The organism is Mesorhizobium sp. M0590 (genome assembly GCF_040320905.1).
GTDB lineage: Bacteria > Pseudomonadota > Alphaproteobacteria > Rhizobiales > Rhizobiaceae > Mesorhizobium.
In genome coordinates this window covers 1-57,671 of sequence record NZ_JAMYQN010000021.1, presented here as the reverse complement: position 1 = coordinate 57,671, position 57,671 = coordinate 1, and the positions used below count along the sequence as shown (strand labels likewise).

General features: G+C 60.4%; 47 protein-coding genes and 3 pseudogenes (1 of these 50 running past the window's edge). 22 read left to right on the top strand and 28 right to left on the bottom strand.

Features of this window, described 5'->3' with window-relative positions:
- The 10 genes from NKI52_RS26970 to metH form a co-directional block, all read right to left on the bottom strand.
- Positions 1-1,271, bottom strand: the 5' portion of a protein-coding gene (locus tag NKI52_RS26970) for an NAD(P)-binding domain-containing protein (protein WP_352637657.1). 169 nt of this gene lie to the left of the window's left edge; 1,271 of the gene's 1,440 nt are visible here — the first part of the coding sequence; the start codon lies at positions 1,269-1,271; its stop codon lies beyond the left edge, outside the window.
- 1,682 nt (positions 1,272-2,953) lie between these two features.
- Entirely contained in the window at positions 2,954-3,661 is a 708-nt protein-coding gene (locus tag NKI52_RS26965) for a GntR family transcriptional regulator (RefSeq protein WP_352621166.1), read from the bottom strand.
- Positions 3,662-3,767: 106 nt separating this feature from the next.
- Complete coding sequence (locus NKI52_RS26960; protein ID WP_352647876.1) at positions 3,768-4,547, bottom strand: aspartate/glutamate racemase family protein; 780 nt, start codon at positions 4,545-4,547, stop codon at positions 3,768-3,770.
- Between the two features lie 11 nt (positions 4,548-4,558).
- Positions 4,559-5,281 (bottom strand): ABC transporter ATP-binding protein, encoded by a 723-nt coding sequence (locus NKI52_RS26955; RefSeq protein ID WP_023679427.1) that lies wholly within the window; start codon positions 5,279-5,281, stop codon positions 4,559-4,561.
- Entirely contained in the window at positions 5,278-6,057 is a 780-nt protein-coding gene (locus NKI52_RS26950) for an ABC transporter ATP-binding protein (protein ID WP_023679426.1), read from the bottom strand. The genes NKI52_RS26955 and NKI52_RS26950 overlap by 4 nt, the downstream gene beginning before the upstream one ends.
- 3 nt (positions 6,058-6,060) lie before the next feature.
- Positions 6,061-7,035: a branched-chain amino acid ABC transporter permease gene (locus NKI52_RS26945; RefSeq protein ID WP_023679425.1), complete on the bottom strand. Its 975-nt coding sequence runs from the start codon at positions 7,033-7,035 to the stop codon at positions 6,061-6,063.
- Between the two features lie 7 nt (positions 7,036-7,042).
- Positions 7,043-7,909, bottom strand: a complete 867-nt coding sequence (locus tag NKI52_RS26940) for a branched-chain amino acid ABC transporter permease (protein ID WP_023679424.1) — start codon at positions 7,907-7,909, stop codon at positions 7,043-7,045.
- 83 nt (positions 7,910-7,992) lie between these two features.
- Positions 7,993-9,195: an ABC transporter substrate-binding protein gene (locus NKI52_RS26935; RefSeq protein WP_352621169.1), complete on the bottom strand. Its 1,203-nt coding sequence runs from the start codon at positions 9,193-9,195 to the stop codon at positions 7,993-7,995.
- Between the two features lie 640 nt (positions 9,196-9,835).
- Entirely contained in the window at positions 9,836-11,362 is a 1,527-nt protein-coding gene (locus NKI52_RS26930) for an FAD-dependent oxidoreductase (protein ID WP_352647874.1), read from the bottom strand.
- Positions 11,363-12,092: 730 nt separating this feature from the next.
- Complete coding sequence (gene metH / locus NKI52_RS26925) at positions 12,093-15,902, bottom strand: methionine synthase (protein WP_352700306.1); 3,810 nt, start codon at positions 15,900-15,902, stop codon at positions 12,093-12,095.
- Between the two features lie 855 nt (positions 15,903-16,757).
- On the opposite strand from metH, the gene NKI52_RS26920 reads away from it, so the two are divergent.
- The 6 genes and pseudogenes from NKI52_RS26920 to NKI52_RS26895 all read left to right on the top strand — a co-directional run bounded on the left by NKI52_RS26920 (position 16,758) and on the right by NKI52_RS26895 (position 23,225).
- Positions 16,758-17,642 carry a sugar phosphate isomerase/epimerase family protein gene (locus tag NKI52_RS26920; RefSeq protein ID WP_352700321.1) on the top strand — a complete coding sequence of 295 codons (885 nt, stop codon included), beginning with the start codon at positions 16,758-16,760 and terminating at the stop codon, positions 17,640-17,642.
- Between the two features lie 251 nt (positions 17,643-17,893).
- Entirely contained in the window at positions 17,894-19,126 is a 1,233-nt protein-coding gene (locus NKI52_RS26915; protein WP_352700305.1) for an ROK family transcriptional regulator, read from the top strand.
- Between the two features lie 251 nt (positions 19,127-19,377).
- A complete protein-coding gene (locus NKI52_RS26910; protein WP_352620810.1) occupies positions 19,378-20,379 on the top strand; it encodes a tagatose kinase in 1,002 nt (333 codons plus the stop codon).
- A complete protein-coding gene (locus tag NKI52_RS26905; protein ID WP_352700304.1) occupies positions 20,376-21,689 on the top strand; it encodes a D-tagatose-bisphosphate aldolase, class II, non-catalytic subunit in 1,314 nt (437 codons plus the stop codon). The genes NKI52_RS26910 and NKI52_RS26905 overlap by 4 nt, the downstream gene beginning before the upstream one ends.
- Positions 21,686-22,414 (top strand): SDR family oxidoreductase, encoded by a 729-nt coding sequence (locus NKI52_RS26900; protein WP_352700303.1) that lies wholly within the window; start codon positions 21,686-21,688, stop codon positions 22,412-22,414. Before NKI52_RS26905 ends, NKI52_RS26900 begins: the two co-directional genes overlap by 4 nt.
- Positions 22,415-22,453: 39 nt before the next feature.
- A pseudogene (locus NKI52_RS26895) lies at positions 22,454-23,225 on the top strand (SDR family NAD(P)-dependent oxidoreductase).
- Between the two features lie 435 nt (positions 23,226-23,660).
- On the opposite strand, the gene NKI52_RS26890 reads toward NKI52_RS26895, so the two are convergent.
- From NKI52_RS26890 to NKI52_RS26865, 6 genes are read right to left on the bottom strand one after another with little or no spacing between them, the layout of a single operon-like run.
- On the bottom strand, positions 23,661-24,698 hold the full coding sequence (locus NKI52_RS26890; protein ID WP_352457866.1) for an ROK family protein: 1,038 nt from the start codon (positions 24,696-24,698) through the stop codon (positions 23,661-23,663).
- Entirely contained in the window at positions 24,698-25,420 is a 723-nt protein-coding gene (locus tag NKI52_RS26885; RefSeq protein ID WP_352524746.1) for a ribulose-phosphate 3-epimerase, read from the bottom strand. The genes NKI52_RS26890 and NKI52_RS26885 overlap by 1 nt, the downstream gene beginning before the upstream one ends.
- Positions 25,417-26,250 (bottom strand): alpha/beta fold hydrolase, encoded by an 834-nt coding sequence (locus tag NKI52_RS26880; protein WP_352700302.1) that lies wholly within the window; start codon positions 26,248-26,250, stop codon positions 25,417-25,419. The genes NKI52_RS26885 and NKI52_RS26880 overlap by 4 nt, the downstream gene beginning before the upstream one ends.
- Positions 26,250-27,068 carry a sugar phosphate isomerase/epimerase family protein gene (locus NKI52_RS26875; protein WP_352700301.1) on the bottom strand — a complete coding sequence of 273 codons (819 nt, stop codon included), beginning with the start codon at positions 27,066-27,068 and terminating at the stop codon, positions 26,250-26,252. Before NKI52_RS26875 ends, NKI52_RS26880 begins: the two co-directional genes overlap by 1 nt.
- Positions 27,068-28,144, bottom strand: coding sequence for a Gfo/Idh/MocA family protein (locus NKI52_RS26870; protein ID WP_352700300.1), 1,077 nt, complete (start codon positions 28,142-28,144; stop codon positions 27,068-27,070). The genes NKI52_RS26875 and NKI52_RS26870 overlap by 1 nt, the downstream gene beginning before the upstream one ends.
- Positions 28,145-28,154: 10 nt before the next feature.
- On the bottom strand, positions 28,155-28,928 hold the full coding sequence (locus NKI52_RS26865) for a sugar phosphate isomerase/epimerase family protein (RefSeq protein WP_352700320.1): 774 nt from the start codon (positions 28,926-28,928) through the stop codon (positions 28,155-28,157).
- A 495-nt stretch (positions 28,929-29,423) separates the two neighbouring features.
- Between NKI52_RS26865 and NKI52_RS26860 the strand changes: the two genes are divergently transcribed.
- Positions 29,424-30,572, top strand: coding sequence for a Gfo/Idh/MocA family protein (locus tag NKI52_RS26860; protein WP_352622022.1), 1,149 nt, complete (start codon positions 29,424-29,426; stop codon positions 30,570-30,572).
- Between the two features lie 16 nt (positions 30,573-30,588).
- Complete coding sequence (locus NKI52_RS26855; protein ID WP_352700299.1) at positions 30,589-31,563, top strand: alpha/beta hydrolase; 975 nt, start codon at positions 30,589-30,591, stop codon at positions 31,561-31,563.
- On the opposite strand, the gene NKI52_RS26850 is transcribed toward NKI52_RS26855, so the two are convergent.
- A complete protein-coding gene (locus NKI52_RS26850) occupies positions 31,544-32,566 on the bottom strand; it encodes a LacI family DNA-binding transcriptional regulator (RefSeq protein ID WP_352571730.1) in 1,023 nt (340 codons plus the stop codon). The genes NKI52_RS26855 and NKI52_RS26850 overlap by 20 nt on opposite strands.
- A 320-nt stretch (positions 32,567-32,886) precedes the next feature.
- Positions 32,887-33,648: a DeoR/GlpR family DNA-binding transcription regulator gene (locus tag NKI52_RS26845; protein WP_352457858.1), complete on the bottom strand. Its 762-nt coding sequence runs from the start codon at positions 33,646-33,648 to the stop codon at positions 32,887-32,889.
- A 230-nt stretch (positions 33,649-33,878) separates the two neighbouring features.
- Here NKI52_RS26845 and NKI52_RS26840 point away from each other — a divergent pair, with 230 nt between their 5' ends.
- The 7 genes from NKI52_RS26840 (at position 33,879) to NKI52_RS26810 (ending at position 41,337) form a co-directional block, all read left to right on the top strand.
- Positions 33,879-34,679 (top strand): beta/alpha barrel domain-containing protein, encoded by an 801-nt coding sequence (locus tag NKI52_RS26840; RefSeq protein WP_352457857.1) that lies wholly within the window; start codon positions 33,879-33,881, stop codon positions 34,677-34,679.
- 3 nt (positions 34,680-34,682) lie between these two features.
- Positions 34,683-35,621, top strand: coding sequence for a PfkB family carbohydrate kinase (locus NKI52_RS26835; RefSeq protein WP_352571729.1), 939 nt, complete (start codon positions 34,683-34,685; stop codon positions 35,619-35,621).
- A gap of 148 nt (positions 35,622-35,769) precedes the next feature.
- Positions 35,770-36,915, top strand: coding sequence for an ABC transporter ATP-binding protein (locus NKI52_RS26830; RefSeq protein WP_352700298.1), 1,146 nt, complete (start codon positions 35,770-35,772; stop codon positions 36,913-36,915).
- Between the two features lie 626 nt (positions 36,916-37,541).
- Positions 37,542-38,795, top strand: a complete 1,254-nt coding sequence (locus NKI52_RS26825; protein ID WP_023680291.1) for an ABC transporter substrate-binding protein — start codon at positions 37,542-37,544, stop codon at positions 38,793-38,795.
- Positions 38,796-38,893: 98 nt separating this feature from the next.
- Positions 38,894-39,832, top strand: coding sequence for a carbohydrate ABC transporter permease (locus NKI52_RS26820; RefSeq protein ID WP_352622030.1), 939 nt, complete (start codon positions 38,894-38,896; stop codon positions 39,830-39,832).
- A 6-nt stretch (positions 39,833-39,838) separates the two neighbouring features.
- Complete coding sequence (locus tag NKI52_RS26815) at positions 39,839-40,684, top strand: carbohydrate ABC transporter permease (protein ID WP_352524729.1); 846 nt, start codon at positions 39,839-39,841, stop codon at positions 40,682-40,684.
- A gap of 446 nt (positions 40,685-41,130) precedes the next feature.
- Positions 41,131-41,337, top strand: a complete 207-nt coding sequence (locus NKI52_RS26810; protein ID WP_023680287.1) for a hypothetical protein — start codon at positions 41,131-41,133, stop codon at positions 41,335-41,337.
- Positions 41,338-41,416: 79 nt separating this feature from the next.
- On the opposite strand, the gene NKI52_RS26805 is transcribed toward NKI52_RS26810, so the two are convergent.
- From NKI52_RS26805 to NKI52_RS26790, 4 genes are all read right to left on the bottom strand, one after another.
- Positions 41,417-42,172, bottom strand: a complete 756-nt coding sequence (locus NKI52_RS26805; RefSeq protein WP_023680286.1) for an ATP-binding cassette domain-containing protein — start codon at positions 42,170-42,172, stop codon at positions 41,417-41,419.
- Complete coding sequence (locus NKI52_RS26800) at positions 42,165-43,226, bottom strand: ABC transporter permease subunit (RefSeq protein WP_023680285.1); 1,062 nt, start codon at positions 43,224-43,226, stop codon at positions 42,165-42,167. The genes NKI52_RS26805 and NKI52_RS26800 overlap by 8 nt, the downstream gene beginning before the upstream one ends.
- A gap of 120 nt (positions 43,227-43,346) precedes the next feature.
- A complete protein-coding gene (locus NKI52_RS26795; RefSeq protein WP_352457851.1) occupies positions 43,347-44,324 on the bottom strand; it encodes an ABC transporter substrate-binding protein in 978 nt (325 codons plus the stop codon).
- A gap of 496 nt (positions 44,325-44,820) precedes the next feature.
- Positions 44,821-45,726: a sugar-binding transcriptional regulator gene (locus NKI52_RS26790; RefSeq protein ID WP_023680283.1), complete on the bottom strand. Its 906-nt coding sequence runs from the start codon at positions 45,724-45,726 to the stop codon at positions 44,821-44,823.
- A gap of 282 nt (positions 45,727-46,008) precedes the next feature.
- Here NKI52_RS26790 and NKI52_RS26785 point away from each other — a divergent pair, with 282 nt between their 5' ends.
- Together NKI52_RS26785 and NKI52_RS26780 are read left to right on the top strand one after the other, a co-directional pair.
- Positions 46,009-46,914 carry a tagatose-bisphosphate aldolase gene (locus tag NKI52_RS26785; protein ID WP_031213032.1) on the top strand — a complete coding sequence of 302 codons (906 nt, stop codon included), beginning with the start codon at positions 46,009-46,011 and terminating at the stop codon, positions 46,912-46,914.
- Between the two features lie 36 nt (positions 46,915-46,950).
- Positions 46,951-48,426, top strand: coding sequence for an ROK family protein (locus NKI52_RS26780; RefSeq protein ID WP_352700297.1), 1,476 nt, complete (start codon positions 46,951-46,953; stop codon positions 48,424-48,426).
- Between the two features lie 84 nt (positions 48,427-48,510).
- On the opposite strand, the pseudogene NKI52_RS26775 reads toward NKI52_RS26780, so the two are convergent.
- Positions 48,511-48,591: pseudogene (locus NKI52_RS26775) on the bottom strand (short-chain dehydrogenase); the annotation flags it as partial.
- Between the two features lie 131 nt (positions 48,592-48,722).
- Between NKI52_RS26775 and NKI52_RS26770 the strand changes: the two are divergent.
- Positions 48,723-49,691 (top strand): oxygenase MpaB family protein, encoded by a 969-nt coding sequence (locus NKI52_RS26770; RefSeq protein ID WP_352648452.1) that lies wholly within the window; start codon positions 48,723-48,725, stop codon positions 49,689-49,691.
- Positions 49,692-49,810: 119 nt separating this feature from the next.
- Here NKI52_RS26770 and NKI52_RS32775 read toward each other — a convergent pair whose 3' ends face one another.
- From NKI52_RS32775 to NKI52_RS26755, 3 genes are all read right to left on the bottom strand, one after another.
- Positions 49,811-49,933 carry a hypothetical protein gene (locus NKI52_RS32775; RefSeq protein WP_502894702.1) on the bottom strand — a complete coding sequence of 41 codons (123 nt, stop codon included), beginning with the start codon at positions 49,931-49,933 and terminating at the stop codon, positions 49,811-49,813.
- A gap of 380 nt (positions 49,934-50,313) precedes the next feature.
- Positions 50,314-51,093: an SDR family NAD(P)-dependent oxidoreductase gene (locus NKI52_RS26760; RefSeq protein ID WP_352648450.1), complete on the bottom strand. Its 780-nt coding sequence runs from the start codon at positions 51,091-51,093 to the stop codon at positions 50,314-50,316.
- Entirely contained in the window at positions 51,080-51,829 is a 750-nt protein-coding gene (locus tag NKI52_RS26755; protein ID WP_352622040.1) for a GntR family transcriptional regulator, read from the bottom strand. Before NKI52_RS26755 ends, NKI52_RS26760 begins: the two co-directional genes overlap by 14 nt.
- Before the next feature lie 149 nt (positions 51,830-51,978).
- Here NKI52_RS26755 and NKI52_RS26750 point away from each other — a divergent pair, with 149 nt between their 5' ends.
- The 4 genes from NKI52_RS26750 to NKI52_RS26735 all read left to right on the top strand — a co-directional run bounded on the left by NKI52_RS26750 (position 51,979) and on the right by NKI52_RS26735 (position 56,668).
- Positions 51,979-53,004 (top strand): sugar ABC transporter substrate-binding protein, encoded by a 1,026-nt coding sequence (locus NKI52_RS26750; RefSeq protein WP_023680812.1) that lies wholly within the window; start codon positions 51,979-51,981, stop codon positions 53,002-53,004.
- A 133-nt stretch (positions 53,005-53,137) separates the two neighbouring features.
- Complete coding sequence (locus tag NKI52_RS26745) at positions 53,138-54,178, top strand: ABC transporter permease (protein WP_352700296.1); 1,041 nt, start codon at positions 53,138-53,140, stop codon at positions 54,176-54,178.
- Entirely contained in the window at positions 54,175-55,146 is a 972-nt protein-coding gene (locus tag NKI52_RS26740) for an ABC transporter permease (protein ID WP_352457842.1), read from the top strand. Before NKI52_RS26745 ends, NKI52_RS26740 begins: the two co-directional genes overlap by 4 nt.
- Before the next feature lies 1 nt (position 55,147).
- Positions 55,148-56,668, top strand: coding sequence for a sugar ABC transporter ATP-binding protein (locus NKI52_RS26735; RefSeq protein WP_352700295.1), 1,521 nt, complete (start codon positions 55,148-55,150; stop codon positions 56,666-56,668).
- A 126-nt stretch (positions 56,669-56,794) separates the two neighbouring features.
- Here NKI52_RS26735 and NKI52_RS26730 read toward each other — a convergent pair.
- A pseudogene (locus NKI52_RS26730) lies at positions 56,795-57,117 on the bottom strand (substrate-binding domain-containing protein); the annotation flags it as partial.
- Positions 57,118-57,360: 243 nt separating this feature from the next.
- Positions 57,361-57,671, bottom strand: a 311-nt coding sequence (locus NKI52_RS26725; RefSeq protein ID WP_352700294.1) for a DUF3363 domain-containing protein, incomplete at its 5' end; no start/stop codon positions are given.

Below are 57,671 nucleotides of genomic sequence, written 5' to 3'. Positions count from 1 at the left end.
GACGGCACATCGCCGATCGGCAGGCCGAAACTGACAAAGCCGCCGGGATTGAAGACATGGATATTCCTCAGGAATGGCGCCTCCCCCGGCGCCTTCTCGAGAAATTCATGGCCGAGGCCGAGATAAGGATGGGCGCCGAAAAACTCATCCCGCTCTGCTTCCGACGGCGCGTACTGGTCGCGCCATAGCCGGATGGCGGTGGCGAAATCGGCAAGTTCCGGCTTGCGGGTCGGGTCGGCAAAATAGCCGGTACCGGCGATGACGAAGTCGAAGGCAAATGTTTCGCCGGCGATCTCGGTGACGACCTTGCCGTCTTCGACATCCGCATTTGTCCAGGGGGCACCGAGATGGAGATGAAAATTCTGGTGCCGCACCGCCCGCTCCACCGCATCGAGCGGTGGCGTCGAACCGGCCTCGCGGAAGCGCAGCGCCTGGCGCCAGCGCACCGCAACGGGCAGCAGCGGATAATTGTCATAGGCCCCGGGATAGCCGCGCACGCGGTTGATCGGCACGCTGGCGATGCTGGTGCGTCTGGCGAACAGACGCACCGATTTCGCGCCGGCCTCAAGGGCAGCTCCGGCCGCATCGAATGCCGAAGCCGCCGACCCGACGACAGCGATTGCCTTTCCCTTGAGCGAGGCAAAATCGATTGCCGCCGAACTGTGTGCGACAAGGCCCTGCGGCAAGGCGGCAAGTACCGCCGGTATCACTGGACCGCCGCTGCCGCCAAATCCATTGGCCAGAATGATCTTGCGCGCCGTTTCGACCGATGGCGTGCCGTCGGCTTCGAGGTGCAGGCGAAAATGCCCGCCAGCCGGCTCGATGCGAATGAGACGTGTGCCGTAACGAATGCCGATGCCGAGAAAGTCGCGATACCATTTCAGGTAGTTCGCCCAATCCGTCCGTACGATGCGGTCGAAACCGGCATAGGCTTCCGCACCGTGGCGGGCTTCGTACCAGGACTGAAAACTCAAGCCCGGCAAGCCGAGTTCCGGCCCCGGCAAGCCCTTTGGCGTTCGCAACCGGTTCATCCGCGCATGGGAGAGCCAGATGCCAGCCTTGCTCTCGTCCGGCGCGGCATCGATGACCGTAACCTTGCCGATGCCGGCGCGCCTCAACGCGAAGGCAAAGGTGGCGCCCGTCTGCCCGCCGCCGACGATGAAGACATTGTGGTTGATGCCCTCGCGGTCCGGCACCCAGTTCTGCGGATCAGGGCCGATCAGCCGAAGTGTTTCATGGGCGTGGAAATCTGGATCGGATGGTAAAGCCATTTGGGCTCCGGCTGAAGTTCAAGCGTCGCGCCAAACTCCGCCCCAGTCGGCAAACAGTCCAGAAATGTCTGCTTTGATTGCCCGGTAGTTTTTTTCACTTGCATCCGATTTCACAATCGGGAGCGCCATCGGGCAAATGGAGATCGGAGCTTCCAGGAGACGCGATACTACCCGGCCAGCGGATGACCGGGCCGCAGCCGCGGTCTACGGACCGCCGCGGCCGGTGCAATTGGTGCCGGTATTCCGCTCGCGACTGGAGCGGCGATTGGCGAAGGGTCATGAACCTGCAAGCGGATGGATCCACACTTTGCTCCGCACAAGGGCATTTTGAGACTACGGCCGAGTTCAGAACCCGCCTAATTGCACGTCGTTGCCGCCGATTGCCGTACGCATCGCTGAAGGGTCTTTTGAAGCCGGGAGTGTTGAGCTACCTGTGACGGGTGCCATCAACGAGACGGAGAAAATCGACGAACGGGCCCAAAATCATTTCGCTAAAAGTCACGGATTTACCCGACAGCGCTCAATTCAAACCCGAAGAATTAAGCGTAACATATTGATATGTAATAATATGGTGGGCCCGGAGGATGTACCAAGATTGTTGATTTCATTGGCTTTTTCGTGGGCCAAAGTCGGAAATCTTCCCGTATCGTTCCGTATGGTACCGCGACAGCCAGACAGTCGAACATCGCGGCCCTATCCCGCGGGCTGCCGAACATGTCACAACCGCTTCGTCAGCACCAAATGGCACAGCGCGCGCCAGTATTCCGCGGCCGCCCGGTGAGGCATCATGAGAAGCTTCTTGCAGCACTTGATAAGCGCGACAGCGCCGAGGCGCGCGCAGCGATCGTCAACGACATAGCAGATGCGGCAGCCCGAATTAAGCTGCATGGCGGACTAGCTTGAGGCCCTGTTTGGGAACTGCCACACGGTAGCTCCCATAGCCCACCTTCACGAGCAAGCTTTCCTTGCACATGCGGGCGAGGTAGCAGCGAGGAACGCCGATGTCGGTCAGGTCTTTTGTCCGGACTTCGCCGTTCTCAAGAGCGAGCGAGACGGCGCGTTCCCTCAATGTCGGCTTTGGGCCACCGGCAAGCCGGATCCGCTCGGCGCGGTCGCGATCACGCTTCCGCATCCTGACGGAGGGCTCTGGCGTAGCTTTGAGGGCAATCTGCAACACATAAGTTCGCGGTTTCGTTCAGCCCGGCGAGCCCCGCCTTTTCTACGCCATGACACGATGCTGCGCGCCGGCATCCGATGTTTCCCTACGCTACGATCCGCTTCGATCCTGCCCGCTCACTCTCGGTCATTCTGTCCGCAAAAAAGTCCACCACTTCAGTCATTTAGCCTCTTCAATTGGAGTAATCGCGTCACATCGAGGTAAGCCTGCGCAGGGACCGAACCTTTCCCTTCATTGAAGTGCCCTCTTCCCAAGCTTAGTCAATGAAGCAATTGGGGGCGGAATACATCTGGGCACTGGACTTGGTCGGCGACCTGAACTACCGCCATCTCACGAGCCTGGACTATGCTAGCGCGGAGCGCGCTTGCCAATCCCGCTTCTTTCGATCCGTTTCCTTGGGCGTCACTCCCACTGCATCAAGCGCCGAAAACTCGTGAGACCATAATCCGGGCAGCGCCGGCAATTGGCGCTGTTCGGGTACAGCAGTGCTGTGTCCTCTCCTGTTCTACGGACGAAGCAAATCCGAGAGGTTGTCTGACTTTTCTATTTTGTCTGTGAGGTCGAGCCCCGACAGGAGGTCGACCAGATGGCTGGTCATCAGGTCGGCCGCTTGGGAACTACGCCCTGCTTCGATTGCATCGACCAGAGCGTGATGGGCGTGTTTCTCACAGGTCGCGTCGCGCCGTTTCCAGTAGAGTGCGATGATGAGAGAAGAATGAGAGACAAGGTCGCGAACGAATTTGGTGAACACCGAATGTGCAGCGATTTCGGCGACGCCTACGTGGAAACGTGCCGACAGCATGATCGCCTCACTGTCCCGGCCGGCGTGAAGTGCTTCATGCTCCCTCTCGAGATGCTGCCGCAACTGCGCAATGTCGGATGGCACTGCTGCCTTCGCGGCAAGCCAAGCCACCTTTGGTTCAATCAGCGCTCGTGCCTCGAATACCTCTCGCGCTTCCACCGTCGATGGCTGGGCCACGAAGGCGCCGCGGTTTGGCTCCAGCCGCGCCAACCGGTCATGAGCCAGAGCTTGCAGGGCGGCACGAATGACGGTTCGGCTCACCGAATAGATCGACGCCAGCTCATCTTCCGGCAGCTTGGTGCCAGGGGCGAGACGGTGGCTGACGATGGCATCTCTCAGACCATAGTAAATCGGCGACCAGCGGGCTGCCGGTTTTTCGTCGCGGTCTTCTTCTCTGAGCACTGTCAACATGCTTCTCAACGCGCAGGCACGATACTGCCTGATTCATCCCAAACAGCTCAACGGTCGATGCAATCTAGTATCGCTTACGTGGCGGTCAATCCCGGGACACAGTATCTCAATTTGTGGGGCCAGGCGCGTTCTGGGTCGGCGGTATAGCTGCCGCAGCGCCCGCCGGAGACAGCGATTCATAGATGCCCGAAAACCGTTTGCCGCGGGGAGCAGCGTAGCCACCAATCTTCGATGTCCTCAGACCGACTCTGAAAAGGCTCTCTGCCAAGGTGACCGCGCAGGCGACACCGTCGAGTACGGGAACGCCGTGTTCCTCCGATAGGCTGCTTGCCAGATCGGCCATGCCTGCGCAGCCAAGAACGATCGCCTCCGCCCTGTCCTCGTTGATGGCGCGCGCGATCTCGTCCGAGATTCTGGCCCTGGCGTCCGAGCCCGGCAGTTCGAGATCGAGCACGGCAACTTCCGACGACCTGACTTTCGCGCAGCGCGACGCGAGGCCGTATTTCGCCAGGTTGTGCTCGATCGCGGGGACGGAGCGGGCGAGCGTCGTCACGACGCTGAACTTGCCGGCGACGAGACTAGCGAGGTGGAAGGCGGCCTCGCCGATGCCGATGACCGGGGCCTCGGCGGCGCAACGTGCCGCGTCCAGCCCGGTATCGTCGAAACATGCGATGACATAGGCATCGATAGCGGCCGCCTTGCTCATTTCGGCGACGATACCCGGAATAGCGAAGACTTCGTCGTAATAGCCTTCGATGCTCGGCGGACCATCGCCGGGATTCACCGAAACGATTTCCGTCCCGGCAGAAGCGACGCTCGTCGCGACCTTGCCGATCTTGGCGGTCATCGATGCGGTCGTGTTGGGATTGATGACGAGTATGCGCATGCCGATCAGCCTCAAATCTCGCCGCCGAGATAAAGATGCTTGACCCGTTCGTCGGTCAGCAAATCAGCGGAGTTCCCACTCAGCGCAACGCTGCCGGTAGTCAGCGCATAGGCTCTCTGGGAAATGCGCAGCGCCATGCGTGAGTTCTGCTCGACCAGCAGAACGCTGACTTTCTCGTCGCGATTGATCGCCACGATCGAGCGGGCAAGGTCCTGGACGAGCTTGGGCGCGACGCCCAGCGACGGCTCGTCGAGCAGCAGCAGACGCGGCTTGGCCATCAGCGCGCGGCCGATGACCAGCATCTGCTGCTCGCCGCCGCTCATCGTGCCGGCGGCTTGCGAATAGCGCTCCTTGAGGCGGGGGAAGCGGCCAAGCACCATTTCCAGCGAGCCAGCGATCTCGGCCTTGTCGGATCGGGTGAAGGCGCCCATAAGGAGATTGTCCTTGACCGACATGTAAGGGAAGACACGGCGTCCCTCCGGCACCATGGCGATGCCCATCTTGACGATCGCATCGGGGGCGGCGGCGTCGATGCGCCGGCCATTGTAGTGGATCTCGCCGGACTTGATCTTGCGCAGCCCAGTAATGGCGCGAAGGATCGACGACTTGCCGGCGCCATTGGCGCCGACCAACGCGACGGTCTCGCCCTCATTGACTTCCAGCGACACGCCCTTCAGCGCGTAGACGTGATCATAGTAGAGTTGGACATCAGCAAATTTCAGGATCTGGTTCATAGCCCGATGGCCTCGTCTTCGCTGCCGAGATAAGCCTCGATCACCTTGTCATTGTTCTGGATTTCCGCTGGCGTTCCCTCGGCGATCTTCTGGCCGAAATTCAAGACGACGATGCGGTCAGAAATCTTCATTACGGCAGGCATGTCGTGCTCGACCAGAAGGATGGTGAGGCCGCGCTCGCGCAACCGTCTGACCATCGCCACCATTCTCATCGTCTCGTCGTGGTTCATCCCGGCGAAGGGCTCGTCAAGCAGCAGGATCGACGGGCTCGTGGCGAGGCCGATGGCGATGCCGAGAGCCCGCAAGTGACCGTGCGGCAAGTTTCGGGCGATTTCGCCGGCGAGCGACGACAGGCCAAGCAACGCCAGAATCTCGTCGGCTGATGCGCCAAAGGCTGCCTCGTCAGCCTTAGCCGTGCCAGTACCGAGGAAGAAGCCAAGCAGGCTCGCGGTGGAGCGCAGATGGTGAGCGATGATGACGTTGTCGCGCACGCTCATGTTTTTGAAGATCGTCGTTTCCTGAAACGTCCGGACGACGCCTTTGCGTGCGGCTATGTGCGGCGCGAGATCGGAGATGCGCTCGCCCTTTAAGCGCACTTCGCCCGATGTCGGCCTGAGGAACGACGAGATCAGCTTGAATAGCGTCGACTTGCCGGCGCCGTTGGGACCGATGACCGACAGAATCTCCTTCTCGCGCACCGAAAAGGAGATGTTGTTGACCGCGACGAGACCGCCGAAGCGTTTCGTCAGAGCCGAGACCTCAAGCAGATCGGCCATGGCTCAACCCTTCTTGCGGGTCGTGGCCGCAAGGCTGAGCAGCCCATTGGGCAGAAACAGCATCAGCACGATCATCAAGGTCGAGTAGATCAGAAGCTGGAACCGGCCAGTCTGGAACAGGAGGTCCCAGCCGAAATAAAGCACCAGCGTGCCGAGCATCGGCCCGAATACGTAGCCGAGCCCGCCGAGGAAGCAGTTCAGCATGAAGTTGACAGAGTCGGTGACCGTGAAGCTCGACGGATAGATCGACTGCGAGATGGCGGCGAAGATCGCACCGGCGACGCCGCCGAAGAAGGACGAGACGGCATAGGCTATGACGCGCAGATAGGCGATATTGACGCCGATCGACGAGGCCAGATCTTCGTTCTGCTGGAGCGACTGGCAGAGCTTGCCGACGCGCGAATGAACCAGCCGGTACACCACCGCGAAACAGACCAGCATAAGCGCGACCGCCAGCAGGTAGAAGGCCAGCCGAGAATTATGCAACGTGGCGAAATCCGGGATGATGGTGAGGCCCAGAATCGTGAGCGCCCCAGGCAGCGGGATGCTGACCATGCCCTTGGCACCGTTGGTGATCGGCAGCGCCAGCGCCAGAAGCCGCGCAACCTCGGTCAGCACCAGCGTCACCATGGCGAAGTAGACGCCGCGTAGGCGCAGGATCGGCAGGCCGATAAGCACGCTTGCGGCCGCGCAAAACAGGCCGGCGACCGGCAGCGTCAGCCAGAACGACCAGCCATAGGTCACCACAAGTATGGCCGAGACGTAGCCACCCATCAGCGCATACGCGCCCTGGCCGATATTGATCCGGCCGATGTAGAAAGTGAGCCACACGCCGGCACTGGCGATGCTAAGCAACGCCACCGAGGTGAGCGTGTAATAGAGGTCGATCCGGCCGCTGGCCGAGATCAGAACCGGCACGGCGATGAAGACGATCGCCAGAAAGGCGGCAACCGGGGCGATTTTCACGCTACGCGTCATGGCACCATCAACCCCACGGCTTGCCCATCAGCCCGTTGGGGCGGATCGACAGGAACACCATCAGCGCGGCGAAGATGACGAGGTAAGTGACGTCGCCATATTGGCGCAGCACGGTGAGGCCGACCGACTCCATCATGCCAAGGATGAAGCCGCCGGCGATCGCACCGCCGACAACGCCGGCGCCGCCGATCATCACCATCATGAAGGCCTTGATCGAGATCGGCCCGCCGATGCCGGAATTGACGCCAGTGATGGTGACCAAAAGACCGCCGACGATGCCCGCCAGCATGGCGCCCATGGCGAAGCCGATCATCGAATAGCGATCGACCTGAACGCCCATCAATTGGGCGGCGACCCGATCCTGGGCCAGCGCCCGCATGGCTCGCCCGACCCTGCTGTACTGCATGTAGAGGACAAAGGCCGCGATGAAGACCAGTGCGAGCACGCCGACGACCATACGGTCATAGGGCATGATGATGCCGCCCTCGTTGAACACGCCCTTGACGATCTTGGGGACACCGCGCTGTTTTTCACCGAACAACAGCAGGATGACCGCGTCAAAAAAGAATGCCGTTGCCGCCGCGAGCAGCATTGTGCTTTCTTCGCGTAGACTTCGCCTGATGACAGTTCGGAAGAGGAATTTCTCCATCAGCGCGCCGACGACAGCGAGCGTCACGCCGGACGCCAGCAGCGCCACAACAAAAGGCAGCCCGAGTTGTCCGTAGATTGTGTAGGTGATGAACCCGCCCAGCACATACATCTGCCCATGGGCGAAGTTGAGCACGTTCATCAAGGCGAAGATAAGCGTGAGCCCCAGTGCGATCAGTGCATATTGGGCACCGAGGTAGAATCCGTTGGCGATGACCTGTTCCATTGACGCCTTCGATCTTCCGAGAGACCCGGAACATGCTCCGGGCCCCCGGCAACGCGGGAGGAAATAACCGCAGGAACCTAACCCTAATCAACCGAGCCGACGAACAGGGTCTGGAAGGCGCCGTCCTTGTACTCATTGACAACCATCGGCACCGCGAGCTGACGCTTCTGGCCGAAAGAGGTCGTCCCAACATAGCTCAGCTTGGCGTCGCCTTTCAGGTAAGGGTTGGGAGCCGAGAAGGTGTCGATGGTCTTCTTGAACTCCTCGACATTGTCGATTGCCGCCGGATTGGCCTTCAGCGTTTCGAGGATGTATTCGAGCGCATAGACCTTGGTATTGGACTCGTCATTGTATTCGCCGAACATCTTGGTGTAGCGGTCGACGAATTCCTTCATCGTGTCGGAGGCGATTTCCGGCGTGGAGGCGCCACCGACGGAGATGAAGCCGTTGGCGTACTCGCCAGCGCCCTCCTCCAGAACCTTGGCGTCCTGCGCCGTTTCGGTCGAGATCAGGCCCTCGAAACCGAGCTCACGGGCGGCGCGGATGAGCAGCGGCGCATTGGCGGGCGCGACGCCGGATAGCACCAGCAGGTCGGGCTTCAGCGAAACGATCGGCGTGAGCACCGGCGTGAAGTCGCGCGTGTCGTTCTGATAGGTGTCGTTCTGGGCGACAATCTCGAGGCCCAATGCCTTGGCTGCCTCGACGCCACCATCGCGCTGGCTCAACGGATCCGATTCATTGGCGGCAACGAAGGCGATCGTCTTCACCCCCTTTTTTTCCTTGAGATATTTGTAGATCGCCGGGCCCGATTGATAGTTGGCGATCATGCCGAGCACGGCATTCGAGGCAGGCTTCTGATAAAGCGCCTTCGGGAAAGCGTACGGGAAATAAATGATGCCGTTGGCCTCGGCGACCGGACGCACGGCGGCGGCACCGTCATCGACATTCGGGCCGACCACATAGTGGATGCCCTCCTGAGCCATCTTCTCCATGCCGGCGATGGCGCGCTTTGGGTCTTTCTGATCGTCGAAGGTAACGATGTTGACGTTGTAGGTGCTGTCACCGATCTTGACGCCGCCGGTTTCGTTGAGCCAGGCGGCACGCGTCTGCATTGAACGCACATTCGATGTGCCCCAGGCGGCGGCGGAGCCGCTTGTGACACCGACGAATCCGATCTTCAGTTCCTTGTTCTGGGCCTGCACGGACGGGATACCCATGGCGGCGATGGCCAGGGTCGAGACGGCGCCAAGCGCCATCGATTTGAGAGTCGCGCGTCGGTTGATCATTCTGCATTCCCCTTCTGGTTATCGCGCTTTGTGTTTTGCTCATCGGCTGCGCGGATGCCTTAAAGGGAAACCTGGATTGGAAAATTGTCAACATTATTCTTCATTTTCGTATACAATCGTGCGCAAGGTGTGCGAAGGAACGCTTGCGGATTTAGCGTCCGATGCTGTCGTACTGTCCACCACCCGCACCCTCGTCGCGCTATGCCGACGTCGATTTGCCGTCGAGGAGGCCAACAGGGTCTCTTGCGACTCTCCCGCCCGGAGCGGCGGCGACTCTGATTTCCGCCTAGGTAGAGAGGAAGAGGTGACGAAGCCGAGCGAACGCAGCGCGCGGATTAGGTCGCGAGCGATTGCAGAACGCCGGGGTCGGTAGGAGATGCTGCGGCTGACGTCCATCGGAACGAGCGAAGCGACGGGTCGTCAACGTTCTCAAGGAGATGATACCGCTGAGATTGCTGTTCGCTTCGTTTCCGACCTGGCCAGCGTTACACGCTCGGCCCAATGATGCGATCGTTGCTGGCGATCCCCAGGAGATCATTAAGGTGATCGATGCGTGGACGTTCGCCTGTGATATCCTCGAGGAAGCGCAATTGGATGTTGATCGCCACGGAAGGCGGATAACAGCTTGCACTTCGCTAGGTCATTGGCGCTCCATTTCCACCTCTGTCTCTAGACTTTCGATGTCGCGGGAGATCGAAGCGACAGCCAGCGTGCGCCCTTTGCGCTTGAAGCGCAGCAGGCAATCTTTGGCAATGATGTCTCCATCGACCGCGATCTCGTCCCATTGTCCGGCATGACCGACATAGTTGATGGGAATATCGTAATGCTGGCTCCAAAAGAACGGCACGGCGACGAATTTCTCGCGATGGCCGAGTATGTTGAGTGCTGCGGTTTGCCCCTGCCTCTCTGCTACCACCCAATGCTCGACCCGAATGTTCTCGCCAGTGTGAGGATCGGGCCACCGCGCAATGTCACCGGCGGCGAAGATCCCTGGCGCGCTCGTCTCCAGAAACGCGTTCACGACGACCCCGTCGTCAACGGTCAGCCCTGCCTTCTCGGCAAGCCCAGTCCGCGGTCGCACGCCGATGCCGACGACGACGAAATCTGCCGTCAACGTATTGCCACTACTTAGTTTCACGTTGGTGCCGTCGATGCTGCTCGCGGTATCTTCGAGACGGAATAAGACACCATTCTGCTCATGGAGGGCGCGGATGAAGTCGCCCATTTGCGGACCAAGGACCCGCTCCATGGGCCGTCTCTCCGGTGCCACGACATGAACTTCGATGTCGCGCAAGCGCAGGGCCGCGGCAACTTCCAGGCCAATGAAACTGGCGCCAAGCACGACGGCGCGGCGCGCAGTCGTGGCTCGCTCGATGATCGCCTTGCAATCTGCGAGCGAGCGCAGCGTGTGAACCTGTGGCTGGTCGGCGCCGGGGATAGTGAGGCGGACCGGTTCGGCTCCGGTCGCAAGCAGCAGCCTGTCATAGGGGGTCCGGGCGCCATCAGCGAGTACAACCTCGCCAGAACGTGCATCGATGCTGACGACGTCCGCATTGAGATGCAGATCGATATCGTTCTTTGAGTAGAAGCTCTCCCGGCGGAGCGGGATCCAATCCTCCGGTGCTTTGCCGGCGAGGTAATCTTTGGAAAGATTGGGCCGATCAACGGGTGGCGCTTCGTCGTTGCTGAGCATGACGATGCTGCCATGATAGTGTTCGCGCCGCAGTTTTTCGGCCGCTGCGAAACCGGCCGCGCCGCCGCCGACAATGACGATATTCTCGGGAACCTGGCCGGAGCCTCTATCGCGCTGCTTCGGTGCCGTCCGCTTGCGCTTCTCGCCCACAAATATCCGTTCATCGCGTAGTTCCACCGACCAGCATGCGATTGGATTGAAGGCGGGGGCATGCAAGGCCTCGCCAGTGCGCAAATCGAAGCACGCGTGATGCCACGGACACCGGACAGTATCCCCCACCACAAGACCGTCGACGAGCGGTCCACCGTAATGTGTACATGCCGCCCCGATGGCGAAGACCTCAGCCCCGCGGCGCACCAGCAGTACCTGCTCGCTGCCACAATGGCCGACGAACTTGCCGCCATCGGGAAGATCGGCGAACGCGACGCCCTGGACCAGATCCGGCCCGTCTAATTTGGAATGACCTTCAGCCATTTTCTTCTCCCTTGGCGATACAGTGTCAAATCGCCTGGACGGCTAAGAAGCGGGAAATCTTCAGGTCCGCCGGCCTCGGAATACCTTCCGCCTGGCTAGTGCGCCTTCAGGTGCCCGACACCGCTTGTGCCCAAACGTCCGACCACATCATTTGTTGCCAGTGGGCGGCATGCACGCTTGAATTTCCGATCTCGTGCCCTTCGGCGACGAGCTTGCGGCAGCGCCTTTGTCGTCCTTGTGGGTCTGAAGGCCGTGCGCAGCCTAATAGATCGTCTGGCGTGAGGCGCGGCCCGCCAATCGAGCCAGCTTTGGGATGGACCTATCTATGGCGCGTGTAGGGAATGGGGTAAAATAAGCCGACAGCGGGCTCCGAAGGGTCGCAGTTGTTGTGAGTCTCAACGGTCGGAAAGTGCGAGCCAAGTTCAGATGTGTGAGCAGGGATTTGCATAAGTTCGTCCGTTGACTGGAAGACTGCACGAATGCGCCACGCTCGCGCAGCAAATCGATCGGCAGTCCTCGGGAGCCTACCATAAATCAATAAAATCAACGCGATACACCGTGGTTCGCCAATATTGACTTGGCCAACCAAACCAAAATATGATGCTAAGTCATTGATAAATAACGACAATGGTGGGCCCGGAGGATGCGCCAAAAACATTGATTTCATTGGCGCGCCCGGCAAGGCTTGAATACAGGACGAATTCCACTTTGAAGCTGGTACGCCGACAATCTATTCAGCGGCCTCAGCGACCTGCACTGGGATGTAATTCAGGATGGGCCCGAGCCACTGCTCGACCTCCGAAATTGACATGTCTTTGCGCCGTGCATAGTCCTCCACCTGATCGCGCTCGATCTTGGCCACCCCGAAATAATAGCTTTCCGGATGGGCGAGATAGATGCCGGAGACCGACGAGCCGGGCCACATGGCATAGCTTTCGGTCAAGGTGACCCCTGCGTTGCGTTCGCCGTCGAGCAGCCTGAACAGCGTCGCCTTCTCGGTATGGTCGGGCTGCGCCGGATAGCCGGGCGCCGGCCTGATGCCGCAATAGGGTTCGCCGATCAGATCCTCCGGGGCCAGGTTCTCGTCCGGCGCATAGCCCCACAACTCTTTTCGGACACGCTCGTGCAGCCGCTCGGCGAAGGCTTCGGCGAAGCGGTCGGCGAGCGCCTTCACCATTATCGAGGAATAATCGTCATTGGCCCGCTCGAAGCGCTCGGCGATCGCCACTTCCTCGATGCCGGCGGTCACGATGAAGCCGCCGAGATAATCCGCCTTGCCACTTTCGAGCGGCGCGACGAAATCCGACAGGGCGACGTTGGCCTTGCCGTCGCGCTTGGTCAGTTGCTGGCGCAGCGTGAAGAAGGTCGCCAGCTCTTGCGAACGCGTGTCGTCGGTGAAAAGCCTGATGTCGTCGCCGACGGCATTGGCCGGCCAGAAGCCGATCACGCCCTTCGGTGCGAACCATTGTTCCGCGATGATCTGCTTCAGCACCGCTTGTGCATCCTCGAACAGCTGGCGCGCCGCCGGCCCCTGTGCCTCGTCTTCGAGAATCTTCGGATAGCGCCCCCTCATCTCCCAGGTCTGGAAGAACGGCGTCCAGTCGATGTAGCGGGCGAGTTCGGCGAGGTCCCAGGTCTCGAAAACCTTCAGCCCAAGGAAGGAGGGGTTTTGCGGGACATAGCCCGACCAGTCGATCTTGTGGGCGTTTGCCCTTGCCCTGGCGAGCGGAAGGCGCAGCTTGTCGGCTTCACTACGCGCATGCGCGTCCGCCACCTTGCGGTACTCGGCGCGTACCATATCGACATAGTCGCCCTTTGCCTGGTGGGACAGCAATGACGAGACGACGCCAACGGCGCGGCTGGCATCTGTGACGTAGACCGTCTGGCCGCGCTCATAGCGCGGGTGGATCTTGACCGCCGTGTGAACGCGGCTGGTCGTCGCCCCGCCAATCAGCAACGGAATGTCGAAACCTTCGCGCTCCATTTCGGAGGCGACATGCGCCATCTCGTCGAGCGACGGCGTGATCAGGCCGGAGAGGCCGATGATGTCGACGTTTTGCTCGCGCGCCGTCCGCAGAATCTTAGTCGCTGGCACCATGACGCCTAGATCGATGATCTCGTAGTTGTTGCAGGCGAGCACGACGCCGACGATGTTCTTGCCGATGTCATGGACGTCGCCCTTGACCGTCGCCATCAGGATTTTTCCGGCGGTCTGGCGTTCGCCGGTGTCGATGCCGTTGGCGGCGTTGGCCAGCTTCTCGGCTTCCATGTGCGGCAGCAGCCCGGCGACCGCCTGTTTCATCACGCGCGCGGACTTGACCACTTGCGGCAGGAACATCTTTCCGGCACCGAACAGGTCGCCGACGACGTTCATGCCGGCCATCAGCGGGCCCTCGATGACATGGAGCGGCCGCTCGGCGGCAAGCCGCGCCTCGTCGGTATCGGCGTCGATGAACTCGGTGATGCCGTTGACCAGCGCATGCGAAATGCGCTTGTCGACAGTCCACTCCCGCCAGGCGAGATCGCGTTCCTTGGCCTCCTTGCCGGCGGTTCCCTTGAAGCGCTCGGCAAGTTCCAGCATCCGCTCGGTGGCGCTGCCGCCGCCCGCCGGCTGGCGGTTGTTGACGACGTCCTCGCAGGCTTCGCGCAGTTCCGGATCGATCGATTCGTAGACTGCAAGTTGGCCGGCATTGACGATGCCCATGTCCATGCCGGCCTGGATGGCGTGGTAGAGGAACACGGCATGCATGGCCTCGCGCACCGGTTCGTTGCCGCGAAACGAGAAGGACAGGTTCGAGACGCCACCCGAAATGTGGACGTGAGGTAGGGTCTGGATGATTTCCCGCGTCGCCTCGATGAAGTCGACCCCGTAATTGTTGTGCTCGTCGATGCCGGTGGCGATGGCGAAGATGTTCGGGTCGAAAACGATGTCTTCCGGCGGGAAGCCGGCCTGCTCGGTCAGGAGCTTGTAAGCGCGGGTGCAGATGGCGACTTTTCGCGCCTGCGTGTCCGCCTGGCCTTCCTCGTCGAACGCCATGACGACGACCGCCGCGCCATACGCGCGGACGAGTTTCGCATGGTGGAGAAAAGCTTCCTCGCCTTCCTTCATCGAGATGGAATTGACCAGCGGCTTGCCCTGCACGCATTTCAAGCCAGCCTCGATGATCTCCCATTTCGAACTGTCGATCATCACCGGTACGCGGGCGATATCTGGCTCGGCGGCGATCAGGTTGAAATACTCGACCATCGCCTTCTTCGAATCGATCAGGCCCTCGTCCATGTTGATGTCGATGATCTGGGCACCGTTGGAGACCTGATCGCGCGCGATGTCGAGGGCGGCAGGGTAGTCGCCGGCGGTGATCAGTTTCCTGAATTTCGCCGAGCCGGTGACGTTGGTGCGCTCGCCGACATTGACGAACGGAATTTCCTTGGTGAGCGTGAAGGGTTCCAGACCTGACAGGCGCATTTTGCGCTCGATCTCCGGAATGGCGCGCGGCGGATATTTCCTCACTGCCGCTGCGATGGCGCGGATGTGATCCGGCGTCGAGCCGCAGCAGCCGCCGACGACATTGACCAGTCCCTCGCGCGCAAAACCCTCGATCTGCGCCGCCATGAATTCCGGGCTCTCGTCGTAGCGGCCGAACTCGTTGGGTAGGCCGGCATTGGGATAGGCACAGGTGAAGGTGTTGGCGACGCCGGAAATCTCGGCGACATGTGCGCGCATGGCGTTGGCGCCGAGCGCGCAGTTGAGGCCGACCGTGAACGGACTGGCGTGGCGGATCGAATGCCAGAAGGCCGTCGGTGTCTGGCCCGACAGCGTGCGGCCCGACAGGTCGGTGATCGTGCCTGAGATCATGACCGGAAGATGCACGCCCTTTTCGAGGAAGATCTCGTTGCAGGCGAAGATCGCCGCCTTGGCGTTCAGCGTGTCGAAGATCGTCTCGATCAGGATGATGTCGGCGCCGCCGTCGATCAGGCCGCGCAACTGCTCGCCATAGGCGATGCGCAGATCGTCGAAGTTGACGGCGCGATAGCCGGGGTTGTTGACGTCCGGCGACATCGAGGCGGTGCGGTTGGTCGGTCCCAGCGCGCCGGCGACGAAGCGTCGCTTGCCGTCTTCCTGTTGGGCGCGAATGCACGCCCGCCGCACCAGACGGGCACCGTCCCGGTTCAGGTCATAGACCGCATCCTCCATGCCGTAATCGGCCTGGGCGATCGACGTGGAGGAGAAGGTGTTGGTCTCGATGATGTCGGCGCCGGCAATCGCGTACTGGTAGTGGATTTCCTCGATCGCTTTCGGCTGCGTCAGGATCAGCAGGTCGTTGTTGCCCTGTTGATGGCAGGCGCAGCCGACGAACTTGTCGCCGCGGAACTGTTCCTCGTTGAAGCCATGCCCCTGGATCTGCGTGCCCATCGCGCCGTCGAGGATGAGGATTCGTTCGCGCGCGGCCGATTCCAAGGCAGAACGAATCTCCGATCCATCCGCCTTGGCGACAACGAGTCCGAAAAGGGAATCCAAGGAGGATTCAGAATGCACCACGGTGAGCCTCGGCTTCCAAGATCACACACCGTGACATAAACATATCTTTATGTCAAAATATGATGTGCTCATCGTAACCTTTGATACGTCATGGCAGGCATCACGCTGGTCATTAGCCCCACTGCCAATGCGGCAAGGCCTATTCCGAGTTCATGTCTCATCTTTCACTCCTCCAAAGAATCTTGAATGTCAGTCCGTCATTTCGCAGTCATGGCAATGTTCCTTCTCGCCAGACCGGAAACCTCCTGGCCATCAAAGGCATTGTGGGGGCCCCGCCTCCGCGATTTCCTCCAATCGGCCCGGTGGCGCCTCCCGGCTTGATCCAAATTTAAGACGCCAGCGCACGGGCACTGGCCCTATGAAGATTCATCGCTTTTCGTGCCCGCACCCGAACAGAAAACTCCCCTCAGGTGCTGGCCTTGGGAGGCAACATTTTCTGCTGTTTCGAATTGCCGGCTTGGTCTCAACTCACGGACCGAGTTGGCCATATTCATGCGAACGAGCACAGAAGAGCGCTATCAGCCCATCTGTCGCGAAGAGGGGAGAAATTGGATCAGGGCAAGTTAATTTCCTCCTCCACGTTTCGCTGGTGGCAGCGTTATATGTTGTTCTTAGCCACAAATTAAACGGTACGGGAATTCTGTCAGGCCAAAAAACCCGCCGAGGCAGCGGCCCCGGGATTCCGCGTATTATCCTCGGCATATTTGCGTGGATGATGCTCGATCCGGTTAGGAGTTGCCGTGCGCACAAGCATTGGTTGCGCCGTCGAGGACCTTGACATTTGTCACGATGGGGGCATTTTTGTTGTCCTTGTCAACATTTATAGAGTCGCCAGTACCCAGGAGGAAACAGCCGATGCGCAGATTGGGCATTCATTCGTTCGTATGGACCGGCGGTGGCACTCAGGCCATGCTTGAAGAAGCGATGGAGAATTCGGCTGCGTGCGGTTACCGGCTGATCGAGTTTGCGTATCTTCAACCCGAAAAGTTCGACATCCATCGCCTCGCCAAGAAGGCTCAGTCGTTAGATCTCGAAATCGCCGTCACCATGGGCCTGCCCTTGGGCGCCGATGTGTCGAGCGAGGACGGCGCTGTCGTGAAGGCAGGTGAGGAATTACTCGCGAATGCAGTCGCGGCGGTGCGGGACATCGGCGGCACCAAGCTCGGGGGCATTCTCTATTCCGCGCATACGAAATACTCGATAATGCCGAGTGATCGCGGCCGCAAGAACAGCATTGCAGCCATTGCCAAGACGGCTGACGCAGCAAAGAAGGCCGGCGTCGATCTGGTCCTGGAGGTCGTCAACCGGTTCGAGACGAATCTCTTGAACACGGCGGCTCAGGGCCTCGACTTCATCAAGGCGACCGGCTCCGATCACGTCACGCTCCATCTCGACACGTTTCATATGAACATCGAAGAGGCCAATCCAGCGGCGGCCATTCGTCTGGCCGGCGACAAGATCGGCTATTTTCACATCGGCGAAAGCAATCGCGGCTACCTCGGCGATGGAGTGATCGATTTCGATCGCATCTTCGACGCGTTGCTAGACATCGGCTATAACCGCGACATCACCTTTGAATCGTTCTCCAGCGCCGTGGTCGATGAGGGTCTGTCCCTCGCATGCGCCATATGGCGCGATACCTGGACCGAGAACATGCCGTTGGCAAAGCACGCCAAGGCCTTCATCGACCTGAAAATGCAAGAGGCGGTTCGTCGGCGAACGACGAATGCCCGTCCATAAGTCGAGGACAATCTGATTATGCGGCAGTGCGGACCCTCTGCCTAAGGCGCCCTGCTCCGCGGTCTTCAGCGCTGTAGTGCTGCGGTTTTTTCGCTGTTCATCGGCAGCCTCGGATCCGTGAGACAGAAGCTTCGGGGGATGCGTGTTCAATAAGATCGCGCCAGTTGCTGCACGCCTGCGCGGCGTGTACCAAGTGAGCGCGTTGTGGTTGCGTTCGGCTTGCGGACCGCAGGTAACCTGGAGAGACCTAAGTGAATGACCCGGCGCTGACCGCCAGTTCAAATCGCAGGATTCGACAAAACAATGAAGTGGCGGCTCTAAGAGCCCTTCATCAATTTGGACGTCTCACTCGAGCCGAACTCGCGCGCAAGTTACGGCTTAACCGCTCTTCGTCGGGGCATATCATCGCGAGCCTGACGGCTGACGGTCTGGTGCGCGAAGCAATTGAGGATCTGCCTGAACAAGCGGGCTATGCCCGAGCCGGCCGTCCCGGCATCATGCTGGAGCTTGTGCCGGATGCTATTTTCTTCCTTGGGGTCGAGATCGGTGTCGAGCATATCTGTACGGTAGAGATCGATCTTGGAACCAATATCGTTTCGACGAATGTGGAACCGTTTGATGGTCCGTCGATCAACGTAGAGGCCGCGGTCGACCGCGCCGTGAGGCTGGCTCTCCAATCTATTCCTGTGTCAAAACTGGAGCGATGTGAAGGCGTTGGCGTATCAACCCCGGCGCAAATGGATAAGAATGGCTTCGTCCACTTTGCGCCGCTTCTCGGCTGGCGAAATGTTCACCTTGCAAAGCTGGTGAGAGACGCCCTGCCGATTCGTGTTCCGGTCCTTGCCGAGAACGATGCCAACGCATTCGCGATCGGCGCGACTTACGGGCGCAGCGAGGTGCATTCCGGCGTCACGCTTTTTCTCGTTATGGAGAGCGGTGTCGGCGGCGGCATTATCGTTGACGGCAGCCTTTTTCGCGGCGCCAACGGGCTGGCGGGGGAGATTGGGCACTTGATTATCAGCGACGTGCCAGGCCCGCGCCGCAATCTCGAACAACTAATCGGCCTTGAAAACATTATGGCCGAGTATCGCAAGACCTCCGCCCTCAGTGATCCGACATTCGGCAACTTCCTTTCCGATGTCCAAAACCGGTTGCCTAGCGCTGTCTCAATAGCCGAGGACTGGGCAAGGGCTTTGGCAATAGGCCTGGTGCAGACTTGCCGAATCATCGACGCCGACAAGATCGTGCTGGGCGGTTCGGTCGCCGCACTCTATCCCTTGATGGCTGCCAGGGTCGCTGCACACATCCATGCCATACAGGAATCCAGTTTCCCGCTCCCATCGATCACAATGAATGATGAAGGAACTGTCGGTTCCGCTTTCGGTGCGGCCTGCATGTTACACCAGCGATATTTGTCTCTGCAAAGTCAGCGTTTCGCCGACGGTACGGCGGAACTCGAAGGGGCAGAGGAAGACGAAGGCTAATATCAGGTTCGGCACTGCGAACCGATGCTGCTGCTACCTGTCTGATCGCGATTTAGAACGCCATTGTGGCGTGTCCGTCTCGATTGATTAATATGTTGCATAAAGCTACAAACACAATTAATGTAGCCTCTGGGAGGAGCATCGCGCATTCCCATCGTGGCCGTCTCGGGTTGTCGTTCGCTGTGGAGCGAGCGGCCGCAACCTCCAGGCGCGTGCTCCAGTCAAAAGATGTGCGCTAGCCGAGTTGTATGATGCCCGCAGATGCGATTTTAAGTCAGACCAAGCTCGCACCCGACGCACTAGGGCCGACGGTGGTCATCGGCGAGATCCTGGTGGAGATCATGGCTAAAAGTCGCGGCGACGGCTTTCTCGAGCCGATAGAGCTTATCGGACCCTTTCCCAGCGGCGCGCCGGCGATTTTCATCGATCAATGCGCCAAGATCGGCGGGTCGGCGGCAATTGTCGCCTCGGTCGGCGATGACGATTTCGGCCGCATCAACATCGAACGGCTCCGGTCTGACGGCGTGGACGTATCGGCCATCTCGGTCAGCCAGGATTATCCGACCGGAAGCGCGTTTGTTCGCTATCGCAATGACGGCTCGCGCGACTTTGTCTTCAACATCGGAAAATCGGCGGCGGCCCTGGTGAGCCTGACGGTTGAAGCGAAGGCGCTCTTCGAGCGGGCTGGACACCTCCACGTCATGGGTAGCGCTTTTGCCATCCCGGGTATCTGGGAGACGATGGATTATGCCATCGGCGTCATCAAGCGGCGCGGCGGCTCCGTTTCACTTGACCCGAACTTGCGCAAGGAATTGCTCGGGCTCGGGCAGACGCAGGAGCGCTTCGCCAAGCTCGTCGATGTCGCCGACCTTATCCTGCCCTCCGGCGACGAATTGTTCATGGCAGCTGGAGTTGATGGTGAATCTGCCGCGGTCATCGCGCTCTTTGGGCGCAGTGTGACAGAGATTGCGCTTAAACGCGGCGAACACGGATCAACATTCTTCGGTGCTGACGGCTCGCGGATTGATTGCTCGGCGTTCAGGGTTGCGGAAATTGATCCGACGGGCGCTGGCGACTGTTTCGGCGGCGCTTACGTCGCTTGCCGCCGTCTCGGCATGCCTGTGTTCAAAGCCCTAGAGTATGCCAATGCCGCGGGCGCCCGCAACGTTACTATTCAAGGTCCGATGGAAGGTGCCGCCTCGCGTCGGCAGCTTGACGAATTCATCGCCGTGACCCCGAGAAACGCTCGATGACCGGTCTCCTCAAAAGCCTGGCGGCGGCGCGGCGCAATGGTTCGCCGATAGGCGTCACGTCTGTCTGCTCAGCGCATCCATTGGTCATTCGGGCAGCAGCGCGCAATGCTGCACGCTTCTCCGACATGCTTGTGATCGAAGCAACCTGCAACCAGGTCAACCAGTTCGGTGGCTACACCGGAATGCTGCCCAGCGATTTTGTTCGTCTCGTCCAGCACATATCGGCAGAAGAAAAGCTTCCGATGGAAAGGATCATCTTCGGTGGGGATCACCTTGGGCCAAATCCGTGGCGCGGGGAACATGCCGGCGCAGCGATGGCGAAGGCAGAAGAGATGGTCACGGCGTACGTGTCGGCCGGCTTCCGAAAGATCCACCTCGATGCTTCGATGGGATGCGCCGGCGAGCCTGCCGCGCTCGACGACGCCAGAACGGCGGAGCGTGCAGCGCGGCTGGCCTTGGCGGCAGAGCACGCGGCGCGCGCCGCAGGAGATGAGGCCCCGGTCTACATCATCGGCACCGAGGTGCCGACGCCCGGCGGCGCCAACCATGCAATCAGCGACATTGAGCCGACCAGCGTAGCGGCGGCGACGCACACGATCGATGTTCATCGCGACCTGTTCCTGAAGCAAGGCTTGGCCGATGCGTTCTCACGCGTCATCGCACTGGTGGTCCAGCCCGGTGTGGAGTTTGGCAATGAGAATGTGGTTCTTTACGATTCCGCCAGGGCACGCGGGCTGACGCGGCTGCTCGAGCAGGAGCCTGGCCTGGTCTACGAGGCGCATTCAACCGACTACCAGGGACGAACATATTTGCGCCAATTGGTCGAGGACGGCTTCCCGATCCTGAAAGTGGGGCCGGAATTGACCTTCGTCCTGCGTGAGGCGCTCTACGCGCTGGACCTTATCGCGACCGATCTTTTGCCTGACTACGGAGCCCGTCCACTCTATCAGGCCATGGAGCGATTGATGCTGGCCAAACCCGGCAATTGGCAGGGCCACTATCACGGCTCGGAAGCCGAACAGCGCATCCAGCGCCACTACTCGTTCTCGGACCGCATCCGGTATTACTGGAACCAGCCGGAGGCGGAAGCAGCGGTCGCGAGCCTGACCGCGGCCCTGCACGGCAAGACGGTGCCGCTCACGCTGTTTCGCCAGCATCTGCCCGCATTCGAGGCGTTTGCAGGCAAACCGCTCGAGCCTACCTCGTTACTGATCGCCTCGATCCAGCGCAGCCTGGACGAGTACCGCTTCGCCTGCACGGGCGAGGCACTCAACACCGAAAGCAACCCGACGGCTGGAGGACGAAGATGAGCGAACAACTCTCTGGAAAGGTCATTGCAATCACGGGCGCGGCATCGGGTACCGGCCTTGCTTGTGTCCGTGGTTGTCTCGATGCTGGCGCGCGGGTGGTCCTGATCGACTATGCGGATGAGAAACTGCGCAGCCTGGCTGCTGATCTCGGCGAGAACGCGATTCCTTTGAGGGTGGATCTCACCAATCCGGAAAGCGTGGCAGGCATGATGCCCGGCATTCTGGACAAGGTCGGTCACCTCGACGCCTTCCATGCCAATGCCGGCGCCTATATCGGCGGCGATTTCATTGATGGTGATCCGGACGCCTTTGACCGGATGCTGAACCTGAACGTCAATGCCGTATTCCGAACGGTCCATGCGGTCCTGCCGTACATGATCGAGCGGGGCACGGGAGACATTGTCGTCACCAGTTCCGTTGCCGGCCATACCGCAATACCATGGGAGCCGATCTACACCGCTTCCAAGCACGCAGTTCAAGCGTTCGTCCATGCGCTGAGGCGACAGGTGGCGAAGCACGGCATCCGTGTCGGCGCGATCGCCCCCGGACCGGTACTGACGCCCCTCGTCGCCGACTGGCCGAAGGAGAACCTCGACCGGGCGATGGCGGCCGGAAATCTGTTTGAGCCGAAGGAAATTGCCGAAGTCCTGCTGTTCATGCTGACCCGGCCGAGAACGGTGACAATTCGCGATATCGTCATTCTGCCGACCAACTTCGACATTTGACACGTAGCGTCTCGGCATCGAAATTCGGGGAGGTAGGCCATGTATCAAGCGCGCTTCAGGGTGGACAACGAGATCGCCGTGGTGACCGGCGGAGGCAGAGGTATTGGCCTCGCATGCGCCGAAGCGTTGGGCGAGTCCGGAGCGCATGTGGTCATCATAGAGCCCGACGAGCAGATCGGCAGTGCTGGCAGGGATGCACTGACTGCGAAAGGCTACTCGGCCGAGCTGATGCTCGGTGACGTCACTTCGTCAACAAGGATGAGCGAGATTGCTGACACGCTCGCCACTCGTGGCACGCCGGCTTCGATTCTCGTCAACAATGCCGGCGTCGGCAGCAGCGGCATTTCGTCGGAAGATATCAGTGATGAACTCTGGCTGTGGATGATGAACGTCAACATCAACGGCGTCTTCTGGTGCTCGCGCGCTTTCGGCCGCCACATGATCGCGGCCGGCCGCGGTCAATCGTCAATCTGGGTTCCATGTCGGGCACGATCTGCAACCGGCCGCAGCCGCAAACACCTTACAATGTCTCCAAGGCGGCCGTGCATCACATGACCGGCTCGATCGCCGCCGAATGGGCGCCTCATCGCGTGCGGGTTAACGCGGTGGCGCCAACCTACATCGAAACGCCGATGGTCCTGGCGATTCCGGAAAACGCGCCGCGTATAGAAGCGTGGTTGCGAGACACGCCAATGGGCCGCATGGCCAGGCGCACGAAGTCGCCAGCGCTGTCCTGTTCCTCGCTTCCGACGCGGCCAGTTTGATGACCGGAGCCGTCGTACCCGTCGATGGGGGATTTACGTGCTGGTAGGACCGTAGCAGCCAAGAGTTTCCTCCCGGTCACTTCTCTCACCGAAGCTCGAGCTCGAGAAGGTGGATGCGGCTTCGGCCGCCGGCACATCGCCTTAGGTAACCTCGGCGCCGATCGCAGCCAGCGCGAACCACGTCGAAATCCTTGTCCCCAACCAACAGTCGAGCCGCCCGCCAGGCACCGCCGACCAATGTAGATCGGCAATCTGTCAGCAAAATTAATGACGCCTCCGCACGGGCGACGCTGGCCGAGCCCTGCTTCGAACGGTCATGCCGCCGCTGGGCAGTTCGCAGTCTCGCCGCGACTACCAGAAGGCTTGTATGCGCCCATTGCGATGGCGCGCACCTCCAGCGGTGTAGTCGAGCAGAGTCGCCTGGTCGTGGACTAATGACCTCGACGGATCTGTAGGATTTGCGCACGCCGCTCAGCTTGAGCTCAGCCATGGCTTGCCTCCCGGGCACCGGCACGTTTGGTCGTGTCGTTGTTGTTTTCGTCATCTTGCGCCATCGCCAGCGGCGCGCCTGGTTCGCCTTCCCACAGGATCAGGCTGGCGGCGCCGATCAGTCCGGCCTGATTGCCGAGTTGCGCCGGCACGATGGGTACGTCCCGGTAGGCGGGCATCGCCCGCTGCTCGACGACCGCCCTGATGCTTGGAGCCAAGAGGTCGAAACCGTTGGCGAGACCGCCACCCATTACGATCAGGTCCGGCGAATAGAGATGAAGCAGATTGGTGAAGCCGATGCCCAGCCAATTCGCCTCCGCCTCGATGAGTGTGCGCGCGCGCCCGTCGCCTGCACGCGCGGCATCGACCACGTGCCTGGCCGAGATGTCGCCGTCGGCCGAAAGGCGCCGCAGCAGCGAGCCGTCGCCCGGCGCCGTCAGCGCCGTGGCGCGCCGCCCGAGCGCGGTTCCGGAGGCGACCGCCTCGAAGCAGCCGACGGCGCCGCAGAAGCAGCGGTCTCCTTCGCCGGTGATGGTCATGTGGCCGATCTCGGCCGCCAGCCCGCGCCGGCCATGATAGACGTGACCCTCGGCAACGACGCCACCGCCAATGCCAGTCGACACAGTGACGAACACCATCGACCCGGTGCCACGCCCGGCGCCGAAGCGCCATTCGCCGAGTGCTGCGGCATTGGCGTCGTTCTCCAGCCGCACCGGCAGACCGAAATACTTGCCGAGAATGTCGATCAAGGGCACATCGTGCCAGCCAGCCAGTGTCGGCGGTGCGATCACGATCCCGGCCTTGGGGTCGAGCGGCCCCGGTGCGCCGACGCCGATGCCGGCAACCTTGGCCTGTGGGTGCTGTGTCAGAAGGTCCCCGGCCAGCGCGATGATCTGGCCGATCACCGCTTCCGATCCCGCGATCGCCATCGTCGGGGCCGAAACATGGGCGATCACGTGGCCGCCGCTCTCGACCAGCGCGCCGCGCAGCTCCGTTCCGCCGAGATCGAAGGCAAGCGCAACCTTTGTCATCAGGCGGCAATCTCCAGCCCATGCAGCCAGGCCATGCGCTGCGCAAGGTCGGGGTCGCCGAATGCCAGCGATCCGAGCACCACGGTTTCGGCGCCGGCGGCGCGCAGGCGGGGCACCGTTTCGTGGCGGATGCCGCCATCGGCAGCCAAGATGATTTCGTTCTCGCGACCTGCTTTTCGCATCAGCGCCCGTGCCTCGATCAGGCGCGGGCCGGCCTGGTCGGACAGGCTCTGGCCCTTGACGCCGATGGATGTGCCGAGAAGCGTCACGAAAGCCACTTGCGACAGGAAAGGTTTGACCGCGGCCACCGGCGTTTCCAGTCTCAGCACCACCCCGGCCTCGACGCCGAGCTCACGCGCCAGCCGCACGGCGCGTAGGCCGGCCTCGCCGTTTTCCGCATGGACGCTGACAAGATCGGCGCCGGCCTCGATGAATTGGCGCGTCTGCTCCTCGACGATCTCCGCTTCAACCATCAAATGCACATGGATCGGCTTTGCCGTCAGCATGGCAATCCGCGCCACCAGGTCCGGAAAGAACAGGAAGCCGGGGGTGAAGCGGGCGTCCGCGACGTCGATGTGGTGGAGGTCGACAAACGGATCTATGCGCTTCAGGTCGCGCTCCATATTGGCGAGGTCGGCCGACCACAGCGAAAACTCGCCGAGCAGCCGGTTGCGCGGAAGGGCGGCGATGGCAGCGGGGCCGGACAGGGATTTGGTCGTCATAACGGGACAAGGCTCCGGATGTTGAAGTGAGCGTGAACGAAGGTCGTGATCTCAGCCTGCAGCTCGGCGAAATGCCTGACGCTGTCGAGCGCCTTGGGAGAGATTTCCGCAAAGGTCGCGCCGGGGATCGCCGTGGCAAGTGTGCGCGCAGCCGGCAGCGGATGCACCGCATCCATGGCGTTGCCGATGACCAGCGTGGGGACGCCAAGGGCGGCGGCGTTGCTTTCAGAAACGCCCGGTCCGTCGGCGGCGATGTCGGCGAGGACCTGCGCGAATGGCGCGGCGTCCGGCCGGTCGAAATAGCCGAGTAATGAGGCGAGATTGTCGGGCGCGTGGCGCTGCAGGCGCTCGGCGGTTTCCGATTGCGCGAAGATCGTCCTGGCCTTGTCGGGGCCGTGGTCGAGGATGAGGCCGGCGACCTCGGCGATCGGCCGCAGGTTCACCGGCGCGCTGTCGAAAATCCAGGCCGGGCGTACAAGCAGCAGACCCGCGATGCGGTCCGGGTGGCGGCAGGCAAGGCGCAAGGCAATGGCGGCGCCCATGGAAACGCCGCCGGCGACGAAACGGTCGAGACCGGCTTGATCGGCGGCGGCAACAACATCGTCCGCGAACATGCTCAGGGAAAACGGACGGCGGCTGCCCAGTCCGGAGGCGCCGTGCCCGCGGCATTCCAGCGTGATGCGCCGGAAGTCGGCACCGGCCGGGAAAGCCTGGGCGATTTGCGGCTCGCCGCCGCCCAGCCCATGCTGGAAGACGACGGCAAGCCCGTTGCCATTATCAGAAATCCGAAGCGTGGCGTCGTCGCGAAGCAGAGCGGCCAGGCGAGCCATCAGGTCAGCCCCATCAGGAAGCGAGCAACCCCTGGTGCCTCTTCGGCCGAGAGGCCATGTGTGACCAGCGGCCCGTCAAAGCCTGATGACTTCAGCCTGGCGACGAAATCCGGGAAATCGACGACGCCCCTGCCGGCGGTGGCAAAGCGCCCGTCGGCGCAGCGGTCCTTGGCATGCGCCATGGCGACGTGGCCGGCAGTGCGTTCGACGGCGGCGGCCACGATGGCGCTTGCTTCCTCGGGGCTCGCCTGTTCGAACAGGTTGGCCGGATCGAGCACGACGCGCAACCGCTTCGAGCCCATCTCGGCGATGAGGCGCATCGCATCCTGCGCCGAGGTTACGATGTTGGCCTGTTCGGGCTCGATGCCGAGATCGACGCCATGACGCTCGGCGAGTTGAAGCGCCTTTTCGATCTCGCCTGCCATGTCGTCCCATGCCTCACGGTCGGCGTTGTCGGGGTGATACGCCCACTGATCGTCCGCGTTGCGCGTTCCCGTGCACAGGGTGACGAGCGGAACAGCAAGGGACGCCGCGGCCTTGATGACCACGCCAAGCCGGCGCATGCCGTCGTCGCGCACCGCTTTGTCCGGATGGGCCATGTTGTAGGTGCCCGACAGCGCCACCAGGGCGACGCCGGAGGCACCGGATGCTGCCGCGATGGCGCTGATGGCACCCTCAGGTACCGCATGCGGCATCGACGGCAGGCCGGCGCAGGCAAGATTGAACTGGGTGACGGCAAATCCCGCGTCGCGCACCGCCGCCAGCACGCCGGCCGGCTCGCTGCCCGGGAAGGTCCTGGCGAACACCCCGACCTGCATCAGACCGCTCCCGTGACGGCAGCGATCTCGACGCGCAGCCCGCTCTCCACCGAGCGGGCGATCGCCACCATGGCGCGGATCGAGGCGAGGCCGTCTTCGACGTCGGCGCCGCGCCGCGGCGCGCCGTCGAGGACCGTGTTGGCGAGGCCTTCGAGTTGCCGCCTGAAGAAATGGCCGTCGGCGCCAAGCGGCTTTCGCGCCGTCGCATCCTTCTCGTGAAAGATGTCGACCTCGCTCGCTCGGAAATACCAGGGATTGAAGGTCTTTGCGATCACGGAGCCGTTCTCGCCATAGAGTTGAAAGCCTTCGTGCCAGTCCATACGGACGGCGACGGTGAGGTCGAGATGGCCGAGCGCGCCATTGGCGAATTCAGTTTCGACGAACCAGCAATAGGCGCCGAAACGCTCATTGAGGCGGGCGCGCACCGCGACAATCTCGCCGCAGAGGAAGCGTGCTGTATCGACAAGGTGCGAGCCGTGCGCGAGCATGAAATACTGCCTGAGGTCGGCCTTCGGATTGCCGGCCGGCTTCTTTGCCAGCTTGCTGGTGACGGGCAGCGGCTGCACCGCGTCGGTGTTGGTGTAGCGATGCGTGGAATCGCAATACCAGGCCTTCAGCGCCAGGATTTCGCCCATCTCGTCGCGGACGAAATCGCGCGCCGCTTCCAGTGCCGGGTCGAAGCGCTTCATATGTCCGACCTGCAGCACCTTGCCGGAGCGCTTAACCGCATCGGCGAGCGTCTCACCTTCCTCGACCGAGACGCCGATCGGCTTCTCGCACAGCACGTGCTTGCCGGCCTCGAGCGCCTTGATCGACATCGCAACGTGATAGGCGTCCGAGGTCGCAACGATCACCGCTTCCAGCTCAGGGTCGGCGAGCATCTCATCGTAGTCGCCATACATTTTTTCGGGCTCATAAGTCGCGCCCATGCGCGCCAGCAGGTCGGGAGCGGCATCGCAGATCGCATAGAGGTCGGCATTCCTGGCTTTCACGCAGGATTCCAGATGGGCAAATTGCGCGATCGGCCCGCAGCCGAGCACACCGACACGAAGGCGACGGTCTTGCTTGCGCATCATGGTCTCTTCCTCAGGCGCCGTAGCCGCGCATCGTCTGGCGGTTGGTCTTGACCGCGGCCGCTGGATCGGCGGCCGCGGTCTCGGATTCCTCTTCCAGCACCAGCCAGCCATTGAAGCGTGGCGCTGCACTGGCGATGTCGATCACCGCCGCGGTATCGCAGACGCCCTTGCCGAGCATCGCCCATGTGCCGCTGGCATCGACATCCTTCAGGTGCACGTAGCGGATGCGGTCGCGATAGGTGGTGAGCGTATCGGCCATGTTCCGATGGCCACGCAAGATGTGGCCGGTATCCGGCACCCAGCCGACGAGCGACGGATCGACCAGCCCAAAGATCCGGTCGTAGTCGGCGCGATCGAAGAGCAGCGTGTTGTGGTGCGAACTCGGATGCACCGCGACCTGGACGCCCGCCTTGCGCCCTAGCTCCCCCGCCTTGTTGTAGACCTCCGCGGCGATGGCAAATTTGTCGTCGCGCGGGCCGTCGGAGACGACTGTCGCCGAGCCCATCGACACCAGCGTGTCCGGAAAGGCAGCAGCGAAGTCGATCCATCGCTTCGCGGTCTCGAGGTCGTTGCCGATCTTCTCCTTGAGCGTGAAGCCGCTCTTGGAACCGAAGGCGAAGGAGACGAGCGTCAGGCCTGACGCCTTGAGCGCGGTCGCGAACTCCGCCGGCTTGTCGGCATATCGGCCGATCATCGTGTCGGTGATCTCGATGCCGGCATAGCCGCCATCGGCGATCGCCTTCAAGAGATCGTCCGGGCCGCCGGCAAACCGCTCTCCGAGCATTTCCCAGGTAAAGGTCTGGCAACCGACTTTCAGGTCTTTCACGATCGTCCTTTCATTCCTTGATGCCGCCCCGCGTTAGCCTTGCGGTCCTGCCGTTCGTTGAAGGCCTTGATTAGGTCGCCAAAGGTTTCCTTGCCGAAGAAGGCGGCGCTGGCAAGCTGATTTCGGAACGTGATTGCGCCCGCGCCGGTCGAATGCCGAGACCCGTGTCGAGCGCTGCGGCGCCCAGCATGCCGGCGCCGATGAGAAATTGCCGGCGATCGGCGATGGTGACGTGACCCACAGGCTTCGTAGCGGCGGTCGGCCGTTTTTCATGTCAGTCATTTCCTCCCCTGAAGGCTGGGGCCTCCAATGTTGCGCCAGCATTTTCGCATGTTCTGCAAAAATTTTACGCGCGTCAATATTTAAAGTGCTGTATAGCGGGCTGTGATTGCGGCTCGCCACCGATTCAGCAGGCCCGCCGAAGTGTCATCGCGTTGGGAGGCAGACTCGAAAATGCAAGCAAAATCACAGATTAAGCTCGGTATCGGCATTGTCGGATGCGGCAACATCTCGATGACTTATCTGCGCAACGCGGCGCTCTTCGGCGGCCTCGAGTTGCGTGCATGCGCCGACATTTCCACCGAACTGGCGGCACTGCGCGGCAGCGAATACGGCATCCGGGCAGTCAGCGTCGACACGCTTCTAGCCGATCCGGACATCGACCTTGTCCTCAACCTGACCGTCCCGGCGGCGCATTTCGACATCTCGTTTTCGGCGCTTTCGGCGGGCAAGCATGTTTTCACCGAAAAGCCGCTGTCAACCTCAGCTAGCGACGGCCGCCGGCTTGTCGCCGAGGCGGCGAAGCGCAATCTGCTCCTAGGCTCGGCCCCCGACACTTTTCTCGGCGCAGCCGGACGGCGGGCGCGCCGCCTGATGGATGAGGGCGCGATCGGCCGCGCCGTCACCGGCACCGCCTTCATGATGGGGCGCGGCATGGAGCACTGGCATCCCAATCCGCAATTTTACTATCAGCCGGGCGCCGGCCCAATCTTCGACATGGGCCCCTATTACCTGACCATGCTGGTCAACCTGCTTGGGCCGGTGGCACGCGTGATGGCGATGGCGACTCGGGGACAGGAAGTGCGCCTTATCACTGCCGAAGGTCCCTACAGGAACACCAGTTTCAAGGTCGGCACGCCGACCAACATCCTATCGCTGCTGGAGTTCCGATCGGGCGCCACCGTCACCTTCGGAGCCTCCTGGGATGTCTTCAGACACTCCAATCACCCTATCGAACTGCACGGCACGGAAGGCTCACTGCGCCTGCCCGATCCTGACACGTTCGGCGGCACCGTATCGCTTTCGGAACGCGGCGCCGACTGGGCCGACTTCCATAGCGAGAGCGAGCTCTACGGGGGGCGCAACTGGCCTTACGCCGCGCCCGACCGCGCCAACTACCGCATGCTTGGCGTCGCCGATCTGTCGCATGCGCTGACGACGGGCAGAAAACCCCGCGCCTCCGGCGATCTCGCTTTGCATGTGCTGGAGATCATGGAGGCGATCCTCGCTTCGGGAGAAAGCCGCGAGTCCGTCGCCGTCAACGGGGCGGTCGACCAGCCGCCGCTTCTTGGCGAGGACGAGGCGACGAGCCTGCTTGCCTGAGGCGTAGGATCAGTCGATGGCTACGTTGCTTTCATCACTTCTCGATCCGGAAGCCCGGCATGTGCTCGACCTCGGCCGACAGGCTTCCGCGCGGCCGTTCGACGCCGGCACGCCTGAAGAGGCGCGGCGCGCCTATGAGGAGAGCTTTCCCACACTGCAGGGTGAACGCGAGCCGGTCGCCTCACTGAACGAACGCTTCATCGACGGGCCTAGCGGCCCGTTGACGCTCAGGATCTATCACGGGCGACGGGCGGCCTTGGCCAGTGCCCCAGCGTTGCTTTATCTGCATGGCGGCGGCTGGGTGATCGGCAATCTCGATTCGCATGACGAGATCTGCCGCTGGTTTGCCAACATGGCGGCCTGTGTGGTCGTCTGTCCCGACTATCGGCTGGCGCCGGAACACAAATTCCCGGCCGCCATCGAGGATTGTCGCGCAGCATTTGCCTTCATGCAAAGTGCGGCCGACGATCTCGGCATCGACGCGGAGCGGATCGCTGTCGCCGGCGACAGCGCCGGTGGCAATCTCGCTGCGGTGCTGTGCCTGATGGTGCGTGGGAGCAAGAATCCGCCGACCGTGCAATTGCTGTTCTATCCGAACACGGATGCCTCGCAGACAGCGGACAGCTATCGCCGTTTTGCTGAGGGCTATGGTCTCACCGCGGCAACGATGGCCTGGTTCCGCGACCACTATGTCAACCATGCCGGGGATATCGACGACTGGCGCGTGTCGCCGCTGAAGGTCGCCAGCCTTGCCGGCGCAGCACCAGCCTTTGTCGCGATCGCCGGTCATGACATTCTCGTTGACGAGGGTGAGGCTTACGCAAAGCGTCTGCAAGATGACGGCGTGCCTGTCGTGCTGAGGCGCTGGCCTGGCCAGATCCACGGCTTTGTCTCGATGGGCCGCCATGGTCCGGCCTCGCGGCAAGCCGTCGGCGCGGCGGTTGCCGCGTGGCGCGGCTTCGATGGAAAGCTCAGGCCGATTGACGCATAACCAGCGTCGCGTCGAGATTGACCTTAGCGGCAACCTCAGCTCCATCCTCGTTCAGCAGGGCCAGCAGCGTCTCGACGCTATATCCCGCCATGGCGGCGAAGTCCTGCGCCATGGTGGTGAGGCCTGGACATGTGTAGCGGCTCAGCGGGTGATCGTCATGAGCTGCGACACGCAGGTCGCAGTCGGCCTTGCGACCGACCTTGAGGCCTTGCGCGTAGGCGGCCGCCATCACGCCGAAGGCGAGACGGTCGTTGTTGCACAGAATGGTCTTGCCCGACAGGCCGCCATTGCCGAGCATTTTTTCCATTTGCTCGTAGCCGATCCGTTCGAAATCCCATGTGTAGTCGTCGGTGTTGCCGATGACGACAGGCTCATGCCCGAGCCGCTTCATAGAAGCGATATAGCTTTTCAGTCGTTCTGGCGAGTTGTGGTTGACGTGCGGGATATCGAAATAGACCGGGGCGTCGCCGGACCGGCACAGATACTCGACGATGGTCGAGACGCTCTGGGCATTGTTGTTGCCGACGAACGGCGTTCCGCCTTCGAGATAGGTGTCGAAATAGACCACCGGTATGGCCTGCGTCAGCTTCTCCAGCGTGCGGTGGTCCGAGCGCAGGCCGAGCGGCGCGATGAGTGCACCGGAGACCTTCAACGACAGGATGGTTCGCGTTGCCTCCACTTCGAGCTCGCGCGAGCCGTGCGAGGAGATCACGATCGGCCAGTAGCCTTCGTCGCGCAGCCTTAGTTCGATGCGGCTGACCATCTCCGAATAAAAGGGGTCGGCCACTGTCGGCACCATGATGCCGATGCTGCGGGTCCGCTTGCGGTTCAGGTTGCGTGCAAACAGATTGGGCTGGTAGTCGGACGAGCGCAGCGCCTCTTCGATACGCTGCCGTGTCGCTGGCTTGACGCTGGTCGGATCGTCGAAATATTTCGACAGCGTCGGCCTGGAGACGCCGCAAGAGCGGGCAAAATCATCCATCGTCTTGTGCGTCGTCGGCATTCAAACGCCTCGCGTTCTGGACATCCAATCACGGGGTTGCCCTAAGCGCTGCCCCAGGGCACCCGCATACGGTGCGCTGCCGTGCAACGGCAACGCAAAAGTTTACAGAGGGCTTCAGCAGTTTCAACGCGTATCGCTGAATTTGTTTCACGCGTAAATTTATTAGTTAACGCGAAAAGTACAAGCCTAATTGACTCCGGATATCGGTTGCCGCCAGGCAGAATTGCACGCGGCCGAGAGGGCCGTCCGAGTCGGGGCCTAGGGACTCGGTTGCCAATGGGACGAGCTGCCAATTCTGAGCACCACAATCCGGAAGGCACCTAGACATAGCGCACTTCGACTCCCAGCTTGTCCAATCGACTGCGAATCCCAAAGGGCATAGCGGTGTCGGTGATGATCAGATCGACACGTGACAACGAAAATGCCTTAGATGAGGCGCCAATATCCCATTTGCTTGAATCCGCCACAAGGATCACGCGCCTGGCCATACGAACCAGATTGCGTTTTGTGCGCGCAATGTCTTCTGAGACATCGACGACATCGAATGACTGATCGATCGCATGCGCGCTGAGGAACGCTTGGTGGGCCACAAGGCCGCCCACAGCCCTATCAAAATCCGACACGATCGTGCTGACCGTCGAGGGATAGACCCGACCGCCTATCATATGCACGTCCAGCCCAGGGCGATACATCAGATGCTGTGCAATGTTCATCGCGGTTGTGGCTACTACCACATTGTTGACCGGGGGCATCTGCATTGCGACCTGCAGCAACGTCGAGCCGCTGTCGAACACCACGGACTGGTTGTCTATGATCTGGCGCGCCGCCATCTGCGCGATACGCCGTTTGGCATCGAAATTGCGAGACATCCGCTCTTCGAAGGCCGCCGCGGGCGAATCAGCGGGCAAGGCGATCGCACCGCCATGCGTTTTGATCAACTGCTTTTTTGCATCCAGAATTTCCAGGTCGGACCTGATGGTCACCTCGGAGACGCCGAAGTTTTCCGCCAGTTGGCTGGTACGCGCCTGGCCGGTCCGCTGAAGCGCGAGCATGATCTGATGTCGCCGTTGTTCCGCAAGCATGTGTAACCCCGAATTGCTGTTTGGATAACTGCACGCCAACCTTTCGAAAATCGAATAGGAAACCGGCCTGCGTTTGAGAATTCGAGGGATACCGCCTCACCGCAGCGAACGCTAGCCGTTGCAGTTGCAACCTATATCGAAACGAAAGAAATCGAAATATTGAATATTGTTTTGCTTTCGAGTTAGGGTCCTCAACGTCAGATCAACAATTGCGAAGGGACTGCACTGATATGGGCCTTGGAACTAAAATTCGCTTGTCGCGGCTGTTCTCGCATCGATCTGGGAACCTGTTCGGTGGTGCCGTCGACCATTTCGTAGGGTACGGCAACGTCCGCGAGGGAGGCCTTGCGGATCTGCCCGGCGCGCTCAAGCGGGTGATGGCCGGAGAGCCAGATTACATCAGCATTCAGCCTGGTGCGGCGCGTCATTTGTGGCCGGCTTACGCCGGCAAGGCAGCGCTGGTCATTCAGGCGGGATGCTTTACGCCCGACGATCGGATCAGTCAGTTGATCGCGACGCCCGAAGATGCAGTGCGCTATGGTGCCGATGCGCTGGCGGTCGCCATTCCGGTGCGGGGCGATACCGAGGGTCACTACATTCGTTGGCTTACCGATACGGTCAACGCGGCTGCTCGTTTCGAAATGCCGGTCGTTGCACATGTTTATCCCCGCGACTATTCAAACGGCTGCAAGATCGTCTTCACCCCCGACGAAATCGCCTACGCAGTGCGGATTGGTTTTGAGACCGGTGTTGACGTGATCAAGGTCGGATACACCGGGGACTTCGACTCATTCAAGGAAACCGTGGCAACTTGCCCGGTTCCCATCGTTATCGCCGGCGGTCCGAAGACCGAGGATCTTCTGGGCGCTCTCACCCAGACGTCTGAAGCCCTGCGCGCCGGTGCGAAGGGTGCCGTCGTGGGGCGCAATCTGTGGGGGCACGGTGACACCACGATGGCAGCGCGTGCATTCAAGTGCGTCATTCACGATGGGATGGCACCGCAAGACGCTTTGGCGGCTGCGGGCACGTGAGCTGTGACCGGCAATCTGCAGGTTTTGGGCTTCGGAGCCTTGGCGATTGACGACATCATCTATGTCGACAGCCCGCTGGGTGCTGGCAAAGGGAAGGTGACAAATCGCACGAAGGACCACGGCGGCAATGTGGCGACGGCACTCGTTGCTGTCGCCAAGCTGGGGGGGCGTGCCGGTTTCATCGGCTGGCTGAGTGATCAGCCACTTACGGATGTCGGCGCCCACGAGCTTGAACGACACGGCGTCGACATATCTTTCGCGCCACGTCGTGCCGATGCCAAGCCGATCCGGTCGGTTATTACGGTCGCGCCCGATGGTGACAGGTTCATCGCCTATGATGATGATGTGCCGCACGGGACCTCCGATGCGCTGGCCGATAGCGTCCTTGCGCAAGCCCAGGTGCTGCTGATCGACGGTTACGCCACGCACGCTGACATGATTGTTGCTCGTGCCCGTAAGCTGGGTCTGGCGGTGGTGGCCGATATTGAGTGGACTGTCGGACCTGCGACCGAACGATTGATCCGCCTGTCAAATCACCTGGTATTGCCTCTGAAATTTGCCCAAACCTATACTGGCGAGGCCAAGGCGACAGCGATCCTGCGCAAGCTGTGGTCAGATGACCGCTCCGCGGTCGTGTTAACCGAAGGCGATCGAGGAGCCTATATCCGGCAAAAGGACGATGTCGTTTTGTGGCACGTTCCGGCCTACAAGGTCAGGGCAGTGGACACGACCGGCGCGGGGGATTGTTTTCATGGCGCCTATGCCTTCGCCCTTACGCAGGGAAAGCAGCCTGTCGCCTGCGCTGTTTATGCAACTGCCGCGGCCGCGATCTCAGTGACGGGCCGGGGTGGCCGCATGGCTCTGCCGGATCACAACGCCTGTGTCGCGTGGATGGCGAAAGAAAATGCACCTGTGCCCATACCGATTACGTCGCCAGACTGAGAATTCATCACTCGGATATTGCCGCTGCTGGTGGGACGTCCGAGGCGCGCGGTTAACCGCGCAGATAGCAATGCCGGTTCGATCTGCAGTCGCGCCGCGCGGAGGCTATTCGATGTTTAGGTAGCGCTGACAATAGGGAGGATGTGACGTGGCTGTTGTTGTGTTGGACAAAATTTGCAAGACCTACGGGACGAAATTCCAAGCCATCAAGGATCTTAGCCTGACGATAAACGACGGCGAGTTCCTCATTCTCGTTGGCCCTTCGGGATGCGGAAAATCGACAGCCTTGCGCATGATCGCGGGGCTGGAGGAGATCAGCAGCGGAACCCTGACCATTGGTGGAGAGAATGTTGAGGACCTAGCGCCGAAGGACCGGGATATTGCGATGGTCTTTCAGAACTATGCCCTTTATCCGCATATGACAGTGTTCGACAACATAGGCTTTTCGATGAAGCTTGCGGGGAAGAGCAAGGCCGAGCGGACGAAGCGCGTCCATGAAATAGCAAAGACCCTGCAGCTGCACACGCTGCTCGACAGTAAGCCGGCCGCGCTGTCTGGCGGACAACGCCAGAGGGTCGCCATGGGGCGCGCGATGGTGCGCGAACCGGCAGCCTTTCTCATGGATGAACCCTTGTCAAACCTCGATGCCAAGCTGCGCGTGCAAATGCGCGCGGAAATTGTCAGCCTGCAAAGACAGCTGGGGGTGACCACGATTTATGTAACACACGATCAGACCGAAGCCTTGACCATGGGCGACCGGGTTGCGGTCTTGAAAGGCGGTGTCCTTCAGCAGGTCGACACGCCAAAGACGCTGTATAATCGACCAGTCAATGCCTTCGTCGCGGGTTTCATCGGCTCGCCGTCGATGAACCTGTTCGAAGGCCGTTTGCACAATGGCAGGATCAACCTGCCGACCTTTTCGATACCGGTGCCGACGAGTGCGTTTGAGCGCTCTCCTGGTCTGAGCGCCTTCGAAGGCAAGACGCTCATTTTCGGCATACGCCCCGAGGATCTTTACGACGGCAGTCTGGAATCGGGATCGCGACATGCCACTCTACCGGCCATCGTGAAGACGACAGAGGAATTGGGATCCGAGCTTATCGTTCATTTGAAGGTCGACGCGGTTCGAATCGATTCTGGCGACCCAGATGCTGTTGAAGATCTAAGCGGCGCAGCAAATGTCGTAGCGAGGTTTGAAGCCGTCAGCGCGGTCCGGCCGGGCGCGTTGATTGATCTGGCGATCGATGCGGCCAAGTTGCACTTCTTCGATCCCCAGACGCACCTCACAATCTAGCGTGGTCCGCGATGGTTGACCCGGCTAAAGGGACGGAGGCGCAAATGTCGCTTCCGTCTTCTGGTCCATTTGCGTAGGTGACGGTAGACGCTGGCTTCGCTCTCCTGGGCAATCCGACCAGTTCTCGCTCGCCCATCACAGCTCGGGCCGTCTTCGTTGGCAATTGGTGAGACTTTGCTCGACATCGGTTCAGCGCGCGACAGCCGATTTTTCCACCGGAGGTGGAGATCGTCTTGTGCCCGGCGGCACCCTGTCATCGACAACCAAAACGATCGCCTGAACGCCTCTGAATTGCGACGTCTACGCGAGCGCGCGACCCCACCGAATGGCGTTTTTTCTCTTCGAATATACGACTTTCATTTGTTTTCTTTTTAGGGGAGTGGCTTTCATTTGTTTACGAAAATAGAGAAAGAAAGCGGCACAAGCAATGTGCACAAGGGAAAAACTACCGCCAGAGAACTTAAGAAAACCATATACCAATCAATGGCTTACATTCAGTCATAACGTCCCGGCATCCTACCCATTTTTCACGATTGCAGTTCTTGATTGACACAAAGACCCGGAAAAGAACCTAGTTTGATCGCGATCGGGAGGATCGAGCCAAACGTCGCTCCTAGGAGGAAAACATGAACGTCAGAAGATATATTGCTGCGGCCACGTCCGCTGTGGCTGTCTGGGCACTGTCTGCTACCTGCGCCTTTGCTGAGACCAATCTCGAATTCATCCAATGGTGGGAGCCGGAAATGCCCGCCGGTGCTCTGCGTAGCATCATGGACGACTTCGAAGCCAAAAACCCTGGTATCAAGGTGACGCTCGTCAGCGGTCCCTATTCCGCCACCCATGATCAGATCGTAGTCGGCGCCGCGTCGGGGACGCTCAGCGACGTCGTCGGCCTGGACGGAGCATGGGTCAATGGCCTTGCAAAGCAGGGCGCAATCGCTTCCATGGACAGCCTGATGGCTGACGCCAAATATGATCAGAGCCAGATCGCTGACATCATCAAGGTCAACGGCCAAAGCGTCATGTTCCCGCTCGCCTCGTTCGTATACCCGGTCTTCGTCAACCTCGATCTGGCCAAGGCTGCTGGTGTCGACAAGATGCCGGCCAACCGCACAGAATTCGCCGCTGCCGCGAAGAAGATGACCAATGCGGACAAGAACGAGTACGGGTGGGTGCTGCCGCTATCGCTGCAAAACCCCGGCGGCATCCAGAACGACGTGATGTCTTGGGTCTGGGCTTCCGGAGCATCGATGCTCAAGGACGGCAAGCCCGACGTGGAAAATGAGGCCGTGGTCGGTACACTCGAATACGTCAAGTCGCTACAGGACGCCGGCGTCATATCGCCAGGCATCTTTGCCAAGAAGGAACAGGACAAGGTCGAAGAGTTCGTCAACGGCCGTGTCGGAATGATGATCGACTCGCTGGCTCATATCAATCTTATCCGCCAGCGTAACCCCAATCTCAAGTTCGGTATCTCTGCGCTTCCTGCGGTCGACGGCTATACGGGTAAGCGCGGACTGCCCTATGCCTCTTGGGGCATCGGCATTAGCAACAGCACCGAGCATAAGGCAGAAGCCTGGAAGCTTGTTGAATATCTGATGAGCCCGGAAGTGAACGGCCGCCTGGTATCGCTCGCAAATGCCTTTCCGGGCAACGTGCAAGCGAAGCCTGACTTCTCGAAATCGGACCCGCTGTTCGAGGAAGCCTTCAAGATCTTCCAAAGCGGTCACTTGGCCAATGAATTCGTGGGCTTGCCGGTGGCCGAAGACCTGATGCGCGACATGAACGTCGAAGTGCAAAAGATGTTCGACGGCCAGCAAACCGCAAAGGAGGCCGCTGCCAACACGCAAAAGCAGTGGTTGGTTGACTTCGCCAAGTAGGCGCCGCTTCAGACAATTCGGCAGCGCGATAAGATCTATCGCGCTGCCGCTGCATCGGAACCGGACCATACGGTCGATGACCAAGCGGATTGTACCTCATGAGCCTCGCCAACGAAGGTTTGATCGTCGCGCGAACGAAAATGCGCAAGCGTGGCATGCTTTCTTACAAGACGAGAAAGCGGCTCACTCCGCTGTTTTATGTGGCACCCGCCACGTTTTTGTTTTGTCTACTAATGCTGTTTCCCATGATCACGGTCCTGCGCTATTCGCTGATGGACGGCGCAATCATGAAAAAGGACGCTGCTTTCATAGGGTTGCAGAACTACGAGACGATCTTCACAGATCCAGTCTTCTGGCAGTCGGTCGGGCAGACCCTCTATTTCACGGTGATGAGCGTCATTTTCCACCTTCTAATCGGCCTGGCCTTCGCCCTATTGCTGAACACCCAACGCGTCCCTCCGATGATTAGAAGCATCCTGCGTGTTCTCTACATTTTGCCATGGCTCTTTACGGCAGTCATCATCGCGATCATCTGGCGGCTGCTTTTGGATCCCAATGGCGTGGTCAACAGCATTTTGATGACGCTCCATATCGTCAACTTCAAGGTCGAGTGGTTCTCCTCGACGAAAACCGCGATCCATGCATTGACGTTTGCGAACATCTGGGCGGGATACCCTCTATATATGGTCAGCTTGCTCGCCGGTCTCCAGGGCATCCCCAAGGACCTTTACGAAGCCGCCGGCATCGATGGCGCCAATGAGTTCCAAAAGTTTCGGTACATCACGATCCCGCAGCTGATGCCGATCATCATCAGCATCGCCCTGCTGGATTTCATCTGGACGATGCAAGTCTTCCCCCTGGTCTGGATGACAACGGGCGGTGGACCGATCCATTCGACCGAGGTGCTGAGCACGTATACCTATAAGCTTGCGTTTTCGAGTTACGAATTTTCACAGGCTTCGGCGAGCGCGATCTTCATCTTGATCATCTCGATGGGCGCGACTTACTTCTACATCAAACACCAGAAGGCCAGGTGACCGGCAATGGCAAAGCGCTCCTTCAAAAACACCGTTTTGCCGACCGTACTGACATATCTCGGGCTCGCGGCCGGTCTGGTCTTTGCAGGCTTTCCAATCCTGTGGATGTTTTTCACTTCGTTGAAATCGAACACCGAGATCTTTGCCCTGCCGCCGAGACTGTTGCCCGACCATTTCACGAACGTGGCCTATCTTTCGATCTTCAATGATCCGACCAAGGTGCGCTTCTTTCTCAACAGCTATCTGGTCGCGGGAGTGGTAACCCTTCTGACGTTACTGATCGCCATTCTGACGGCCTATGGCTTCAGCCGCTATTCATTCCGGCTTAAGAATACGCTTAACGTCTTCATCATCAGCACACAGACCGTACCGCCGATCACGCTTCTGATTCCCTATTTCGGCATGGTCGTCGCCTTCGGCATTTTCAACACCTATTTCGCGCTGATTCTAACCTACATGGTATTCACCCTGCCTTACGCAATCCTTCTGATGACCGGCTATCTCAATACCCTGCCAAAGGAACTCGATGAGGCAGTGCTGGTCGATGGGGGGTCAAGTTGGACAGCGCTATGGCGTGTGATTATCCCTCTTTCAGTCCCCGGCGTCGTCGCGACCGCGGTCTATACGTTTCTGTTGGCGTGGAACGAGTTCCTTTTTGCGCTTACTTTGACGAAGTCGACGGACATGCGGACCGTTCCGATCGGTATCGAGTTGCTTATGGGCCAACATGCGTTCGAATGGAACGAGATGATGGCGATGAGCGTGCTGGGATCACTCCCGCTTCTGATCCTGTATCTGATTGCACAACGTTACTTCCTCGCGGGCCTGGCCGCCGGGTCGGTGAAGAGCTGAGCAAACTGACTGCCAGTTCGCTGTTCGCTGCTGAACACATCAACCCATTCCGGCCCCGAAGGTCCGGTCTTTGACAGCGCCAGCGCTATGCCAAATCCTGCACGTCGAGGGTCGTGCAGGCCGAAGGCGGCGACTGATCGCGCTCGACATCTCTCCCGCGGTTTCCCAACTGTTTCGCCCCGATGGCCCGGCGCTGACGCCGCTGCCGTCGACCTGAGTGGCGCACTCGGAAGTTGAATCCGACTGCTGACCAAGCCGGCTTCTAGCCTGGCCTCGGCATCCCCTGCCTTGTCGATTTCGCCATCTGATGCCGCGATAGCTCGACACCGGTCTGCTGCAATGCAGCACATCAAAACCCGCGGCACACCATTTTAAATCTTGACGCGTGTCAAATTTTTATAAAACATGCGGAAACGCGGACAAGGCATCGATCAGCGCGGCTGGAAGTGACGAAAGCCGGCGTCGGCGGTCCTGTGACGCGGACATACGGGCCGCTCTATGGCGATGCCTTCTCCAATGAGCTCGAAAGCTTCCATCGCCACATCATGGACGGCACCAAACCTCTGACCGATCTCGCGGACTCTCGTCGCGACTTGGCGCTGATGGCGGAGATCATTGATCGCATGAAACAGACTACGGGGATTATGCGCTGAAGCTGCCCTTTTAGGGTAGATCCTACGAGGAGATTGCATTGGCTCCCGGCTGGCGGGTCTACGCTTTCCGGCTCGCGGTCTATCCGCCAACCATCAGCTTGACGACTTCGTCATGGTTGGTTTCCGATATCTTGCGCTCGCCGGCCTGGACGCCGCGCCGCAGCACGATGATGCGGTCGGACACGGCGAAAATATCCAGCAAATTGTGCGAGATGAAGATTACGCCCCTGCCCTGGGCCTTGAGTTGGTGGATGAGCGAAATGACCTTGCGCTGTTCGGGCACGCCGAGGGCCGCGGTCGGTTCGTCCATGATCAGGATCTGCGCGTCCCAATAGACGGCCCGGCCGATGGCAACAGCCTGCCGTTGACCGCCGGAGAAATTGCTGACCGGGGCATCGAGCCGGCTGACATGGAAGTCCAATCGCCCCATGGTCTTCTTGGCGGCGACGGCCATGGCCTTGCGATCGAGCACCGGCAAGAAACCGAAGGCCTTGCGCATGGGTTCACGGCCAAGGAAGATATTGGCGCCGATGGACAAATTGTCGGCGAGAGCGAGATCCTGATAGATGGTTTCGATGCCTTTTTCGCGCGCCTCATGCGGCGTCGCAAATGTCACCGGCTGACCCCTCAGCAGAATTTCACCGCCCGTCGGCTGAAAGACGCCCGATATCGCCTTGATCAGCGTGGTCTTGCCGGCGCCGTTGTCGCCCGCCAGGGCCACCACTTCGCCCGGCCGCACGACCATGGAGAAATCGTTGAGCGCCCGGACGGCGCCGAAGTGCTTGGAAAGATTCCGGACTTCCAGGAGGGGGGTGGTCTGGCCTGGGCTATTCATCCTGACGGGCTCCACTGAACCGGCGCTGCGCCTGGTCGATGAGAACGGAAATGATGATGACGACGCCGACGGCGATGAACTGCCAGAACGGCTCGACATTGACGAAAACCAGCCCGTACTGAATGACCGCGATCACCAGCGCACCGGCGACCGTCCCGAAGATCGTGCCCGATCCACCGAACAGGCTGGCGCCGCCGATCACGACGGCTGCGACGCTGTCGAGCAGCAACGGCTCGCCGGCCTGGGCCGCGCCCGCGGTGAAGCGCGCTGCATAGAGGGCGCCACCGAGGCCTGCGCACATCGCCGAAAGCACATAGAGGCGCAGGATATGGCCTCTGATGTCGATGCCGGCACGACGAGCCGCCTGCACATTGGCGCCGATGGCGTAGTTATGCTGGCCGAACCGGGTCTGGCTCAGGATGTAGTGCATCGCGACGACGAAAACGGCTGCAATGATGACGAGATAAGGCACACCGTAGAACCTGCCGTTGCCGAGCAGCGCGAACCAGGAATTCTGGACCGGCACCGTCGTGCCGCCGGCGAGCAGGAAAGCAGCGCCGCGCGCCACGCCAAACATGCCAAGCGTGCCGATGAAGGGCGGAATTCTGAGGCGCGAGATCAGCAAGCCGTTGATCATGCCAGGGACTCCCGCGACGATCACGGCCGCCAGAATGCCCACCATCATGGCCAGAGGCACCGGCATGGCGGCGCCAGCCAGATTCGTGGCATGGGCCGCAACAACAGCAGCAAGGCCCATGATGAAGCCCAGCGAGAGGTCGATGCCTCCCGAAATGATGACGAATGTCTGTCCGGTCGCAAGCAGCAACGGCGCCACGGCAAATATCGCAATGGATTGCACGTTGAACGGATTGAGCACGAAGGTCGCGCCGAAGGAGGCCCTCGACCAAACCTCGAAACAGATGATCAGGCCGGCGAGAAACAGCCAGGCGCGCCCTTCGGCGATGCGTCCGAGCCAGGTCCTGGCCGGATCACCATGGTCGGCCTGAGGGGCGACATGGGTTTCGCTCTGCTCGGTTGGTGATGTTGAAGTCATTGACACATCCGATCCGCAGCGCGGCCTCCGTCAACAGGGTCCCAGAGACCCGGCGCTGGTCTCCTCCCGGCAAGCCGGAAGGGGACCAAGCTGGTTGGAATCATTCGGAATAGAGGTACCTCATTCGGAATAGAGGTACTTCGAGATGTTCGGGTCCGCGATGTTTGACTTGTCCATGATCGTAAAGCCGGTGCCGATCGCAACCGGGATCGACTGGCCGGTCAGGTGGGCATAGGCAGAAACGACACCAAAATAGCCGATCTCGGCCGGATGCTGGGCAATCGCAACGTCCACCAAGCCGGTGTTGATGTTGTCGACGATGCTGACCGGTGCGTCGAACGCGACGACCTTGATGGTCCCGCTTTGCCCTGCCTGCTTGACGCCGTTCGCCGCGCCGATCGCCGAGAACAGATTTGCACCGAACACACCAACGAGATCGGAGTTGCGCGCGAACGTCGCTTGGAGCTGCGAGGCAGCCTTGTTGGCGTCGTCGTCGTTGAACTGCGTCTCGAGCACGGTGATGTCCGGATGCTTCGCCATCTCCTTCTTGAAGCCCTCTTCACGCTGATCGGTGGTCGAAATGCCGGGCTTAACGTTGGAAACATAGACCTTGCCTTTGCCGCCTATGGCCTTGACCAATGCCCGCGCGGCGATCTCGCCGCCCAGAATGTTGTCCGAAGCAATATAGGACAGCGGGAAATCCGCCTCACCGGCACCGGTCTGGTAGACGCCGCTGCCGATGAAAGTGTCGACGGTGATCACCGGGATGCCGGCATCATTGGCCTTGCGGAGCGGCTCGACCAATTGAACCTTGTCGGTTGGCGCGATCAGGATCGCGTCTGGCTTCTTGGCGATGACCGCGTCAAGCACGGGGACTTGCGTTACCGGATTGAAATCCGAAGCGCCCTGGAACACCAGGGTCACGCCAAGGGCATCGGCCGCCGCCTGAGCGCCTTTGCGCATGGTGATGTAGAAGCCGTCGGTAGTAAGGCCCGGAACGAGAGCAATGGTGAACTTCTTGTCCTGCGCCAAAGCGGGCGTGATCAGCGCCGTTGCGCAGATGGCGAGAGCCGCCAGGGCGGCAACAATCTTCTTCATAACATCCTCCTCATAATGTTGGCAGATTTGCCGTTGCGATTGATATCGGGAATGGCCGTCAATCTGTTCAGGCTACGAATCGTAAATGCGCTGACGGCCGGAAAACGGGTTTCGCCTGCTTGCTGTTACGGGCAGCTCCTCCCAGGCGCCCAGTCATTAGATCAGCCAGTCGAAACCGACCAGCCCTGCTGCCCGCAGTCCCGTTTCCTCGCATCCGCAAGGTCCAGAGAACTGCGCCGCTCGGCGCGCATGCGCGCCTAGCGGCAGGTTGTAACACTTTGCTGAAAGAAATTGCAACCGGTACTTCCCTGGCCGGAACGCTTTTCAAACCGGACAACATCTGTCTGCTCCGCAGGGCCCGCACGGCAGACTATTGCCCCCAAGTCCCTGACGAGACAACAGGTGATTTCGGGGCCCCAGGCTCCCGGACCGCGTGGCGTCGATCGGTTCAGGATTGATCAGGCGCGCCGATGTCGCGCATCATGGTGTCCGCCTTCTATCGAGGCACGAGAGCCACGAGGATGGCTTGCGCCGTTTTCGTGTCCGTTATCAGGGCATTGATGAGTCTCGCGCGGACGGCACCGATGATGGCCGTCGCCTTCTCCGGCGAGGCGGCAACGCCGATGACCAAGGGGACGGTTCGAAGCTGGGCCGGCGACATTGCGATCATCCGGCCCTCCCCTTCCCACGGGATAAGGGTGCCTTCGGCGTCGAAGTAATGGCGGATGACGTCTCCAGCCGCATGAAACAGGGCCTGTTCGCTCAGTGTGGCCGCGCTCGCCTCGGGCGGATTGATGGCATGGGGCAGGCCGATGCCGACGATCGCAACGTCGGTCCGGTCCCAAAGCGCGACGCTGTCGCGGATGGCCGCATCGCCAAGGAAGACCTGACGCAATTCGGTGGACGGCAGATAGGGCGCATGGATGAAATGCGGCGTCCCGCCGAACTCTTCGGCGGCCAGCCGTACAAACTCGTTGATCTGGAAATGCGCCGCCTGCTGCTGCATGCCGCCGGTGGCAGCGACGGTAAGGACCCCGGGAATGCGCGGCAGGCCTGCCCGGATCACCTCGCGGATGGCTCGCCCCCAGCCGACGGCAACCACCGAGCCGGCCGTCAGTTCCGCTTGCTTGAGCAAGGCGCCGAGCGGTGCGGCGAGCGCCGTCAGCGCTCCGGCTGCCGGCGTTTCGACAACCGCGGCGTCGCGCAGCCCCAACCCGTCAATCAACTGCCTGGTGATGTCCTCGGGCGTCACAAGATCGAGAACCTCGATCCGCACGATGCCCTCTGCTCTCGCCCGCTGCAGCAAACGCGATATGGTGGCGGTGGAGACACCGAGCCGGCGCGCAATGTCGACCTGCGACATCTCCGCCTCGTAGTGCATTTTGGCGACCGTATGCAGCATCGTCCGCGATGCGGCCGCATCTTGTGTGGGAGGGACAGACAGCTTGCAATTCCTTTCAGCAATGTGTTACAGACCCATCAACCGATGGGAGTTATCGCGCAAATCCGGCAGACTCGCAACTTGGGTTCGTTTCCACCGAACGTTGCTGCCAAGCCAGATTTCTCGGTTCGATAGCGCATCAAAGCGGCAAACCTTCCTGCCGGCAGGCAGGTAAAAACTGAACATTTCTTGTTCCACGGATCTGCGCCCTGGTGAATGGGCGCCAACATCGGACAAAAGACCATGACAAAGATGACGACGGCGGAGTTACGCGGCTATCAGCAGATATGCGGCAAGGACGGGGCCATGATGGCCATCGCCTGTGACCAGCGCGGCGGCATGCGGACCTTGCTGGCGTCGGACCCTGCCGAACAGGCCAAAATCACCAACGACATGCTCGGCGACACCAAGGAGGACATCACGCGATACCTCGCCAGTCAGGCATCCTGCGTGCTGCTCGACCCGCTCTGCGCGGTGCCGCGGGTTGTCGATGAAGGGGTGCTGAACCGGGATACGGCTCTGCTCATCGGCCTCGATGCCTCGGGCTTCGACGTCTCGCCCGCCGGCTACCGGCTGTCGCGCCTCGTTCCCGACATCGACGCGCGCCGCGTCCGCGAACTCGGTGGCACCGGCGGCAAGATCATGGTCTATCTCAGGGCCGACAGACCGGAGGCGAACGAGTATAACGTCGCCATTCTGCGCCAGTGCATCGCCGACTTCGGGCAAGAGGACCTGCTGCTCATCGTCGAATTCCTGACCTATCAACTCGAAGGCGAAAGCCTTGAAGACTATACGGCCAAGATCCCCTGGCTTGTCGAAGAGGGCACTCGGATTTCGCTGGAATGCGGGGCAAAGGTGCTCAAGCTTCCTTATCCCGGAACGCCGGAAGCCTGCGCCAGGATCAGCAGCATGGCTGGCGAGGTGCCATGGGCGGTCCTCTCCGCCGGCGTCAACCACGCAACGTTCCTGGGCCAGGTCGAGATCGCGATGAAGAACGGCGCGTCAGGCGTGATCGCCGGCCGGTCGCTGTGGAAGGACTGCATCTCGCTGGACCGTGACATTCAGCGGGAAAGGCTTAAGACCATCGCAGTGTCGAGATTGCACGAGCTTCAGGCCGTGATCGGAAACTACCGGCAGAAAGCCGCTTAGTCATTCGCCGTTCACACCGGGCACACACGGGACGTCATGCCTCATAGTTCGATGGCCATCGGGATCGATATCGGCGGCACCAATCTGCGCGCCGCCCGCATTTCCGGCAGAGGCGAAATCCTTGACCGCATGTCCGAAAAGAGCGCGCCGGACCCGGCGCTCATGCTCTCCCGGATCGCCGAGATGGTGCGCCGGCTCGATTCTCCGGAGGTTGCCGCCATCGGCATCGGCGTCCCGGGACGCGTCGATGCGCGGCGTCGCGCCGTCTTGTCCGGAGGCTATGTCAACCTCGCCTCGGTCTCCCCGGCGCAACGGCTGGAAAACCTGGCGGGCAAGCCCGTCGTGATCGACAATGATTGCAACATGGCACTGGTCGCCGAGATGGCTCGAGGCGCCGCCATGGGTCACGAAAACATCGTCATGTTCACCATCGGGACCGGCATTGGTGGTGCCGTGGCTCAAGACCGGCAGATCGTCCGCGGCAAGGGGACGGCGGGGCAGCTCGGCCATATCACTGTCGACATATCAGGCGAAGCCTGCGTCTGCGGCCGGCGCGGCTGCGTTGAAACCACCAGCTCCGGTACAGCACTTGGCCGTCACATCTCACGCGCAGGCCTCGGTCCGGATATCTCGGTCGATCAGCTTTTCGCCCGGGATGCGAGCGGCGACACGCCGGTGCGCGGGATACTGGAAGCCTGGGCCAGACCGTTGCGTGCGGCAATTGATACAGCGGTGGCGATGTTCGCCCCCGATCTGGTGCTGCTCGGCGGCGGACTTGGCCAGGCGGCCCATCAGGCGCTTGCCAAGGCTCCGGCCTTGGCTCCCTGGTACCAATGCCCTGTTGAACCGGCGCAACTCGGCGACGACGCCGGCGTCATCGGCGCCGGTCTGCAAGCGCTGGCAGGGCAGGCGGCGGTTACGGCCTCGCCGGTGACCTCGCCATCCGCTGGACTCAACCCGGGCCGGCGTGCCGTGCCCGGCCAGCGCGCCGTGCTCGTCAACGGCATCCCCGCCAGCGGCAAAAGCACGGTCTCGCGCGGTATCGCCGACCGCCTAGGGTGGCCATTGCTTACGCTCGATACCATTAAGAACCCGTTCCTCGAAGTGCTCGGCGGCGGCGATCGTGAATTCAACCGCTCGCTCGGTCGCGCCAGTTATGAAGCCATCTGGTCGGTCGTCGGCGAAGCTCCCGCGGGCACAACAGTTGTCGTCGATGCCTGGTTCGGCTTCCAGCCGCGCCAGGTGCTCGAGGATCACCTGCGAAGGGCTGGTGTCGAGCGGACCGCCGAAATCTGGTGTCATGCACCCGGCGAGGTTCTTGCCGAGCGCTATCGCGCACGGCTCGACCAGCGTCCCGCTGGCCACCCCGGGGCGGCCTATGTCCCCGAGCTGATCGAGCTGGCCAAGCGCGCCGAGCCGCTGCGGCGTGGACCGCTCTTTGATGTCGATACGACAAAACCAATCGCTTTCGATGCCATCACGCAATGGCTGCGGGCGACGATTGACACATAGGCAGGCGAAGCTTGCGCGCCTGAAATGATGATCCGCGCGCGACTTATCCGCGGCGTGATTCACTCGTGCTCTTGATTTTGATGCCGGGAGCGGAAGCTCGCGCTGGATCGAGGTGACATGGATGACCACGCCCGAGCCTTGCTCCATCATCATCGGCAACAGGGCAGATCAAGCAGGGTTCATCGGCTTCGCGCGAGGATGATTTGGAACAACGGGAAGACCAAAGACGTTCGTGCATATTGCATCCGCCAGCCACAGGTCTAACGCTTGCTATTCTCAGTAGTTCGAGGCGTACCATGTTTCGCAACTCGGGCATCATTTCTCTGCCTCGCCCGCTTGAGCGTCGTGTGGACACTCTTGCCCAGTCGTTCATGCGCCAGCGGCTCGGATCTCAGATGGACTTCTCGACTCCGGAAGGCGAGCCGGCGCTGTTACCACCCAATTCCGTAACCTGGCGCATTTTCAAGAACCCTGTTGCGCTGTTCATCGGCGGGGTAACGGCGGTGCTGCTCGAATTGGCAGAGCCGCGGGTTCGCGACGCCATTTGGCAGCACAGCAGCTTCCGCTCCCTCGCGCTCCGACGATTGCAGCGTACGGGCCTCGCTGCTTTGGTCACGGTCTACGGCCCCCGATCCAAGGCTAAGGCCATGATTGAAGATGTGGTCAGGATGCATGGGCGCGTTTCGGGTCGAACCAGCGAAGGCGAGCCATACCACGCCACCGACCCGGAGCTGCTGGACTGGGTGCAAGCGACGGCCGCGTTTGGTTTCATGGAGGCCTATCACACCTATGTGCATCGTCTGCATTTTTTCGAACGGGACGCGATGTTTGCTGAGGCTCGCCCCGTGGCGCTTCTCTATGGTGCGGTCGGCGCGCCCACGTCTCAGGCCGAGCTTTACGCGCTGTTCGACGTGATGAGGCAAAGACTCGTCGCGTCGCCGATCGTCTCGGAGTTCCTGCAGATCATGGAAGAAGTTCCCGCCTTGCCGGGAGTTGCTCGACCCCTTCAGCGGCCGCTTCTGAAGGCGGCCGTCGAGATCCTACCCCAATGGGTCCGCAAGCGGTTGGAACTCGGCGACCGCTGGACCTTGAAGCCGTGGGAGCGTGCTGTTGTGAAGACGACGGCTGCAATTTGCGACAGCACCGCGCTTCATTCATCACCAGCCGTCCAGTCGTGCCGCCGCCTCGGCCTTTCCGAGAGCTATCTCTATCGCCGAACGGCATCCGAAAACTTACACAGAACCGGACAGTGTTCCTTGACCTAAATGTCAGGCCCGCGTCGTGCAGACGTTCAGCTTCTAGTTAACGCGTCTTGAAGGCACGAACTCGATAGCCCACTGGACGGTGGGGCGTGACGGAGGCCCGCCAAGCAGATGCGAACAAACTACCGGACGGCTGCCGGCAACAGTGAAGCCGTCGTACCGTCAAAACCGGCATGGGCCGGCTCGTGGCCGGAGCCGCCGCCCGAGATGACCGTGTAGCCCTTCTCGGTGACTGTCAAAGTCACGATCCTGATCCGCGGGTCAAAGAGCGCCTCCAGCAGCTGAGCGGGGCCCTCCGGTGCGACAAGAATATGGCCGATAGAACCGACTATCCGAAGGCTCGTCTGTTCATCTTGACGACTGACAACTGTGTACAAACCATCTTGGGGAGCAAGCGCGTCCCGCGTGTCCGAACTCCGGGGGAGGCTGCAATGATGCCCCAATCGAGTTGTCCCGCGGCCAAGCAATCACCGTATAGATTGCCTGATGGGCCCTGTGGAAGTTGCCGATACCGAGATGCACGATTCCGGGCGTCACACTCCGTCGATCGTACCGATGAATTTGGACACCGGCTGATGCGAGCGCCAAATTGGCGTAAGAACGACGATTTTCCATTGTATGCAGCTCAATCGAAATGGAGACCACCGTTCATGTCGATAACCTCACCCGTGATGAACCCGGCTAGAGGTGACGCGAGGAATGAAACGGTGTGGGCGACTTCTTGAGGTTCGCAAAATCGCCCGACCGGGATTTGAGCAAGCTGGGCCGCGCGCTGTTCGTCGTTGAGCTGTTCGGAAACCATCGGCGACATTACGTAGGCGGGGGCAATTGCATTCGAGGTTACGCCCTGGCCAGCGGTCTCGCGGGCAATCGAAAAGGTCAACCCTATCATCGCGCTTTTCGAAACTGAATACGCCGTCCCTGCGGTCAAGCCTCCGCTTTTGGCGGCATAGGAGGAGATATTGACCACCCGACCCCACCGCTTCGACCGCATCCCTGGAAGAAATATCTGGGCGAGAAGGAATGCGGCTTCTACGTTGACTATGTTGACCCTTCGCCATTCCTCGATCGAGGTATCTGCCATTTTGTGGTTCGACAGAATGCCAGCATTGTTGACCAAAATGTCGACCGAACCGAAGTGCTGAAGAACCTTCTCCGCCGCCGCGCGCGTTGAACTCTCAACTGCCAGATCAACACCGACGGCAACGGCGCCATGCCCTATCCGCGACGCCAGCGCCTCTGCGGCCTTGGGGAGCAGATCCAGGACTGCTACTTGAGCGCCGGCGCGCGCCAGTTCCACTGCGATTGCGGAGCCGATAGCGCCTGCGCCTCCAGTTACGACAGCGGTTTTTCCTTCTAGCGATTGCAAGCGGGAATTCTCCATTGCTTGGTCAGACCGCGGCATGACGTGTCTCCGACGCATGCGCGTCGAAAAGGACAAAGATTTTATCGAGATGGGCGACCAATGCGGCTTCCGCACCGGGTCCGTCATTGGCATCCAGCGCATCCAGAATTGCCAAATGCTCCTGCAGCACAACCGCAAACCGTGCGGCATTGCCGGAGAAACGAATAAAGCGAGTCAGCTTGGCTTTAGCAGCGTGGATGGTCGTCCAAACTCCCGGTCGCTGCGCGAAAGACGCAAACAATTGGTGAAAATTCTCGTCATTGTCGTGAAATCCGTCAATATCGCCCTCAGCGATACTCCGTTCTTGAGCCGCCACCAGTGAACGCATTTCAGCGCTCATCGCTGGCGTCCAACGCGGCGCAACTTCGCGAAGAAGGCAAGTTTCCAGAGAACGGCGGACAAAATGGCTGTCTTGGATGCTGACGATATCAATTTGCGAAACAAAACTGCCGAGCTGCGGAAAGACACTTACAAGTCCGTCTTCGGCCAATCTTTGGATCGCTGCCCTCACAGGTGTGCGAGACACATTGAACTGGCGACACACCGCGTTTTCACTAATCGATTCGCCCGGCAAGAGCTTCGCACGCACGATTGCCTCGCGCAGGACGGAGTAAATTTGCTCACTCGCCGAACTGCGCCGGTTCAAAAACACGTCTAGTTCAGCCAATCCGGAAGACATGGCTTTCGCTCCATTCTGGTCGAAACGCGATATCGCGTTCCGCTCGCCTTCTTGCACAATGTCCTCCGAAAAATGCCATCAACAAAAAAGCAGTTGCACCTTGTATACAAGTGTACTAGAACTTCTGCGGTGAATGCAAGGCATTTGCGCTGGCGGTCTCGACAATTTTAAGCGGGAAGGCGGCGCTCTCAACGGGAGGAGTTTTGATGTCGAACTATTTGCGTCGCGTGCTCGCGATTGGACTGCTATCCGCAATAGGCGTGGGGTCCGCCTTCGCCGCTGGAGATTCAAAAATTGCGCTGGTTCCCGGAGGTCCGCACCCCTACTTCGCGGCGTGGGAGCAAGCTGGTAAGGATGCTGCCAAGGATTTTGGCCTGGCCGCAGCAGACTATAAGGTGCCGCAAAAGTGGGAACTCAGCCAGCAGAACCAGCTGCTCGAGAGCCTTTTGACCCAGGGTTATAACGGCTTTCTGATTTTCCCAGGTGACCCCGTCGGATCGGTCAGTACCGTCGACGAGCTCGTGTCCAATGGCGCGCCTGTCATCGGCGGCGCAGGGTGCTTCAAGGATCCTTCTTCAGCAACCTTCTGCCTCGGCACCGACACTGGCAATTCAGCATACATTGGAACCAAGGAGCTTTTGAAAACACTGACGGGCACCAAGAAGCGCATTGCCCATTTCACCGGCTTCCTTGTTGATCCGAATACCCAGCTTCGCATCGACGCCGTCAAAAAAGCGGCGGAGGAAGAAGGCGCAACGGTCGTCCAGGTCATCGCTGACATTGATGCGCCCGAGCCAGCCGAGGAAAAGATTAATGCCTACCTGGCAGCTCACGCCAACGACGTCGATGGCATCATCACGACCGCTTGGGTCCCTGCGGTTGTAGCCTCGAACGCAGTCCGAAAGATCGGCGACAAGCGGATCAAGATGGTAGCCATTGATCACGATCAAGTTGTGTTGAAGGCCATCAAGGATGGCTTTGTGAATGGCACAATGCTGCAGAATCCGTATGGCCAAGGCTATATCGGCACTTTCGTTCTCGACAAGCTTCGTTCGGGTTGCGCGGTCAAGACCGATGCGCCTTTTAAGAAGAATGCCCTCACTGACAAGTTCATCGACTCGGGAACCGTCTATGTCGCGGCCGACAAAATCGACACTTATGTTGACGCCATGCGCGACACGACCAAGAAGCTCTTTGAAACCTTCCAGGCGACTTATCTGACCTGCAAGTAACGAGACTTCCGCCAATGCCGCCGGGCTGCGTTCAAGCAGACCCGGCGGTCGTCCAACCAAATTGCACGGTGTCTGTCGTGACCCAGAGCCAGGCCTGATAAGATGGCAGCCTAGCCATTGAAGGTGCGAAACCATGTCTTATTCAGATGTGCCGGCGAAGGGTCCCAGTGGCGACATCGTCGGCAAGCCGCGCAGGAATGCCACCGAGACGCGATTCTATCTGACCAATGAGTTCGGGCTCATTGCCCTGATTGTAATCTTTGCTCTGGCCTTCAAATTCACAACAGAAGGTTTCTTTTCGGCCTTCAATTTGTTCACCCTCGGTCGTATCGCAGCCGTCAACATCATGATCGGCTTGGCCATGATGGTCGTCGTTATAACTGGGGGATTGAACCTTGCTGTAGGGGCGATCGGCGTTTGTGCCGCAATGACTTGCGGCTATCTCATTGAGGTGGTCGGGCTTCCATGGCCACTCGCAATTCTCTCAGCGGTGGCCCTTGGCGCCTTGCTGGGCTTTATCAACGGATGGACTTCCGTTCGCACAGGATTGCACAGCTTCATCATCACGCTCGCTACAATGAGCATTTTCTTCGGCGTAATGATTTTCCTGACGCGTGCAGAATCCTATCGCGCTCTGCCACCCGTCTTTGCAGCGTTCGGACGCCTCAAGCTGTTGGGTTTTTTCTCTCCGCTCCTCCTGGTCAGCCTCCTGGCTGCATTGCTTCTAGGATATCTTTATAATTTGACGGCGGTTGGGCGGGAGATGCTGGCTGCTGGCGCCAAGCCCGAAGCGGCGGAGATGTCCGGCATAAATGTCGGGCGCATCTTCATATACTGCCACATGCTGTCTGGCGCGCTCGCCGCCTGTGCGGCTCTGATGCTAGTCGCACGCAATGGAGCGGCGATCCCATCAATGGCGGGACAACTCGGACAGGACTGGCTGCTCATCGCGTTCCTTGGTCCTGTGTTGGGGGGAACACTTTTGGCGGGCGGCAAGGCATCGGTGCTGGGGACGTGCCTAGGTGCGTTTCTGGTGACGATGCTGACTAGTGGTTTGCTTCTATTACAGCTGGGCGATTTCTGGATTCAGAGCTTTTTGGGTCTGCTTTTGCTGGCTGCGGTATTGATGGACAAAACACGCCGAACCTTTCTGGCCCGGAGGAACATGGCATGAACGGCTCCTTCGCCAACGCCGTGCGGAGCGACTGGTTTGGGCCGCTGCTGGTTACGATCGTCGCCGTTGCGATCGTGGGGGGCTTCAACCCATCATTCCTATCGCCATTGAATATTCAGGTGCTGCTGCTCGCAATTGCAGTAAATGGCCTGATCGCGTTTTCGCAAATGCTCATCATCGCTATCGGTCAGATGAATTTGTCTGTCGGGGCTATCGGCGGTCTTTGCGCTATTGTTTTCGCCGGCATGATGGACGCGTGGCACGTGCCCGCATCCCTTGCCGCCTTAACCGCGCTGTCGCTCGGGGTCATATGCGGCGTAATAAACGGATTTCTGATCGCCCGAACTGGCATTTCGGCGTTCGTAATTACCCTCGCCAGCCTGTCCGTTTACAAGGGCATCAATTTGGGCATCACACATGCCCAACCCTTTTATGATATCTCAGACGGCGTGAAATCCATCGGACAGGGCGCGATCTTCGGGATCATTCCTTGGTTGATGCTCCCGACCATGGCTGTCGGGCTAGCCTTGTGGTTCATGCTTAATCGGCAACCCATAGGGCGGTTTATTTTGGCAGTCGGCGGCAATCAACATGCCGCAGAATTGTCGGGAATATCGATTGCAAATACAGTTGTCATCGCGCACGCCCTTTCGGGGTTTCTTGCAGCGCTTGCCGGTCTTCTCCTTGTTGCCCGTTTACAAATGGGTCAACCGACGATCGGCGACGACTGGCTAATTTTGTCTTTTGCCGCGCCCGTGATCGGCGGCGCGGTCTTGGCCGGCGGACACGTCAGCGTGCCCGCTACGCTGCTCGGGGTGGTGATCGTTGCAATAATCACACAAGCCCTCGTGCTTTTCGACATCGACCCGTTCCTCGTGCAGGTCGTGCTGGGCGCAATGATCTTGGCGGCAGTCGGCGCCAATCGTTTTCGCGAAAGTCGTTTGTCACGAAATCTCAAGAGGCTCTGAAATGGCGAGCGAGATAGCGTTCCAGGCTCTGGGCATTGAGAAGTCCTTTCCAGGCGTAAAGGCCCTAAAGGGCGTTTCCCTGACACTTAAAACTCATTCCATACATGCTTTGCTCGGCGAAAACGGCGCAGGGAAGTCAACGCTTATCAAGATCATTACCGGTGTTCACCACCCCGATGCCGGCCGCCTCATCCTGGAGGGCCAAGAGGTTCATTTCGGCTCGCCGCGCGAGGCCATCGCTCATCGTGTTGGCGTCGTACATCAAGAACGGAATCTTATCCCGAGGTTTTCTGTTGCGGAAAATATCCATCTCGAGCAACTTGGGGCTTCGTTGCTAAAGCCGGTGGACTATGCCGACTTGAACAAGCAGGCCGCGCGTTGGCTTGAGGCCCTCGGATTAGACATCGACCCAAGAACCCCGGTATCGCGCCTTAGCGTCGCCAAGATGCAGCTGGTCGAAATCGCCAAGGCCTTGTCTCTGCGCTCGCGAGTGCTTCTCCTGGATGAACCAACCGCATCACTTACCTCGAGTGAAACTGATCTATTATTCTCGTTTTTGCGAAAGCTGCGAGACCAAGGCGCCAGCCTGCTATTTGTCAGCCATAAGCTGGAAGAAGCGCAGGAGCTTTGCGACAGCGTCACAGTGCTGAGGGATGGGTCGAATGCCTGTGAAAGCCGGCCAATGGAGGGCCTGGGGCGGCAAGACATTGTCCGATTGATGATCGGCCGGGCCGAGGGTGAAGGCGGCTGGCGGGAGCGCAACTCGACTGGGGCTCCTCCGGCCATCGAGCTCAAGAACATTGAAACATCTTTAGGCCATTCGGACGTCAATCTGCATGTCCGACAAGGCGAGATTGTGGGCCTCTATGGCCTCGTGGGCGCCGGAAGGACCGAGCTTGCAAAATGCATCCTGGGTCAGTTTCCGCTGACGGCTGGTACCGTCGAGATCGACGGGAAGCCGGTTAGGATCAGGTCGGTCGGCGAAGCCATCCACACGCATCGTGTGGGATACGTCAGCGAAGATCGAAAGGGCGAAGGTCTGGTCTTGATGCATTCGGTGCTGTCAAATGCTGGAATTGCAGTGTGGCGCCCCCTTTCGGCACTTCTCGGATTCCTCACCGACCGCCTCGTGCGACACAAGGTAACGCCATACATCGAGAAGCTTGAGGTGAAAACACCCAGCCTCGCGCAGACGGTGGCCAACCTTTCGGGTGGCAATCAGCAGAAAATCAGCGTCGCCAAATGGCTGGCAGCAGGCGTCAAGATCTTGCTGGTTGACGAGCCGTCAGTCGGCATCGACATCAAGACCAAGGCTTACCTGCACGATTTGCTGCGAGAACTCGCCGACAACGGCACTGCCATTTTGCTGATCACGAGCGACATGCCCGAAATGATCCTGCTCGCTGACAGGATTCTGGTCATGAACGACTACCGGCTTCAGGGCCAGTTAATCAATGACGGATCCTATGCCGGCATGAGCGAGGGCATCATGAATCTGATCCATAGGGCTGAGGCCGCCTAAGCTCCTCACACTTTCAGGACTTTTCACCATCGGCCAAGAGGATCCCGTGGACAGGCGTGAGTTCGGCAGGACTGGATTGCAGGTATCCGCGCTGAGCTTTGGTGCGTCCTCTCTGGAGGTGTGGGCATGAGCCTCGCCGAACCCTTGGCAGAGGCAAACTCGAAATCCCAATTGGTCCCCTTCTGGCCGGGCGATTCATGCGTGATGACGATGATGCCGGCGTCCTTGGCCTTCTGCAGCACCGGCTCGAGCACCTTGGCGTCGTTCGGCACCACGCCGATGACTTTTACGCCCTGAGCGATGAGATCCTCGATGGCGCGAACCTGAAGTGCAGGATCGGCGCTGGTCGGGCCAACCATGAACGCATCGATGCCGAGCTTCTGACCGCGCTCCTTGATACCGGCCTCCATCGCGTTGAACCACGGAATGCCACCAATCTTCACGACGATGCCGACCTTGCCGGCCTATTGCGCCAGCGCCGCGAACGATGCGCCAAGCGATAGCGATGGGCGAGCGCCACGGCGGACGCTTCGCGCCAAGTTGATGGGTTCTCCGCCGCAGCCGCTCCGAGGCCGCCCGAAACGGCGGCGAAATTCTCAAGGCTCTGACGGATGGAGCAACAGAATTCCTTGTGGAGCGCGGCAGCGGAACCTGGAGTAGGAAAGGCCTTGGTGAGCACCATACCTCAGCCGTCACATCCCGATTCCGCGTTTTCTGCCGAAGCTCCAGTCGATGCCGCCGCTGTTTTGCACGAAGCCGGTAATGTGCTGGCCGATGCGCTTGTCGAGCATCGGCTGCCAGGGCACGAGCCGAAAGCCGAGACCATTGTCCAGCATGGCGAAGCGCCCGCTGGCAAGACGGACCGAGCCTAGCAGCCTGCCGCCGACATGATTGCCGGGCTGGACGGGCGCGAAGGTAAGGCCGCGCGCAGCGGCCATTTCCTTGCCGACCCGCGTAACCTCCTGGCGCTCCAGCGTGGCTACAAGGTCGCGCGAGAAGGTGA

Coding starts and splice junctions, on each gene's coding strand:
- NKI52_RS26965 (WP_352621166.1), bottom strand. CDS start 3,661: ATGTTGACAGTGCTCAGAGAAGAAGACCGCGACGAAAAACCGGCAGCC.
- NKI52_RS26960 (WP_352647876.1), bottom strand. CDS start 4,547: ATGCGCATACTCGTCATCAATCCCAACACGACCGCATCGATGACCGCC.
- NKI52_RS26955 (WP_023679427.1), bottom strand. CDS start 5,281: ATGAACCAGATCCTGAAATTTGCTGATGTCCAACTCTACTATGATCAC.
- NKI52_RS26950 (WP_023679426.1), bottom strand. CDS start 6,057: ATGGCCGATCTGCTTGAGGTCTCGGCTCTGACGAAACGCTTCGGCGGT.
- NKI52_RS26945 (WP_023679425.1), bottom strand. CDS start 7,035: ATGACGCGTAGCGTGAAAATCGCCCCGGTTGCCGCCTTTCTGGCGATC.
- NKI52_RS26940 (WP_023679424.1), bottom strand. CDS start 7,909: ATGGAACAGGTCATCGCCAACGGATTCTACCTCGGTGCCCAATATGCA.
- NKI52_RS26935 (WP_352621169.1), bottom strand. CDS start 9,195: ATGATCAACCGACGCGCGACTCTCAAATCGATGGCGCTTGGCGCCGTC.
- NKI52_RS26930 (WP_352647874.1), bottom strand. CDS start 11,362: ATGGCTGAAGGTCATTCCAAATTAGACGGGCCGGATCTGGTCCAGGGC.
- NKI52_RS26920 (WP_352700321.1), top strand. CDS start 16,758: ATGCGCAGATTGGGCATTCATTCGTTCGTATGGACCGGCGGTGGCACT.
- NKI52_RS26910 (WP_352620810.1), top strand. CDS start 19,378: ATGCCCGCAGATGCGATTTTAAGTCAGACCAAGCTCGCACCCGACGCA.
- NKI52_RS26905 (WP_352700304.1), top strand. CDS start 20,376: ATGACCGGTCTCCTCAAAAGCCTGGCGGCGGCGCGGCGCAATGGTTCG.
- NKI52_RS26900 (WP_352700303.1), top strand. CDS start 21,686: ATGAGCGAACAACTCTCTGGAAAGGTCATTGCAATCACGGGCGCGGCA.
- NKI52_RS26890 (WP_352457866.1), bottom strand. CDS start 24,698: ATGACAAAGGTTGCGCTTGCCTTCGATCTCGGCGGAACGGAGCTGCGC.
- NKI52_RS26885 (WP_352524746.1), bottom strand. CDS start 25,420: ATGACGACCAAATCCCTGTCCGGCCCCGCTGCCATCGCCGCCCTTCCG.
- NKI52_RS26880 (WP_352700302.1), bottom strand. CDS start 26,250: ATGGCTCGCCTGGCCGCTCTGCTTCGCGACGACGCCACGCTTCGGATT.
- NKI52_RS26875 (WP_352700301.1), bottom strand. CDS start 27,068: ATGCAGGTCGGGGTGTTCGCCAGGACCTTCCCGGGCAGCGAGCCGGCC.
- NKI52_RS26870 (WP_352700300.1), bottom strand. CDS start 28,144: ATGATGCGCAAGCAAGACCGTCGCCTTCGTGTCGGTGTGCTCGGCTGC.
- NKI52_RS26865 (WP_352700320.1), bottom strand. CDS start 28,928: ATGCTCGGAGAGCGGTTTGCCGGCGGCCCGGACGATCTCTTGAAGGCG.
- NKI52_RS26860 (WP_352622022.1), top strand. CDS start 29,424: ATGCAAGCAAAATCACAGATTAAGCTCGGTATCGGCATTGTCGGATGC.
- NKI52_RS26855 (WP_352700299.1), top strand. CDS start 30,589: ATGGCTACGTTGCTTTCATCACTTCTCGATCCGGAAGCCCGGCATGTG.
- NKI52_RS26850 (WP_352571730.1), bottom strand. CDS start 32,566: ATGCCGACGACGCACAAGACGATGGATGATTTTGCCCGCTCTTGCGGC.
- NKI52_RS26845 (WP_352457858.1), bottom strand. CDS start 33,648: ATGCTTGCGGAACAACGGCGACATCAGATCATGCTCGCGCTTCAGCGG.
- NKI52_RS26840 (WP_352457857.1), top strand. CDS start 33,879: ATGGGCCTTGGAACTAAAATTCGCTTGTCGCGGCTGTTCTCGCATCGA.
- NKI52_RS26825 (WP_023680291.1), top strand. CDS start 37,542: ATGAACGTCAGAAGATATATTGCTGCGGCCACGTCCGCTGTGGCTGTC.
- NKI52_RS26820 (WP_352622030.1), top strand. CDS start 38,894: ATGAGCCTCGCCAACGAAGGTTTGATCGTCGCGCGAACGAAAATGCGC.
- NKI52_RS26815 (WP_352524729.1), top strand. CDS start 39,839: ATGGCAAAGCGCTCCTTCAAAAACACCGTTTTGCCGACCGTACTGACA.
- NKI52_RS26805 (WP_023680286.1), bottom strand. CDS start 42,172: ATGAATAGCCCAGGCCAGACCACCCCCCTCCTGGAAGTCCGGAATCTT.
- NKI52_RS26800 (WP_023680285.1), bottom strand. CDS start 43,226: ATGACTTCAACATCACCAACCGAGCAGAGCGAAACCCATGTCGCCCCT.
- NKI52_RS26795 (WP_352457851.1), bottom strand. CDS start 44,324: ATGAAGAAGATTGTTGCCGCCCTGGCGGCTCTCGCCATCTGCGCAACG.
- NKI52_RS26790 (WP_023680283.1), bottom strand. CDS start 45,726: ATGCTGCATACGGTCGCCAAAATGCACTACGAGGCGGAGATGTCGCAG.
- NKI52_RS26785 (WP_031213032.1), top strand. CDS start 46,009: ATGACAAAGATGACGACGGCGGAGTTACGCGGCTATCAGCAGATATGC.
- NKI52_RS26780 (WP_352700297.1), top strand. CDS start 46,951: ATGCCTCATAGTTCGATGGCCATCGGGATCGATATCGGCGGCACCAAT.
- NKI52_RS26770 (WP_352648452.1), top strand. CDS start 48,723: ATGTTTCGCAACTCGGGCATCATTTCTCTGCCTCGCCCGCTTGAGCGT.
- NKI52_RS26760 (WP_352648450.1), bottom strand. CDS start 51,093: ATGCCGCGGTCTGACCAAGCAATGGAGAATTCCCGCTTGCAATCGCTA.
- NKI52_RS26750 (WP_023680812.1), top strand. CDS start 51,979: ATGTCGAACTATTTGCGTCGCGTGCTCGCGATTGGACTGCTATCCGCA.
- NKI52_RS26745 (WP_352700296.1), top strand. CDS start 53,138: ATGTCTTATTCAGATGTGCCGGCGAAGGGTCCCAGTGGCGACATCGTC.
- NKI52_RS26740 (WP_352457842.1), top strand. CDS start 54,175: ATGAACGGCTCCTTCGCCAACGCCGTGCGGAGCGACTGGTTTGGGCCG.
- NKI52_RS26735 (WP_352700295.1), top strand. CDS start 55,148: ATGGCGAGCGAGATAGCGTTCCAGGCTCTGGGCATTGAGAAGTCCTTT.